This is a genomic window from Thalassotalea montiporae, assembly GCF_053485855.1.
The window spans coordinates 749,728-807,398 of sequence record NZ_JBQRUO010000002.1; the positions used below are offsets into that span (position 1 = coordinate 749,728).

Genomic DNA, 57,671 nt, shown 5'->3' on the forward strand with positions numbered 1-57,671 from the left:
GAAATCAATACATGTGGTAAGTCGATATCTGCTTCGTTCAAGTCTCTGCCGGCTAGCAGCTCAATATCAAACTTAGCCAATAGCCCCTTGGCCCACATTTGTGGTCGTATCATCACGGAATCACCAGTATCGGGATCAGGAAATGCACTCATCGAGACATTGTTTGTCAGTGGCAGGGCATTAATATCAATAACATCACCGCCTAAATTAGACAGGCGTTCAACTAAATTAGCTCTCAGTTGTTGCCATTCACTGCCGCGATACTGTTCGTATTCAGCCAGTGATGTTTGCCAAGTTTCATCGCCTATCGCCATGCTCACTTCAAAAGCATTGGGCATACTGTAACCAAGGTTGGCGTAAGCGCTACGGTAACTGTCTTTGACGGAAATACTCGCACCAGTGAGTAACACACAAGCCAAGGTTAATTGCACTATCATCAGCGCTTTACTGACCAATTGATTTTGCTGGGCTGGGGTGCCTTTACCACTGGAATTTAAACTGTCGGTCAATGCGGTTTTATCCACATAAATCAGCGCGATCATGGCGAACACAAAATTGATCATGCCAATCAAAACTAGGGCAATAATGACGCTGCTACCACTTAATGATATTTGCTCCATTAAGGGTAAGCTATCACCTGCTAAGGTAGGTAAACTTTCGATCAACCAACCTGCTGCAATTAGTCCAAGTATGGTTGCCAGCAAAAACATCGGCAGATTTTCAGTGAAAATTAAGCCACGTAGTCGGCCGACACTTGAACCCATGCACATTTGGATAGCAAACTCTTTGTTTCTGCTTTGGTAGTGGGCAATAAACATATTGAGCAAGTTTAAGCTCGCCATTACCAATAAACTAAACATGGCGAACATCAATACAAATACCAGCTGACGACTATCACCAATAAAGGAGTCTCGGTAGCTTACGACTTCACCGGTGACTGCCTTGCTGAGCAGAAAATCACGAGCGCGATCATTGCTGATCTCCGCATTCACGTAATCAACAAACCACTTTTCCAGATCTGCAGGCGTTGGAAGCGCACTTTTATCCCCTCGAACAAAGGTAATGGGCCCTAAGTTAAGTACAACTGCATCAGGTGATTCTAAGGCTGATTGCAAGTTTTGAAACTGCCAGATTTGTTCGCTTGGCTGCTCACTCAGATTCACCGAATTAAGGCTGATTAAGTTGTCAAAAACCCCAAAAATAGGATACTCAGTGCCATCTAGGCGTAGCATTTGCTGCGACAGATCTTCAGCGCTGCCAAACATTGATTGCCATAAAGCCTTAGAAATCCAAACACCTGCTTCGACATTATCAATATCACTGCCTTGGCCGTTCAGCAGCGATAAACCAAGCACTTCTGGTGAGCCTGCTGTAGCATTAAAACGCGTTACTTGAACTTCATTACCATCAAGCTCGATAGATACAGTGTCTGAGGCAATATTGCCCCAAGCCAGATCGTCGCCATAGAGCTTTTTAATTGCTGCGATGCGTCTTGGCTCACTGAAAAACGGTACGGTTAAATCTTCATTAAATGCCAAATTCACTTCAATGCGATACAGATCACTTTCATCGACATCCGCTAACGGTTTGTATAGCAGCGTATTGGCCACCGCGATCACGGTTAGTACAGCCGCTAATGTTAACCCTAAGGTAGTGATCAGGGGCAAACTTAACCGTGGCAGGGTAAAGATGCGGGCAATTCCCTGTTGAAAAGCCTTGCTGTAAAGTCTCATGCCACTTCCTTTTCACTCTTAGTTTGTAGTTTATCGCTTTGCAAATTATTCGTTTGCAATTTATCGCTTTGCAACTGTTTCTCACCAACTATTTTGCCATCTAATAGTTGAATTTGGCGATCCGCCAAACCACTGTAACGGCTGTCATGCGTGACCATGACAATGGTTGAGCCTTGCTTGTTAAGCTCAATCAATAGCTTCATTACCGCATCACCATTTTTGGTATCTAAGTTACCGGTTGGCTCATCCACTAAAATAAGATCTGGGTTGCCCACCAAGGCTCTAGCGATTGCCACCCGTTGCTGCTGACCACCTGAAATTTGATTCGGCTTATAGTTTACTCGGTGCTGCATTCCCACTTTTGTTAGCGCAGCTAGCACTTCTTGCTTAATCACCTCAGGTTTTTCACCTCTGTGCTCTAACGGCAGCGCGACATTGTCGTATACCGACATTGAATCAATTAGGTTAAATGATTGAAAAACATAACTAATATGCTGGTTTCTAACATGAGTGCGCTGATCAACTTTTAATCCTGTGGTATCAATGCCACTCAGTTGGTAGCTACCGTCACTCGCGCTATCCAGCAAACCCATAATGGTTAATAGTGTTGATTTACCGCAGCCCGATGGGCCGGTAATAGCGACGAACTCGCCTTGGTAAATGGTCAGTGACACCCCTTGCAAAGCGTGCGTTTCAATTTCAGTACCGACGTATTTTTTATGAATGTTTTCCATGCTGACGACAGTGTTATTAGTCATTGTTTACCCCTGTTGATCGATATTGATAGTTTGATATGCCGACCATGTGTCAGGCATTTGTGAAATAAATTGCTCGTCTGCACTAATGCCAGACTCGATAATGAGTTTGCCCTTAGTTAAATCGCCCAATTGAATGTTTCTTTTCGTTGCTGTTGTGGTGCTATCTGAGGTTAGTACAAAGCGCTCTAGCTGAGACATTGGACGCAAGCCTGCCACTTGTTTGATATACAGGGCATTTTCTTTGGTGTGCATAAATATTTGCCCGGTAACCGGTGCTAATGGTCTAGCATCGGCAGGTAACTCGCTAGCGAGTGCCACTTCTGCCAGTACATTACCGTTGGTCACTAAAGATTCGATACGGGCGATTGTGCCACTAATACTTCCCTTGCGCGTGGCTAGTTCGACAGGCGCACCAATGATAATTTGATCCGCTTGATGTTGCGGTACTCGAAGCCTTGCTAATAAAGAGTCCACTGAACCGACACGTCCTAATATGGCACCTTGTGGTAAAGACTCACCCGTTTCAACCGCTAAACTTTGCAAAGTGCCATGAATCCCCGCTTTCACTTGTAAATCATCCAGTTGCTGTTGTAATAATGCGACTTCTTGGCTTTGCTGCTCCAATGCAATTTGACGTTGTTTTAACTGAAACGCCTGCACTTTGAGAAAGTGTTGGTATTTTTGTTTTTCAAATGCGAGCTTTTTCCCTTGCTGATTAACCGACAATTCCGCTCTAATGATATCCAATTTGGCAGACACACCGCGCTCGGAAAGTTCATTGTTCACTCTCAGTTCCAACTGGGCTCTTTCCAGTGCTGACTCGATATCGACAATGCGGCCTTGGTAATCTAGGCGTTCATTTTCTTGTTCTAATTCAAACGACTCTAACTGCGCTTTGCTAGCATCTAAATTCCCCACTGCTGACTGATAAGCCAAATTCAGCTCTGGGTTTGCCAACGACAAAATCACCGTTTCTGGCGTAACGATTGCGCCGGGTTTAACGTGAATAGTTGCCACTTTGCCTGACGCTTGCGACGTTAACATGCGCTCTTGTGCAGAATACAATTCACCAAATGCTTGGCTAAATAAGTCCACTTGCCCTTGTTCAACTTTCAGTAACGTCAATTTATCGCTAGCCACTGTCGGCACACTATCCACCTGATAAAAATATAAAATACAGGCAATTAAGCCCACAAACGTGGCGGCTGCATATTTGAGTTTCATGGACTTCTTACGCGGTATCTGAATTTCCACAATGGCTCCCTTCTCGATTTTTAATTCATTATGCTAGGGGTAATGAAAAATCTGCGCCAAGTTTATTAATCATAAATATCAATAAGTTAAATTGGTAGGCATTGAGGTGTTCGGATTTGAATGTATGTTTTCAAACAATTGTGTTCGATTTCGAACAATCATTATTTAAGTATTCGCTGGGTGAAAAACGCTAGAAATCTATTAGCTACTTAGCTAGTTAAGAAGAAAGCAGAGCAAGTTAAAGCTAGAAAGATGAAAGGCCGAAATAAAAAGAGCCGCAGATGCGGCTCTTTATGTGGGGTTGTGTGAATACAGATAAATACTCACACATTTTTCTTTTGATACTCGTATTACTTTTAACGACTTATCTTTAAAGGTTTGTCTTTAAAGGATTAGTTTTTTAAATCAAAGCGGTCAAGTTGCATAACTTTAACCCAAGCAGCAATGAAGTCATCGTAGAACTTCTGCTTGGCATCAGCTGACGCATAAACTTCGGCAATTGCACGTAGCTCTGAGTTCGAACCAAAGATTAAGTCAACCGGTGTTGCTGTCCACATCGCTTTACCTGACTTACGCTCTTTACCTTGGTAAATACCTTCTTGGTTGGTTTTGCTCCACGTGTAGCGCATATCCAATAAGTTAGTAAAGAAGTCGTTGTTCAACGTACCCGGCTTATCAGTGAATACACCGTGCTCGCTGCCATCGTAGTTGATGTTAATGCTACGTAAGCCACCTAATAATACCGTCATTTCTGGTACTGTTAGACCAAGCATGTTGGCTTTATCAACCATCATTTCAGTTGGGCCGAAATATGAAGCGTCAGTGAAGTAGTTACGGAACGCATCAGCTTTAGGCTCTAAGTGGGCAAATGAAGGTACTTCAGTTTGTGCTTGAGAGGCGTCAACACGGCCCGCAGCAAATGGTACAGACACTTTCATGCCAGCATCTTTCGCCGCTTGCTCGATACCGGCAGCACCAGCTAAGACAATAACGTCAGCAAGTGATACATCACGGCGAGACTTCTTGTTCCACGCCTTTTGTACACCTTCTAGCTTAGCTAATGCTTTGCTTAGTGCTTTCGGGTTGTTAACTGCCCAGCTTGCTTGTGGTTCTAAACGAACACGTGCACCGTTAGCACCACCACGCATATCGGTTACACGGTGACTTGCCGCTGATGCCCATGCAGTGCGCACTAGCTCAGACGTTGTTAAACCCGTTTTCAAGATTTGCTTTTTAAGTTTCGCAGCATCTTTTTCACTAATTTGCTTACCTTTAGCTTCTGGTAATGGGTCTTGCCATAACAAAACTTCTGCTGGTACATCAGCACCAACGTAACGAGCACGAGGGCCCATATCACGGTGCGTTAGCTTGAACCATGCTTTAGCGAAAGCTAAATCAAACTCTTTTGGATCAGCTCTGAAACGTTCAACAATTTTGCGGAATGCAGGGTCTTCTTTTAACGCAATATCCGTAGTGAACATGATAGGTGCATTACGCTTACCTGGAATGTGTGCATCTGGCACTAGGTTCGCTGCTGCTGGGTTATCTGGGATCCACTGCTTAGCACCTGCTGGGCTTTTCGTTAATACCCAGTTGAAGTTCATTAGGTTATCTAAGTAGTTTGAAGACCACTGTGTTGGTGTTACTGTCCACGCACCTTCTAGACCACTGGTGGTGGCATCAGCACCTTTACCAGTACCACAACTGTTTTTCCAACCTAAACCTTGTTGTTCGATTGGCGCAGCTGCAGGCTCTTTACCAATACAGTCGCTTGGCTTTTTCGCACCGTGCGCTTTACCTAAGGTGTGACCACCCGCAATTAGGGCAACAATTTCTTCGTCGTTCATTGCCATACGGCCAAATGACATACGAATGTCGTTAGCAGCTAATAGTGGATCTGGTTTACCGTGTGGGCCTTCTGGGTTAACGTAAATTAAGCCCATTTCAACCGCCGCCATTGGGCCTTTTAATTTGCCAAATTTGTCGCGACGCTTGTCTTTTAGGAAAGCTTTTTCTGGGCCCCAGTAAACTAAATCAGGCTCCCAATCGTCTGAACGGCCACCAGCAAAACCAAAGGTTTCAAAGCCCATTGATTCAAGTGCAACATTACCCGCAAGTACCATTAAGTCAGCCCATGAAAGGCTTGCACCGTACTTTTGCTTAACAGGCCACAATAGACGACGTGCTTTGTCTAAGTTGGCGTTATCTGGCCAGCTGTTTAAAGGCGCTAAACGATGTTGACCACCCGCTGCCCCGCCACGACCGTCGGCAACGCGGTAAACACCAGCGCTGTGCCATGCCATACGAATCATTAATGGGCCATAGTGACCCCAATCAGCCGGCCACCAGTCTTGAGAGTCAGTTAAGGTCGTTTCAATATCTTTTTTGACTGTTGCTAAGTCTAGCTTGGCAAATGCTTTTGCGTAATTGAAATCAGCACCGTAAGGGTTAGATTCTGGGCTGTGCTGACGAAGTGGGGCTAAGTTTAGTTGCTCAGGCCACCAAAATTGATTGGTTTTTGCTTCACCTACTGACGCAGATACTGACATTGATGCCGTGCCGAACATCATGCCAGCAGCGACTGCAGCAGATAAGATCTTATTAAATTTCATTTGTTCCCCCTAGAAGGATAGTTAGGTGTAACTACTCTGTTCAGCGAAAGTATAGGAGATTCCCAAGCAATCGAAATTTGATTAAAATGAACGTTATATTCGATTTATTAGAACAACAAGATGATTTCTCTTAAGCAAATCAATTACGCGCTAGCGGTTGGTAAAACCTTGCACTTTAAAAAAGCCGCAGAAATGTGCAACGTGTCGCAGTCAGCATTGAGCTCTGCCATTAATGAAATGGAAACTCAGCTTGGCCTCAAAGTATTCGAACGTAATAACAAGCACGTTTTTATTACTGATATCGGTCAGCAAGTGTTAGCAAAGGCTCAACAAGTTAAGTTGGAACTTGAAGAACTTATGCAGCTGTCACAGATGGATAAATCACCGCTGAGTACCCCAATGACGCTTGGCATTATTCCAACCATTGGCCCTTACTTATTACCGAAAGTGCTACCGGAAGTACGCAAAAACTACCCAGATTTTCGCTTAAAAATTGTTGAAGCACAGTCGCACGAGTTAGTTGATCGAGTGCGCACAGGTGATTTAGACGCGGCAATTTTAGCACTACCTTATGCGATTGATGGCTTGATGAGTTTCGAATTTTGGCAAGAAGACTTTTATATGGTTTGCCACCACGAAGAATGCCCTGCTAACACTAAAGAAATCAGCACGCAAGAAATGGCAATGGACAAGCTCATGTTGCTCAAGGAAGGACATTGCTTAAAAGATCACGCCCTTGCTGCTTGCCAACATAAAAGCGTAGAGAAAGACTCAACCTTTGATGCCACTAGCTTACATACAATAGTCCAGATGGTAGCAGGTAAACTAGGCACCACGTTAGTACCAGAGATGGCACTACAACAATTGCTACATAACGAAAGTGAACTGCGCGCATTGCATTTAAATGAGCCGGGCCCGCACCGTAGCATTGCCTTTATTATTCGTCCTAACTACGTTAAAACCAATGACATTGAAGTGTTGATGAAGCTATTTCGCCAGCAACTTAAGTTACTATGTACTAAGCCAAAATAGTTGCCGAAAACTACTGCCAATTAAACAAAATTAAACGCAATCATCAAAATAAATCGTGTAATCGTTGAGCCTATGCTACTGAGAAAGGCTCAACGGTTTGCTTGTTAAAACGGCTTGCTTGTTAAAACGGCTTGCTTGTCAAAGCCGACTACTGAACGATCCAACTTTCATCTCACTTTCTATTTCACTGTTGTACTTTTCCTGCGCTTTTCTTGTGCTTTTACTCGCTCTGACTCTCAGGTTTGTTGTTTCACTTAGCTGCTATGTGTTGGTTAGTAATATGTGTTGACGAGTTGAATGCAGGCATAAAACCATTATGTTCGAAAAAACTGATTGTAATAACAATTTTAATTAATTTTTATAATTAACACCTTGGCCGCATACTAGCTTCATCAAACAAACACAGGCACTTGTTATTTCGCTCTACGGGCATTGATAGCAAGCACAAGCAAGATAAGGCTAACCATTATGAAAAATGTTATTCAATCAGTTATTCGCCAGTTCAACCGCAATCATTCCGTTAAAGCGGAGGCTGTTAAAAGCAAAGCAAACGAATGTAACTACAAAAACAATTACTACGGCGATCAACTGTGCAAAGTGAAGTTGGGTTAAACCCTGCTCCCATAAAACGTTAGCAATTATTAAGCACTAGGTAATTAATTCAGCTTTAACTGGGCAGAGCAACCAAAATAGGAAACCAACAATGGCTAAAACAACGACCTTCGCAATTACGCATTTTTCTGTGGCCTTTGGCGTCACTTATGCCATTACTGGTGATTTTGTACTAGGTGGCTTAGTCGCTATTGTTGAGCCAGCGATTAATACCGTTGCCTACTTTTTTCATGAAAAGATTTGGGATAAAGCAAAAGCATCGAATGCCAGTCGCTCCCTCAGCAGATCCGCAGCGTATAGCTAATTTAATCACTAGAAGAAATTAATCGCTGAATTCACACCAGCAAAGACCCAAGGAATAATGATGAGCGCAAATACAATCAATATCGGAATTAATGAAGCAGACCGTATTAACGTAGCGGAGCAATTAAAGCACTTACTCGCAGACTCATACACGCTTTACCTACAAACACATAATTTTCACTGGAATGTCACTGGTCGCCAATTCCGTGAACTGCATTTAATGTTTGAAGAGCACTACACTGAATTGGCCGATGCGGTTGATGAAATTGCCGAACGCATTCGTACACTTGGCGTTGCCGCACCTGGCACGTACAAAGCATTTGCAGCATTGAGCTCAATTGAAGAAGTGGAAGGTGTGCCAAGTGCCAATGAAATGATTGAAATTTTAACCCGAGCTCATGAAACTGTCGTTCGTACTTGCCGCGGAGCACTTAAAGTGGCTCAAGATGCTGACGACGAGTCTTCTGCAGCACTAGCTTCAGACCGCATGCGTGTACATGAGAAAACAGCATGGATGTTAAGAGCACTGCTAGACTAACCTCAGCAACCTTGCTTGCAGCAATATGATAACGACAAAGCAGCACCTAAAGCTTTAGGTGCTGCTTTTTAGATACTGCTCCTTTCGCTGACTAAGCAAAATCGGCGCTGTTGAAGCCTGCCAAACATCACTAAATAAAATTCATTGTCTTATTCATCGGTAGCTCGCGAATGCGTTTACCTGTTGCAGCAAAAATCGCATTAGCAAGAGCAGGGGCAGCCGGTGGTACGCCCGGTTCGCCAATCCCTTTGATGGACTGGTTGTTCTCCAGTACTTTTATGTGAAATATCGGTACTTGGTTTAAACGCATTCCTTGGTATTGGTGGTAGTTTGTTTGCTGAGGCGCGTAATTATCATAAGTTAGCTCACAATTGATGCCGTGGCCTAACCCCCAAATCGCAGCGCCAAACAGTTGCGCCTCAACATTAACCGGATCTAGCACCAGGCCAACATCAGCCACAATATAAACCTTGTCGATACGAATTCCAGCTGGTGTGTTCGTCACATCAACCACATAAGCACAGGCAACGCCAAACGAGCGAGTCATAGCCACTCCGCGCCCACGGTTTTTACTTGGCTTACTCCCTTGCCAGTTAGCAAGTTCAGCTAAGGTTGCCAAGACTTGATCGGCAACAGGGTCGTTACACAGGCGAATGCGTTCAGCCATTGGATCTGCGCCAGCTTGCACAATAAGCTCATCTAAAAATGATTCATGGTAGAAGCCATTTTGTGAAGCGCCAACCGAGCGCCAAGAGCTGATCGGCACCATTTCTGGTGCTTTGTAGCCAGTGACTCGATAGTGTTCAATACCATAAGGCTGATCGTCGGCACCTGTGGTGATGGTGGCATCTGGCCCTGGTAGTGCGTTATCAATTCGTCCAAACCAAGAGGCCATCAGTGAAGCGCTGACCAATTGCATATCCATGGCGACAACATGTCCGTTACTGACTCGGCCTTTTGCTTTTGCAAGTGTCATTGGCCTTGGGTAGTCATGACTCATGTCTTCTTCGCGCGACCATGTCATTTTTACGGGTGTGCCTTTCATTGCCATAGCAATTTCAACCGCTTGTAACACGTAAGTATCTTCTAAACGGCGACCAAAACTGCCGCCCATTGGCAGCACGTGCAAGTGAATATTCGCTTTGGCATAGCCTGTTAGCTGAGCAACATGATTTTCTATAAAACGAGGAATTTGAGTGCCAGTCCAAATGTCGATGCGGGTATCGGTTATCAACACTGTCGCATTCATTGGTTCTAATGGTGCATGGGCTAAATAGGGGGTGCGATATTCGGCACTGACTAGCTCTGTTGGTGCGCCACCAGCTAACACTTGTTCAACACGCCCGTTATCAAGGCGCTGAATATTCTCAAACTCTGGTTGAATATGGTTTTCAAGTACTTGCCACATTTGCGCTGAATTCGCTGGGTAGGGGGCTGGTTGCCATTCAATTTCAATCGCATTTACCGCTTTAAAAGCTCGCCACGTATTGTCTGCGACCACCGCAACACCATTGGTAATCGGCATAACCCGTTTAACACCGCGCATTTTTTTTGCATTACTGGCATTGAAAGACTTTACTGGTGCGCCCAAACCAGGGTTGGCGCGAACACTGGCATAAACCATGTTATCGGCTCGCATATCAATGCCGTAATTTTGTGTTCCCGTTGATTTGGCTAGAGTATCAAGTCGTTGATGTGGCTTGCCTAAATATCGCCATTGGCTGGCAGGACGCAGTGTCACCTCATTTTGAGGTGCTATATTGGCAGCGCTTGGTGCGAGTTCCTGATAACTAATTGCTCGCTCATCAGGCAAAATCACAAAGCCATTTTCTGTTGTTAATTCCTCAACCGGCACATTGTAGACAACAGACGCCGCCATTTTTAGCGTTTCACGAGCGACCGCGCCGGCCATACGCAAACGCTGATACAAATCTGGTACCGTTGAACTACCGCCAGTAATTTGAAAACCCAACAACTTACCGATGACGTCGCCAAAACCAGGCATAGCTTCATCCATGACCGCGCCATTATAGTAAGCCAAACTTGGCTTACCTGGGCTAAGGGTCACTTGGTAGGGGTCAACATCAAGCTCTTCTGCAAGCAACATTGCCTGAAGTGAATACACCCCTTGGCCTTTGTCAGCACGCGGGGTAATTAAGGTCACGCCATTGGCGTCAATTTTCACAAACGGGGTTAATGCAGCCTCACCTTCTTTTAACCCATCGAGCAACGGGTTGTCTGCAGGCGTTAGATATTTATAGGTACCAAAGGCAATACCACCAGCAATTGCCGCAGAGCCGATTAAGAAAGTGCGACGGGTGAATGTGCCAAGCTTACTCATCAGCAGCCCCTTGGCGCAAAAGCTTACTAGCGCTATAAATCGCTTGTTTGATACGAGGGTAACTGCCACAACGACATAAGTTGCCCGACATGGCGGCATCAATATCACTGTCGCTTGGGGTAGGATTAAACGCCAATAGGGCTGCGGCTTGCATCATCTGCCCAGACTGACAATAACCACATTGCGCTACTTGGTGCTCGGCCCACGCTTGCTGCACCGCATGCATCGCTTGAGGTGTTCCTAGTCCTTCAATGGTGGTAATTTTTTGGCCGTCTACCATTTGCGCTTGTAACTGGCATGAGCGCATCGCAGTGCCATTAAAGTGGACGGTGCAGGCACCACATTGAGCTAGGCCACAACCAAACTTAGTGCCCGTTAACCCCAATTCATCGCGTAGTACCCAAAGTAGTGGCATATCATCCTCGACATCAACCTCTACGGCGCTACCGTTTAATTCAAATTTCATGATTCCATTCCATTAGTTATCAGCCAGCTAACAAGCAATAGCTTTTTTATTGAGTCTTGTCAGTAGCATACAATTTAGCATGAAGATGCTCAAACTTTGTACTAACGTTAATAGGCAGAGTTACGATGTGTTGCGCGCTTTAGATTCATTACGTCTGTCCTCCATACTCAATGCGGCCGAAAGGCAATGTTAACTAGATTAACCACAAAGGACGTGCACATGAGACATTGGCGACCATCGCTTGATACCCGTAATCAAAGCAAAGTAAATGAGTTTTGGGTGTTATTCGACACGATTATCAACGAAGCCATTTCACTAGAACCGCTTAAAAGTGCCCAGCAAAAAAATGGCGAAGTCTTTCCCTACTATATTCAACGGCGCTCTTATTTTTCAGCAGAAACGCTCGAGAAGCTGAAAAGTAAAATCAGTATAAAATTCAAGCACTATCAATTAGGTGAACAGGAAATTGATTTAATTGGCATGTTGACCAATTACAGTGGTAGAAGACAAATTGCGATAGTGGGTCATCGTGGGGTCGGCAAATCGTCATTTATCAATTATGTTAGCTGGGTTATCCAACAGTCTGGAGTCAACGAAGGCTCACAATTCCTCAATATTGATTGTCGCGCCATTATCGAAAGCGAAGGAAAAATCAGCTTGTGTCAGCTTTTCTACGACGCAGTTGAAGCACTACCTAGCGAAGTTTTTGGTCGAGAGTTACTTAAAAAAGTTAAAGCAATTCTCAAAGAAGACAAAACCGAGAGTATTACTGGCGCCCTCACACATTTGAGCCGGCAGTTACAAAAGCCAAAAAAAGACAAGTTGGTCGTGGTTTTTGATAATTTAGATCATCTGCATTGCGACTTCATTGCCAAAGCAACCGCGTTATCACGGCAAATTAGCATTCAAACCGACTTGCCAACTATTGTATGTATTCGTCCCAACAGTATGCAGCGCCTTGCATTGCGGGGAAATTCCCGAGCTATGTTTGGTTATCGACTTAATTTGTCACCACCTGATTTTACCGTTTGGTTTAACATGCTGGGCGAGCGTGTGGTCAACACCTTTATGAAGCATCGCAGCAGCAATAAAACCACCTATAAGCTCTACAATCGTACGGTCACCAAAACTAATTTACTGAACTTTTTTTCAAGCGTGAATCACCTACTGCGTGGTCGCCAACCCGATGATGATGTATTTAAGCTGATGGAAACCATTAGCTCTGATGACACTCGCCATTTAGCCTTAATTATTATGCGCTTATTTTGTCATCATGGATTTCCGGTTTACCCGTTGTTCTTGCAAAAAACAATAGAAGGGCATTTGCATCATCCTTTGCACTATTTGATGCGTGCTGAACACGATATCTATCGCAGTGACACGGCGTTGATCACTATTCCAAACCTGCTATATGTCGAGTGTGGTAATGAAGAATCTTATTTATTGCCATATCGTACTTTATCGCTGATTGCCGATGGTGTGATCATCTACAAAAACATAGTCGCTTGTTTAAGTTTGATGGGCTATTCCGAACGGTTAGTGCAGCAGACCTTAAACAAACTGATGTTGACTCTGTTAATTCGCGGCACGACCTCAGTTTCGATTGATCGCGTAGGCGAGCCTGAAGCCTTTTATCTGACGCAGTCAGGGCATTATTACGTGGAATCGTTTATCAGCACACCAGATTACCTTACCAATGTGATTCTTGACGTGAAAGCCGAACACAAGTCCTTCTACACATATTGCAATAGCCGCAAAAGCGATACAGAGTTTACACCTAGGCTTATCGACCTACTTGATTCAATTGAAGAGTACTTAAAAAAGGCATTTGAATTAGAAAAGTCAGCATTAACTAAGTTGACGTCAAAACCGAAAAGTGAACCTTTATATCAATTGACTAAGTCAATTCATAACTTTGGTTTTCTCACCGATCGTATTTGGGAAGGATTAACATCGCTACTTAAGCGCATTGATGGCAGCAAATTTAAGCGTTTAGCTGAGATCGAATTAATGGCACAAGAAGTGATTGATGAGGTGCACTCATTTCGCGAACACCGATTTCAAGAACTCCTTAACAAGTGCACTAACGAACACAATTTTGAACACTGTGAGTTGGACTTCAATATTCAAGAAACCAATGTTCAACTGCTGCTCGACAACGGTATGGGGGGCACCAATATCAAAGTAGCAGTAGACGCCAATGGCTCCTATACCAGAGATTCGACTTACCTTATCGCATTAGCGGCTAACGATGATAATGGTGAAGTTTATTATGCAACGAAAGCAACCGGCTATTTTAATTCTGCGCACCAAAAATCTCAGTACATTAGGAATTATCAAACCTTTCCAAGCTTGAATTTGCCATTTGAAAAAGCCTGTGAAAAAAAGCGCTATAACGTCAAACTAACGCAAGTCACCCCAAGTCGCGAGGATATCGTGCGTTCGAATCTGGCGATCATCAATACTTATCTGAATCAAAACACCCTAAAAATTGTCTTGTCGATTGTTGGCGGCGACGACTGCAGCGAACACATCATCGGCTCACATGCTGATTTTCCGGCGCTTCAAAGCTTAGTTGATGAACAAGTGTCGAGCATTAGTGCCTTAGCAAGCCAAGGAAAGTTAACCCACGCCGCACTTGATGTTGCAGGTTCTACACTGGCGTCGAATATTCTTACCCCTGAAGGGGAATCACTACTAGCGACCCATTTGCATATGGTGAATAAAGCCGTGTTGTGCATCAACCGTGAGCTACTAGGCATCCCTTGGGAGTGGATAAGACCGCGTCCGAAACCAGGTGCCCAAACCTTAGCATTAGGTCAGGCATGGCACCTTTATCGCAACGTGTTGGATGACAGTAATTTTGTCAAAATCGACTTCACCGCATTTGATTATCAGCTATCGACTGATAAATATTTAGCATTCGGCATTCAATCTGCAGAAGAAATTGAGCAAACAGTAAATACGCCAAGTTCACTACCAGAACTTTACCAGCATTTAGAGCCCAGTAGCATTATTCACTTGGTTGGGCATCATGACGAAAGCAATGCCAACATAGTGTTAGGCGAAAGTAGTATCGGTAGTATTGACGACCACACGCTTACGATTAATTACGCAGAAGCAGACGCATATAGCTTTGAGGGTAAAGATAGCCTGCTAGTGCTATCGTCTTGTGGCGTATCACTATCACCTTATCACAACAATATCGCGATCAAACTGTGTGAGCGAAACGGCTGCGAAGTTTGGTCGCCCCTAATCATTATTCCTTACCAATACGCCCAACAATTACATCATCATTTCGCACAGCTTCACCAGCAAGAACAAGAAATGTCGATTGCTGCGGTATGGGAGCATGTTATGAAATGCGACACAACAATCGCAGAGCGTATATACACTCGCTATTTAAACATGGAGTAGCTAATGGATTCATTTGAACTAGAAATTAACGAGCAAGATTTACCCATTGACGTAAAAAACAAATTAGAAATCGCTAATGCCGAGCAAGAAAATTTAGGTGTGGTGGATAACGTTAAAGAAGTACTGTCAGCAAACTTCGGTAAAATAGTGCTATCAAAAGTATCTTCGATTATTCCTGATGCCTATGAAATCAACGAGCTCAGCTTTTCCGTATCACTAAAAGGAGAGTTGTTTGGCAATGGCTTTAATACGCAAGTAACCGTTAAAGTGAAGCCGGTAAAATGACTCAAAATAACAGAAGCGAGCTCTTACTTATTCAGGTCTAGTTAAACCTAAACCGCTTAAGCAAGTATCAACCACAACTTCCAGTTCATTTGCTTCTACGCCTGAGCGAGCCATTGCGGCTGTGCCTTTAAGCATAGTGTATAAGGTAAGCGCAATTTGCTCGGCTTGATTCGCAAGGTTTAATGAAACAGCTTCACGATCGTGTTGAAATAGCTCAGTAAATACTTGCTTGGGTATAGACTCAGCTGTCGCCAACACAGCACTAGCTTGTGCAGGTAGATCTCCCCCGACAATTTCCGACTGGCACTGCACTAGGTAGCAACCTTTAGGAGAGTTAACACAGCATTGTTGATTAATAATCGACATTAAATATTGTTTAAGGCGATCAAACAACGATAGTGAAGGGTTATTAAGGATTTCCAAGTGTGGCTTCATTTTGCTATTGATGTATAGCTGTGTAGCCTTGATAAACAATGATTCTTTATTGCCAAATGCACTGTATAAACTGGGCTTGTTAATGCCCATTCGGCTGGTTAAATCGCTAAGCGAGGTACCGCTATAGCCTTTTTGCCAAAACACTTCCATCGCAGCTTGTAGCGCAACTTGTTCATCAAATTCTCGTTTTCGACCACTTACCACGTACTTTTCCTAAGGCTACTTATACCAATTTAATTAAAAAATTGCTCAATTCAGAGCGCTGTCAGCGGTGGGAGAATTAGCCAAATTTGTGCAGATATAGTTGCTCTACATCGAATAAATTTGGCGAAATTATCGCGCCGCTGAAACGCTCCCAAGGGCGAGTTTAAAAGGCTTATATGCGGCGTTATTGGTTTTAAAAAGGGAATAACCATTCTTTGCAATCAATGCCTTGCCTACATGGCTGTAGGTACTTAGGTTACGCGTGGAGCATGTAACCTGTGCCTCTAAGCCTTTTAACTCTCGCTGAATGACTAATTCTTTATTTGAATTGGTATAATCATTCACATCTCGCTAATGAATATTTTACGCCGCCATGCTCGTATCCGCAATCTGATGTTTAGGGCGCAGGCACTAAACACCAGATAGGCAGATGATTACGCGAATTGCTTAAATGGAGCATCTAATTCTGTCTCAGCAATGTGATTAGTGTAGTTACTGATCACTTTTTGCGATAGACCTAAGATGATTTCAAGTACTTGCTGATCACCATAACCAGCAGCGAAGAAACGCTCTAATTCAACACCATCAATGTGACCGCGATTGCGAACAATCGCTAATGTCGTATCGCGAAGTACTTCTAACTTATCTGTTGGTAGCGGAGTTTTGTTGCGCAGCGCATTAATGATCTCTTCGCTAACTTTCATTGAGTGGGCAATACCTGTATGCGCTGGCACACAGTAGCCGCATTCGTGTTCAACATTAATGGTTTGCCACACAACCGTAAGTTCATCAGCATCAAATGATGAGTTAGAAAATAGTTCGTGTAAAACTTGGTAAGCTTTTAACGTCTCTGGTGAACTTGCCAATACTGCGTGTAAGTTAGGCACCATACCAAATGCTTTTAACGAGTTGTCTAGTAGTGGTTTACTTGCTTCAGGTGCACTGTCTACTGTGTGTGTTTTTAATTTAGTCATCTGCTTATTCCTCTCTTATTGCCGCGCTAATTGGGCGACTTCATTAAGTTTTCGTCAAATTTGTACCGATAGGTATGAAATTAATTATAGTGACAATTGGTTAGATGGCTAATATTTGTTTGTTACAAAGTGTAGGGCGATAAATTGACCAAATACTCTGATTAGCGATAGCGGCTAACAATACTAGTTAACGATCGCAATTGAACATCTACGCAAATTACTGGCGAGCTTGGCAGATTATTTATGTATGAATAGAAATGCGTAGTTAGGGCACAAGCAGCTAAGGCTAAGTAAAATAAGAAGTGTGAAATTGACTAATGGTTGGAAGCAATCTTTTAGTAAGGTGGTTGTTGTTTATATTCAAGTAAGTGAAATTAAATTACAGGCATAAAAAAACCGGTGATAACAAAATCACCGGCGTATTAGCTTATGGGGAAAGCTAGAATATACAATTATTACAACAAGCGTTCACGTCGAGGAACAGGATGAATTATAGAGTAAGGACTCTATTCCTGTAAAGCTTATTTTGTAATTTTTTTTCATTTTAGTTGTAAAAAAACGTAAAGTGATGATTATTACAATAAAAAAAGCCGCAAGTGCGGCTTTATTGATCGATCGCTGTTAATTTACAACATTTGTATTAGTGAGCTTGTTGCCAATTATCGCCACTACCCGCTTCTGCGATTAATGGCACATTTAATTCAGCTGCCGCATTCATGATTTCAACCAATTTGGCTGTCACTTGTGCTAACTCACTTTCCTTGATTTCAAAAATCAATTCATCATGAACCTGCATGGTCATTTTCACCACATCGCTCGGTTGTGTCGCAATCCACTGATCAACCGCCAACATCGCCTTTTTAATGATATCAGCGGCAGTACCTTGCATCGGGGCGTTGATGGCAGCGCGCTCAGCCGCTTTTTTACGTGCTTGGTTGCGCGCTTTAATATCAGGTAAATACAAACGACGACCGAACAAGGTTTCAACATAGCCTTTTTCACTCGCTTGCTGACGTGTGTCTTCCATGTACTGCATAACGTTAGGGTAGCGCTCGAAGTATTTGTTCATATAGTCTTGCGCTTGGTTTCGACCAACACCAATTTGTTTGGCTAAACCAAATGCCGACATACCGTAAATTAAACCAAAGTTAATGGCTTTCGCGCTGCGGCGCATATCGCTAGTGACACTTTCAACATCAACCGCAAAAATTTCAGCTGCGGTTGCACTGTGAACATCTTTACCTTCGCTAAACGCTTTCACTAAGCCTGGATCGTCAGACAAGTGCGCCATAATTCGCAATTCAATTTGCGAGTAGTCGATCGCAACAATTTTGTAACCTTGCGGCGCAATAAAGGCTTGGCGAATTTTACGGCCTTCTTCACTACGAATAGGAATGTTCTGTAAATTTGGATCGGTTGATGACAAGCGACCTGTCGCTGCAACTGCTTGATGATACGAAGTATGTACTCGACCTGTTGTCGGCTGTACCAGCAATGGCAACTTATCGGTATACGTTGATTTTAACTTGGCTAGGCCGCGGTGCTCTAAAATCAGCTTTGGCAGCGGGTAATCAAGTGCTAACTCTTGCAATACTTCTTCAGCTGTTGATGGCACACCACTTGGCGTTTTCTTGATCGCAGGAATTTTTAACTCTTCAAACAAGATTTCACGCAGTTGCTTAGGTGACGCTAAGTTAAATGCTTTACCCGCAATATTATGCGCTTCAATTTCCAACTCAGCTAAGCGAGCGCCGATCGCTTGGCTTTGCTCCGCCAGCACATCACTGTCAATCAATACACCGTGGCTTTCCATTCGTTGCAATACTTGGCTAAGCGGAAGCTCAATATCAGTAAAAACGGATAATGGGCCTTTATCTTTAACAAGTTTTGCGTGCAATGCCTGATGCAATCGCAACGTAATGTCAGCGTCTTCTGCGGCGTAATGACCCGCTTTCTCGATCTCAATTTGGTTAAACGTTAACTGCTTAGCACCTTTGCCAGCAATATCTTCAAAATGTACGGTTTCGTGGTTCAAATATTTTTTCGCCAACGCATCCATATTGTGGCGAGTCGCCACACTGTTGTAACAGTAAGACTCAAGCATAGTATCGAATTCGATACCCGCTAGCTTAATATCGTAGTGGCTTAGCACATGCGCATCATATTTTAGGTTTTGTCCGACCTTTTTATGCTCATCACTTTCTAGCAAAGGTTTTAACTGTGCCAAAACCCAATCGCGACTTAGTTGCTCAGGGGCGTCTAAATAGTCATGGGCAACAGGTACATAGGCAGCCTTGCCAACTTCATAAGAGAAGGATAAGCCGACAAGTTCCGCTTGCATGTAATCGATACTGGTGGTTTCGGTATCAAGTGCGAATAAAGGCGCAGCTTTGAGCTTTGCTAACCATGTGTTGAAGTCTGCTTCGGTGAGAATAATGTCATATTCAGCTGTTACTGTGTCACTTTCTTCTTCACCTTGATCTTGGGTCTCTGGCGCTGTCGATGCAGCGGCGCCAGTAGTTGAAGCCGTTACAGCTGGCTTTTTCAGATCCGCTAAATGGCGACGCAATTCATACTGAGTGAAAAGCTCAGTCAATTTATCCAGATCGCGTTCTACTGGTTGTAACTCATCTACTTGTTGCTCAAGTTCGACATCACATTTTATTGTCGCGAGCTCATATGACAGGCGAACAATTTCTTCGTGCTCAATCATTTTCGGCTTCAAGCTTTTACTGCCACGAAAGCCAAGGCCTGCTATGTCGTCTAAACGTTCGTAAATCTCGCGAATACCGCCAATACCAGCAATTAGCGCTTTCGCAGATTTATCACCAACACCCGGCATACCTGGAATGTTATCCACCGCATCGCCCATCAGCGCTAAGTAATCAATCATGTGCTCAGGTGCAAAACCGTACTTTTCTTTAACAGCGTCAATGTCGGTAATTTTCTCTTTCATGGTATCAAGCAAAGTAACGTGCTCTGTTACCAACTGCGCCATGTCTTTATCGCCAGTTGAAATAACCGTTTCGATACCTTTTTCACACGCTTGTTTTGCTAACGTGCCAATAACATCATCCGCTTCCACCCCTTCAATAACCAGTAATGGAAAGCCCATAGCAGCAATCATTTCATGCAGTGGTGCAATCTGACAGCGCAAATCTTCTGGCATAGGTGGGCGATTCGCTTTGTATTCGGCATACATATCATTGCGGAATGTTTTTCCCTTAGCATCGAACACCACCACGATATTGCCGTTTGGATAGTCTTTTTGCAGGCTTTTGATCATATTTAACACACCTGTGATTGCCCCTGTCGGGTGACCGTCAGCTGTGGATAAAGCTTGCAAATAAGGAACATGATATGCGCGGAATAAGTAAGAAGAACCATCAACCAAAATGAGTGGTGAAAGGGCTGAACTTGCCATAGTGTGTTGTCAACTTAGAGTAAATTTGGCTAAGCATGCCATATCCTGAAAATTGTCTCCAGCACAGGCACCGAGTTGGTAGGTAGACTAGAGGCTAATCCAGCTGAAAGTTTCAGTAATTAATGTGGATAAGTTTGTTAACAAGCATTAGAAATCTCCGAGATAAGTTTTCACTTAAATCAGATGTTTTCTCGTAAGCTGTTGGAATACATAAAAAAGATGAGGCAGAAATCCTTTTTACACACAACATTTATTATTTTTATTTTTGTGGATAAAACATTTAACTTGTTTGCTTCGGCTTTTGTATAAAAAGCGACCAAAGTTCAAACAAGGGGTAAAAGATTACCAGATAATTACCCCATTACCAGAAGATTATTAAAATTTTTTGAACGTTATTTGACAGGCTAAAATAACTAAATTTTCTAAGACACAATTCATAAGGGCTGGCGAATAACCGAACACAATTTAGAAGAACTATCCTGCTTCAAATTGAGCTAATACATCAAGATAAAAAGCATACTCCAAGGCAACTTCGCGATACTGGTTAAAGCGCCCAGATTGGCCGCCATGGCCCACTTCCATATCACACTTAAACAATAAGGAGTTACTATCCGTTTTGTATTCGCGGAGTTTGGCAACCCACTTAGCAGGTTCAAAATATTGCACCTGTGAGTCGTATAAACCTGAAGTAACAAGCAGGTGAGGGTAGGCCTGTCGCTTAATTTGATCGTATGGCGAGTAACTTAATATGTAGTCATAGTAGGTTTTGTCATTAGGGTTACCCCATTCATCATACTCACCACAGGTCAATGGCAGACTTTCATCTAACATAGTTGACAGCACATCAACAAAAGGAACGTGAACCGCGCACGCCAAGTAAAGCTCTGGTGCCTGATTAAGCGTAGCGCCAATTAACAAACCGCCAGCGCTGCCGCCGGTTGCCAACACTTTGTCAGCTGCGCCATAACCCAAAGCGACTAAGGCTTGCGTGGCATCAACAAAGTCATTGAAGGTATTTTGCTTACTTAACATTTTCCCTTGTTCATACCAATGGCGACCCAACATAGCAGAGCCGCGCACATGGCAAAATGCATAAACAACGCCGCGGTCGAGTAAACTCAATCGGCTGTAAGAAAAATCAGCGTCAACATTGAACCCATAGGCGCCATAACCATCAATCAATATCGGATTTTCACTCGGGGTAAACTTATCTTTGCGATAAACAAGTGTTACGGGCACTTGCTGGCCGTCACGCGCGCCAACTTCAATATGCTCACAACAATAATCTTGTGCATTAAACTCACCGGCAACTTGGTGCTGTTGCAACAGGGTTGGTTCGCCAGAGCTTAATTCAAATTCAAGTACCGATTCTGGTGTAGTCATGCTGGTATAGTTAATACGCACCCGTTTAGCCGCTAAATCAAGATTGTCCTGAAAGTAGGCGGAAAAGGCAGAGTCATTAAACTCAAGCATAAGGTCTTGCCCAGAATCTAAGCTCTTAACGATAAACTGTGGCAGCCCCTTCACGCGTTGACTAAACACTAGATGTTGATTAAACACCTCAAAGCTTTCTAGCAGTGCATCTTCTCTATGCGCAACAACTTCATGCCAAGTCGATTTATCGGCAATAGTACTTATGCTAGTCGTGACAACTTTGAAATTTTTCGCCTGCCAGTTAGTTAAAATAAAAGCGCGATCATCAACTAACTCCAGCCAGCAAAGGTGATTTTCTTCTTTTGGCAAGAGTGTAACTACTTTGGCAGATTCATCATCGGCACTTAACAAAGAAACACCACTCGACTCTTTGGTGCCGTAATAAATAATAATGCTCGCCTTATCTTTGCTTTTAGCAATTTGAGTCCAAAAGCGTTGATCCGTTTCTTCGTACAAGAGTTCATCGTTATCTTGCGTTGTGCCCAGCCTGTGACGATACACTTGATAGGGTAATAAAGTTTGCTGATGCATTTTTACGTAGTAAAAGCTGCGACCGGTATTACACCAAACCAGCTCCCCAGAAGTATCAACAAGTTTGTCGTTTAAATAGCTACCATCTTCAATATTTTTAACCGATACCTGATAGAGTCTATCGCCATTGGTATCTTCTGCAATCGCGGCATAGGTGCCATCCTCACTCACTTCAATTGGCGCAAGATCATAGTATGCATGCTCTTGGGCGCTCACATTTGCATCGAGTATCTGCTGAGCTCTATGCTTTTGCGCCGACGCATCACGCCAGTAAATAGGGTATTCAGCATCCCCAGTGTACTCATGCCAATAGAAATGGGCGCCGTATTTGAAAGGGACTGACTGACGTTCTTTTACCTGCCGAGCAACCATCTCTTGAAACAAGCACTCTTGTAATGCTTCGGTGTGGGCGAGCGCTTGTTGGCAATGTGCATTTTCAGCACTTAGGTGAGCAATCACCTCTGACGATTGCTTGCTGTCATCTCTCAACCAATAGTAATTATCGACACGTTCATGGCCATGCATTACCAGTTTATGAGGCTGTTTTTTGGTGTCAGGAGCTGTGGCCATTTTAATTCCTCTATTAATTACCTTTGCACTGGTATTTGAGATTTTCATTTTTTGAGTGATTCGCCAATCAATTCACGCTAAAGCTATTGTTCAGCATACCGAATTTTGAAAAGTGTTCTATGCTAAATAACATGAAAATTCATCGTTTTAAATGGATGTTGAACGCATTTGCCATACTGCTCATTCTTATGAGTACCCTTGTTCACCCAGAAACTAGTACTAACTCACCTCTCGCTAATCAAGCTTCAATAGCTTTGAAAAAAGAAACGCCTACTTCGAACAATAACTTTTTACTGAACAAACCGGACAACAGATTTAATGGCATCGCTGGCGACGAGAATAACTATCTATTTTCGCTAGCTGATGATGAAGCAATGCTGGTTGAAGTGACGCAAGAAAACGCTGATATCACAATAAAAGTTTCCAATAACGAGACCGAACAAGTTGTTTTTCTCGCCAGCATTCCAATGGAAACTCTTCACCAAGAAATCATCTTAGTCACTAGAAATCATTGCCAACATTGCAAAGTGAGTGTCTTACCCACTGAAAATGTAGATAAATCTGGCCGCTACTCACTAAGTGCAGAACGTTTAATTGTTCAAGAGGATTCTGAGCGTATTGATGTTGGCAAATTGCTAACCCAAGGTGCAATCGCATGGCAGAAAAACAAACTCAATAGCCATTCATTAATTACAGTACAAGATGCCTATGAAAAGGCTATCAAGCTCAGTCGCTATAATCATCAATTGAGCTTATCTGCCTTATATTTAGCGGCTAAAAGTGCTCACTGGCAAAGTGACTTCGAATCACAAAGAAAGCACCTTCAACAACTGACTGATAGGTTATCAAAGTCAAATCAAAAGTATTGGTTCTTGGCTAAATTCAGCTTAGCTACAGTCAGCTTTTTTGAACATGACTTGGCTAAAACAAGTGAGCAATTACAAGCATTAATCAATGATGCTAATCAGCTGATAAAACCGTATTTTATTGCTGAGGCACAAAATTTACTCGCCCTCACCAAGGGCAATTTGGGGCTCTATAAGCAATCCGTTAAGCTCTCGCTCAAGGGAGTCCAATTTTATTTAACTGACGGGAATTGGCGAAGGGGATTAGAAGCGCAAAATAATCTGGCATGGGCATACTATCGTCAAGGGCAACTTTCACAAGCTGAGAATCAATACCTGCAAGTCGCCTCACTCGCTAGCAAAGTTCAATTTAGATCCGCAAAAGTACAAGCAGAAATTGGTCTGGCTGATGTCTATCGACGAATGGGAGATTTTCAACAGGCACTAGATGCTATCGACAAGGCACTTGTGCACAGCGACCAATTTTCAAGCGAACTTATACACGGCAGGGCGTTGCAGGCTAAAGCACAAGTACTTCTGAGCACCGATATGTTTGAGCTTGCTAAAGACGGTTTTGAAGATGCGTTAGCAGAATATCAACGACAGAATGCAATAGCGGATATTGCTAATATTGAGTACTTTCTATCGCAAGTACACTACGAGCTAGAAGATTATTCACAGGCTGAATTTTATGCAAAAAACCTATTAAAAAACGATCTCAACAAAGGCAATCCTTATGATATTGCTACCAGTTACCATCAGCTTGCTAAATTAGCACTTTCCCAGCAAAAGCTAACACGTGCTCTTGAATATCAAGAACAAGCTGTTACCTATTTTTCGACAGTTGAAGATGAGTATCAACAAGCCAATTTATTAAGCTATACAGCGCTGATACTTGCGTTTAATAATCAGCCGGTTAAAGCAAAGGAGCTGTTCTCTAAAGCATACAAAGCGCAATTAAAAAGCGAAGACAATAATGGCTTATTAATGACTGAATACTACATGGCAAAAGCCGCCAAAGTAACCAATGACTATGCTCGGGCTTTGTATTACGCGAAACAAGCAACGCATCGCTTAAGAAAACAACTAAGTGAAGAACGTAAAGACATAAAACAAAGACTGCTTGCACAAAAGTTAAATTTAGTGAGCTTACTTACCTCGCTTATGCATCAACAGGGTGAATCCCCAATCAAAACCCTTGCCTTGTCTGAATCATTCCGCTCAATGACCCTTAATCAGCGCCTACAACAAGTAAAAAGCACGAATTCCTTGTCGCCAGAATTGCAACAAGAAAAACAAGTTTTAATCAAAAATCTTCACAATGAAGCAGTTAATTTCCATCAACTAGCTAACAGCGAAAAACGGGCAGAAACGTTAAAAAAAGTGCGAAGTTTAACGCTCAAGTTACAGCGCATAAATGCCTTTAATACCAGAGAAAAAAGCCCAAAGAATAACAATAGCAAACATATCGACAATTTAGATTTGGCACTATTCCAACAAACCTTAACGAATAATGATCTCGTCTTATATTTTGATACCGCGCCAGAACAAAGCAGCCTTTGGCTTATGACTAGCGAAAATGTAGAGGTTCATCAACTCGCTGGCGAAAAAGTCATTCAACAGCAAGTAATTGAGTTATTGTCATCAATTAGCGTACCTCCTGCCAGACGAACTTCAGCTAGTAAAACCACGCAAAAAAATGCCATAGCAAGGCTTAGCAGTACCCTACTCGCCAACTTATCTATCGATTGGGGAAAATTTCAAACACTCACCATTGTGCCCGATGGCCCATTAAGCTATTTACCGTTTTCACTACTCACTATTCCAGAGCCCACCAATGAAAACAAAGTGGGTCTATTAACCAAGCAAATTTCGTATGCCCCCTCTCTGACCGTTCTTAATACCCTAAAAGCTCGGCGTTCACGACAAACAGACAAGAGTATTTTTCTTGTAGCTAACCCAAGAATGGCTGAAGACCCTCGATTTGCAAGGGTTAACACCAATAATCTCAGAGGTGGCTTATTCACCAGTGAATTACCGTATAGCCAAAAAGAAGCCGATAGTATTATGAGCCTCGCGAATCAGCCGGTTACTCCACTAATTCGCGAGCAAGCAGATAAAGAGAACGTATTAAAAAGCTTATCAAAGCGCTATCAAATACTGCACTTTGCGACTCATGGCGTTGCCAATAGTCGCAGCCCAGCTTTGAGTGGCTTAGTACTCTCAAATGCTAATAGCAGCAATAACCTGCTGCTAGCGCCAGAAATAGCTAACTTAGTAATTGATGCAGAATTGGTTGTCTTAAGTGGCTGTCAAACGGCTGTTGGGCCACTAGTTAATGGTGAGGGCTTGCAAGGGTTAAGCCGCGTTTTTTTCGAAGCAGGTGCAAGTCGTGTTATCGCCAGCTTATGGGCAGTACAAGATGATGCAACAGCCCACCTAATGTCGTCTTTCTATCAATTTTTGCTGATCGATGGGCTAGCTCCAGCAGCAGCCTTACAAAGCGCCAAACTAGCAGTTAAGCAATATCGCAGAAAAAATGGCCGTAAGCCTTGGCAGGACCCTTTCTACTGGGCTGGCTTTACCCTCCAAGGCATAGGAGGAAGGTGGCATGAAAGCAAGTAACTGGACGATAAAACCTGAGCAGTCAGAAGCTGAAATTGCAGCGCAACTCGTCGCACAAATAATCAATGGAAACTCCGAAGCGGAAACTGCGATGGTTAGTCGCTACCAGCGTGGTTTGCTATTTATGTTAAGGCACAGATCTAAAAATGCTGCGCTAGCAGAAGATATTAGCCAAGAAACTTGGCGCCTAGTCATCGAGAAAGTAAGAGCTGGCGAGTTGAAGAACCCGGACAAGCTGGCGTCCTTTATCGTTCAGATAGGTAAAAATCAGCTGTTAATGCACTACCGAAAGCAGCAGCCCCACCAACAATCAGAAGATAGGCCACCGTTACACGAAACTGCCGAAGTTCAAGAGCAAGACCATCCACAACATATTCTGGAAAAACACAATAATGCCTTGCTGGTAAGACAACTTATCAACGAGATGCCAACACACCGCGACAAAGAATTGATACTCAGGTTTTATTTACACGAACAAGAAAAACAGGCCATTTGCCAAGAATTAGACTTGAGTGTTAGTCATTTCAATCGCGTGTTATTCCGTGCCAGACAGCGTTTTAAGGCGCTGTGGCAAAAACATATGGGCAAAAACAATAGCCATCCGAAAGTATTCGACAGTTCATAAATGAAAAATAAGTGAGATAAACATCTAACAACGTGCACTAACCAACCAGTGCCGTTTACAACGAATAGGCAAGTAGTACCGATAGGAGTCAGCTGTGAATAGCCAAGAAATAGACGAACAACAATTAATTGAGCGCTATATCCTCAATCAAATGAGTGAAGATGAGATGACGAAATTTGAAAGCTATTATCTTGCTAACCAAGCGTGTTTGGAGCAGCTAGAGCTTGCTGAAAAACTCTACGAGGGCATACAGGCAAATGCTTCTCTACTAGCACAAGAAATACCTTCAACTCGTGACTCAAAAGCGGCTAACCAGCGCCATTGGTGGCAGCAAAAAATTCCTGCTTGGTCGCTAGCTGCTGCCATTTTGATTGCGATTATACCTAATCAATATATGCAGATTGCCAATAACGATTCACATCAAATAGCAGAGTTAAATGTAATTGGTCTTTCCTTAGCGGATACTCGAAGCATAAATGAAATTATTGATATCAATATCACAAAAAATCAGCAAGTTATATTATCGACATATATAGATACTGAACTTGATGCATTTACATATCCAACTTATCGCTTAGAACTTATTTCATCGGCAACTCTTTCAACGGCTTGGTCTAGCCCACATTTGAAACGTGACAATAACGACATGCTTTTCATCAACTTAGGAACAAATAACTTCAAATCTGGCAGATACAAATTTTCACTAATAGGAATAAACAAGGAAGGAGGTGAGTCAACACTTAAAGCTGGCGTAATATCACTCAACATTCTGTAGTTATTGGCGTGATCTAATCGAACACTTAAATAAGGAATTTCAACATGAACAACCCTACAGAAAAAACTTTAAATAGGCTCAAAAATAAAAAGCTGCTAATAACATTTTCCGAGCCTGACTCTTCGTCATGGGATGATTACACATTTTTGACTGACAAAGATAATGGTAATTTAACTCTCCGGTTAACTGACGAGCAAGGAAAAGATGTTATTTCTAGCGGCAGTTACCCACCTAAAATATGTCCAATATTTGGTGGCATTGCCCACGTTATTATTTACCATTTTAAACTGAATGGTGATACAAATAATCAGGATTACTTATTATTATTATTTCATACATTACTAACAGATCGGTTTTTCTATTATTCATGTGCAGTCGATAAAAGCCTTGGTATTTTTTCAATTGACCCGATGTCCAATAAAACAAGATCAGGAGGCGGAAGAGAAATTGATAATTAATGTAATATATATCCTCATTTTAATACGGCAGTAACGATTAGTATGTTTATTGCCGTTTACAATCTTAATAGTCCTTTAAGGTCTAACTTAACTTTTCAATAATCAACATCGCAAAACAAAGTGAGATAATTCAAAGCTTCAGCGCACTAACCTTTTGCCCTACTGAAAAGGAGCTGAATATGAATACATCAGATCAAACAAAACCAGTAAACGACAGTAAACTCGTCGCTCTCCTAAATACTGCCAACAATATTATTGGCAACCCGATTGGCATTCTAACAGCAGTTATTGGCACTATTACCCTGAATATGACAGTGCTAAACGAGCAAATAACCGACGTAAATGATGCCTCATCAAAGTTAAATGGAGTTATAACTGAGTTAACTCAACAAGTGAAAGTGTTGAGTAATCTAGACCTAGAAAAACGATTAGATCGTATCGAGAGCAAATTGAGCGACGTTGAAAAGCAGATGCCTCTGGAATTTCGACAATTAAGTACCGAACTAAGCCTTTTGAAATCAGAGATTGACAGTCACCAGCAAGCGCAACTTTCGCAGCTTAATCTGCTGACTGAGCGTTTTATTGATATCAACAACGCCACTCAAAACACTGAACACCATATTGCTAATATCGAACAAACTATTACTAGGGTGCCTCGGTATATGGCGATGTTTAGTTACATTTACTTCAACTTGGAAAAACACATCAAACCACCAACGCCGACTCAAATTAAGTACTCGTCACAGCTAGTTAAAGATTACTGCTTACTTAAAAGTATATTCTTTCACGATATCCAGTCTCCTGATCAAATGTGCCTAGATGAGCATCTGAACCCACAGCAAACACAAGAAACTTTTTCACAGGTGAGATAAATCGACGCATTGCTGCACTTGTTTAACGCGGTAACCAAGAAACAATGAATCAGACAAACTTAGATTAAGGATAAGGATGACGATTATGGCCCCCAAAAAAAGTTTAAATAAACCAGATGACGCAATCAGTAAACTCAACTTTCATCTGCCTAAAGTAACCACAAGTAATGTCGTAAAATCGGTAAGCCAACTTAGCAAAGCCGCATCGAATGAAAATGGAGATCGGTTGTCTTGGGCACAAGATATCTATGATGTCCCCAGCGCTTGGTGGCAAACCCAAGGAGAAAACGTCACTGTTGCCGTTTTAGACACGGGCGTTGACACTGACCACCCCGATCTAGCTGCTGGACTAGGAAAAATCAAGGACTTTACCGGCGATGGTATAGAAGATGTCAACGGCCATGGCACACATTGCGCAGGCATAGTGGGTGCCAGGCTCAACGATATAGGCTTAGTTGGTGTTGCGCCCGAATGTAATTTAATGATTGGTAAAGTACTAAACAACCATGGCAGCGGTACACACGAATGGATAGCCGAAGGCATTTATTGGGCGGTCGATGAAGGCGCAGACATCATTTCGATGTCGCTTGGCGGTGTGTATATGTCGCCAGATATTTATCGCGCCATTCAATATGCCCTATTCTATGGTAAAGCTGTTATTTGTGCAGCCGGCAATGATGGCATTTCGGCCTACAATAACATTAATTACCCTGCTAAAAATGGTGGCGTGATTACCGTTGCTTCACACGATACATATACCAGTACTTCTGAGTTTTCATCACACGGTGGAGAACTAGACTTTATGGCACCTGGCAGTGATATTTGGTCTACATATCTTGATGGCGGGTATGCAAAACTAAGCGGTACCTCTATGGCAACGCCATTTGTAGCGGGCTTATCTGCGCTGATTGTTTCCAAGCACAAACAGTCTGGTCAGCACGGTACCCCTGTTGAAAACTGTGAGGGGTTGAAAAATCATTTAATGGTTATGGCATCGCACCCCCATTACCACGACAGTTACTCAGGTTACGGGGCGTTATTGCCATTTCGCTACTTTAACGCTTAACACCTGATTTGACAGCACTTACTAAGTAAGTGCTGTCTACCTATAAAACTTCTGATACGGCTAGGTGAGACAAAACTCACCGTAACAGCACTAGTTCAATGTCACTTAACAAACCGACATTTACAAGGACTAGAAAAATGAAAAAAACACTAGCGAGTTTACCCCTACTTGTTGCCATTTCGTCGCTCTGCTCTCAAGGCAGTTTTGCTGCAAAAGCACCTCAATCGAAAGATGAAATTGCTTCTGCATTTGGTTTAACAAAACCTGTCCCGCAGTTCAGTAAAAATTGCCAAAGTGCTTATGCAGTCGACAATATTAGTGAGCTGACTGAGGGCGATAAGTGGGCCGATAAACTGGAAGAATTCAATTACAGGATTTCCTTCCAACTGGAACAGTGTGTTGCCGCCTTAAACTCGCTGAACAAAAGCGGTGGAAGTGATATACACATAAAACAAAAAGCAATATCAACGCAGGCAACTAAAATCATGTCTTACGTAGCCAACGTTCTGAGTGCTTTCAAGCAGTGGGCTGAGCAGAATGACGCTTATCAAAGTGATATTGTTATTGCGACACTCAGTCATATTATCGAACCTCGTTTATCAACAATCAATGATGCTAAGCTAGCACTAAAAGCTTCAGAATTGGCCGGCTACCGAGAGAAATTTGCAAAAGACGAGAATGTCGATATTAAAAAAGCAGTAAAACTCGCCGATGAAATCGCACAAACGCATCTAGAGCAATGCACGGCAGAAATTGCGATTAAAGAGCCTGAAAAATTACTCAACAAAGATGAGTGGCATTCAAAAGTAGCCGCAATTAGCACCCAACTCAACAATCAGGTCGACAGCTGCATAAAAGCGCAAAAAGACCACAAAATTGCCAACAGTCCAGACCAATTTGGCCAAATTTCAGACCAATTAAAGCAACTCAAACAGACCATTATTGAACTTAACGAGCGCTACGCTGTTATTGCGACAAACGCCGATAGAGATCTCGCATTAGACTTAGTTATGGCGCTGAAAAAAACTGAAAATCAAATCACCCAAAAAGTCAATAAAGCACTCAAGGTTGATGTTATTGAATATGAGCTCGCACCATGGCGAGAAGAAGCCTTTACTTATCAATTTTATGTCGGAGCAGAGGCTACCAGTGTTAATGAGTTATTCGAGGAAACCAATGCTAGAGTTGGGCTACAAGTCTACAACCGACTGTCGCGTGAAATTGAAGAGTTGCGCGCTGTCACCAATGCAAAGTGTATTGCAGGCCAAAAGTGCTCTGACTGGTCTTTTAATAATCTTCATATCTTCGGCAATGTGAACATTATGTCGGTTGGTGAGCATACCTTTGTTGAAAATAAACTAGATAAAATGGCCGCTCAGTCAGCCAATGTAGGCTCAGATAATGATCTGGCAATGGAGCCAGATTCAGATCAAGCAAGCAACACTGCTGAACCAGATATTGAACAAGCATTGGTGGGCGAAATTGGCCTCTTTTCACCTTGGTACGTCGCTATCCGTGGTGATATTACTAAAAAGAGTTATCAAGAATTTATGATAGGGCCAATTGTCACCGCTGGCTTTAATTTTACCGACAACGACCAAGATAATTTCAACACTCGCTACTATTGGGGTGGTCGATTAGCTCACAACGAAGAAGCCTATTTTGATGTGCTTTATGGTAAGTCGGAAGGTATCCCTGGTCACAGGGTCGAGCTAAGGGGGCAATTACCCGTTGGCACCTTCGCGGGTGGCAGGATGTTTGTTGGTGCTCGAGCTAACGTAGGTATTGATGATCGCAAAGATGAAGCAGAAGACGCTTGGCAAATCTATGTGCAATGGCAAACCAGCTTTGATTCATTGTGGAACAAAAAAGACGAAGACTAACGCGTGATACACGTGAAATCAAAAACAAGTGCATTAATTGTTAATTCGGAATAGTTAGAGGTTTTTAAGATGAAAAACTCAATAAAGTCTGTGTGGAGCAACCCCAGTAAGGCGATTAACGCAACCCTTTTTCCGTTAGTAGTAAGCACGTTAGTCAGTTATGCCGTGGTTAACATTGACCAGCTGTCTGATCTTATTCGCATCACTGAATATGGCACTTTTCAACAACTTCTACTCACTAGCGTAGGGCAGGTCTACTTCAGTTTGGTTTGCTGGCTAAGTGCCCGTTTTTTGTTAGATGTTGGGCAAGGCAGCCAAGTTAAGTCTACCGACTGGAATTTAGCGACGCCACGCTTTAACTCCATAGACGAAAAGAGTTACTACGGTGGAAAGTGGGGAAAATTCTTACCGAGAATTTACGCCATTTTTTTACCTTTAGTGATATTTGTACATGCGTACAATGCTCAATACTTCAGTCTAGCCATATCGTCAATTATGGTCATCTTGGTGGTGTTCACCTTCTTGACGTTTCGACGCAATATTACACAGACACTTGCTGGCATAAACAAACGTTCAAAATTACTTTTTAAGCCTTACTTTTGGTTTGTGATTATTGGCATTGTATCTTTGTTTACCGCGTTGCAAGCGATATTTGACCCCATAGAATCAGCAAAAGACCTAAACGGACTAGCTTTGATTTTTTGGGGAATAGGGTCATTTATGTACGGTAGCATTGTCTTTGTTCACTTATTGTTTTGGCCCTTGTTTAACAAACTAATGAAACTTATTAAACAAGATAGGTTTTGCGTTTCTCGGCCTTTCCCTACCATCACAATACTTTTAGTACCTCTCATCATATCGATAGTGGTGAGCACCGATAATCATTCTATTCGTTATTTAGAGACTACTAACAATAAGCCTTTACAAATTGCGCCAAAGTTTAAAAACCTTGATGAAGCATTGAGTATTTATCAGCAATCACCAAACAAGCGATATATTCTTGAGGGTGGTAAAAAGTACATACCAACATTTTTGATCGCTAGTGAAGGCGGCGGTGTAAGAGCTTCTTACTGGTCATCAGTAGCACTGGGTATACTCGAGGACAAATACCCAGATTTTCATCAGAATGTTTTTGCACTCTCCGGTGCATCAGGTGGCACTGTTGGCAACATGTTTTTCCTCGCCGCGCTTAATGCAAAAACTAATCACTTGTCTGACCCTAGTCGCCAATGCCAGTCAGAACTTACTGAAGTTACAAACGTATTTACGCACTATCGTTGCTTACTAAAAAAAGTAGCGGGTGTCGATTACCTATCACCGGTAACCACTAGCTTTTTATATAACGACTTACTTTATCGTTTCTTACCACTACCATTTTGGCGCGAAGATAGAGCAACCGTCTTAGAAAAGTCATTTGAGAAGGGCTTTGCAGATATTTTTAACAAGAACACATTGGCAAAGCCATATCATTCATTGTACTACTCTGCAGACTCTAAGGCTCAAGAAAACGCTTGGTTTCCAGTGTTTATTGCACCAACAACAATTCAGGAGACTGGTCAACGTGCTATAGCATCTCCTTTTCGCAGTATCGAAAGCGACTTCATTCATACCGTAAGTATGGAAAATGTGTTCCAATCCCAGTTCAAAGAGAAAACCACTGAATGGCAGAGTCTTGAAAATAATGAATTCTATTTCCCAGTCAGATTAAGTACCGCAGCGACCAATTCTGCCCGCTTTCCCTATATAACGCCTAAAGGCTCGTTTAACCCTGACTTAAATTATAAAGAAAAGCTACATACTGCAGATGCAGGTTATTTTGATAACTATGGAGCTATTGAAATAGAGCACATAATTAACGCTATGGCAGCAATTAGCAGTGAAGACGAAATTTACGTGCCGATATTATTAGTGTTAAAAAATTCAGCTAAATACGTTACTCACGACAATACAGTAACAAGTAATACTTTTGATCCCAATCAGGGCTTAGATTGCCACAGTTCCTGGCCATTTAATGAAATTACGGGACCAATACAAACACTGGCTAGCGTTCGCGGATCTCACTCAACAACAAATCTGGTTCGCTTGATTAATCACCCTCAATTTGCTGAGGACCAAAACGCGAAGCAGGCTGGGTTATCTGCAAGTGTTATTGTTCTAGAATATCAGTCAGAGTCGAGTTGCAATGACAACAATAAAGATGACCCAGCACTAGGCTGGTGGATATCAAAACACTCACAATCGCAAATGGATAGGCAGCTCGTCAATATGACAAGTGAAGACTCTTCTAAAATGAAAGTTTTTGAGAGGCTTTACCGCGATAAAAGATGAAACCGCTTGCGCAGTATCGGTAACAAAAAAGCAGCTAGTTGGAAGCTAGCTGCTGATAGGAAAACTGAGCCTAAAAACCAATAGGCCATGGTCGTCCTGTACTAATTACATCGTAACAAATTCTTCAGCCGAGGTCGGGTGAATCGCCACCGTATTATCAAAGTCAGCCTTAGTTGCGCCCATTTTCATCGCCACAGCAAAACCTTGTAGCAATTCATCGCTGCCAAAACCAATTGAGTGAATACCGACAATTTTCTCTTCTTTGCCCACGCATACTAGCTTCATGCGTGTTGGGTCGCGGTAATCTTCGGTAATTGCTTGATAAAGTGCAGTAAATTGCGAGTTATACACCTTAACCTGATCTTCACCGTACTGCTCAATCGCTTCTTGCTCGCTTAAGCCAACTGTACCGATAACAGGGTGACTAAAGACCACTGTGGCGACATTTTCATAGTCTAAGTGCTCGTATGGTTTATTGTTAAATAAACGCTCACATAAACGGCGACCAGCAGCCACAGCAACAGGCGTCAACTGCACTCGGCCAGTGTTATCACCCACGGCATAAATGCCGTCTACATTGGTGTTTTGGTATTTGTCGGTTGGAATAAAGCCACGCTCGTCGGTTTCAACACCCGTCGCTTCAAGGTTAATTTGATCAGTCGCTGGCTCGCGACCAATCGCCCAAATTAGGGTATCAACTGGGCCAACCGTCTTACCGTTTTCAAGGTGAACGGTTAACTGGCCGTTATCGTGTTTTTCAACTTTAGTTGGCACACTGTGATTGTGAAGTGTTGGGCCATGCTTTGCCATTTGCTCTACTAGCGTGTCACTTAACATTTCATCAAAGTCGCGCAATGGTTTTTCTTTACGCACAAGCAAGTGTGACTCTGTACCTAGTGCATGTAAAACGCCTGCTAACTCTACAGCGATGTAACCCGCACCAACGACAGCAGCTGATTTAGGTTGCTCGGTTAACGCGAAGAAACCATCCGAGTCGATACCATACTCAGCGCCTTCAATGTTAGGAACGCTAGGGCGACCACCTGTTGCGATGACAATATGATCAGCAGAGTAAAGCTCACCATTAACTTCAACAGTATTTTTGTTAACAAACTTAGCAAAGCCCTGGATAACCGTGACGTCATTGGCGGTAAAACCACGCTGATATGCGGCGTGAATGCGCTCAATGTACGCTTCACGGTTTTTAATTAAAGTTGCCCAGTCAAAGCTTTGCAGTGGTGCATTGAAACCGTAATCTGGCGCATAGTGCAATGCGTCGGCAATTTGCCCTGCATACCACATCGCTTTTTTCGGCACACAACCAACATTTACGCAAGTTCCACCAATTGCCTTCGCTTCAATTACGGCTGCTTTTTTACCATGCCTCGCTGCACGGTTAGCTGAAGCAATACCGCCACTACCTGCACCAATGGCGAGAAAATCAAAATGTTGAGTCATAATTGTGTACCTATAAACCTAATCGTTTTGTTATCGTTAATTAATGGGGGAGAAAGCGCAAATTACAAGCTTGCACATACTGCTTAACACTTACCTAACCCCTTCCTAACCCTTAGCGACCGTACTAAACTCATTTTTATTCTCTGCGAGTTTTTCTGTTAGCTCATCCATGACCAGCGGCGAGTAATAAAAATAGCCTTGAATCATGTGGCATTGATGATCAACCAAGTACTGAAGCTGTGCTTCGGTTTCTACACCTTCAGCAACACAGGCAATGTTTAAACTTCTTGCCAATACCAGTGTTGAGTCTACTATTGCTTCGTCTTCTGGCGATTCGCCAATACCACTGACAAAACTGCGATCAATCTTAATAATATCAAGCGGTAGCTGTTTGATATAAGACAATGATGAATAGCCAGTACCGAAATCATCTAACGCTAAGCGACACCCCATAGCAGAAAGCGTATTGATGGTTTCTATCGCTTTTTCTGGCTCGCTCATAAATGCGCTTTCGGTTACCTCTATTTTTAACGCGCCCGCAGGAATTTGATAGTCATTAAACTTGTTTTCCAAGAAGGTGACCAAACTGGCATCAGCAAAATGTTTGGCTGATACATTAATCGACAAGTAAAAATTAGGGCTCAGCGCGCGCCATACTTTAAGTAGTACCAATGCCTTGTCGAGTGCAATTCCCGTCATGGTGGCGATCAAACCCATTTCTTCGGCAAGCGGAATAAACTTGTCAGGTGATACTAAGCCCTCTTCACTCTGCCAACGCATAAGTAATTCAGCACCAATAATCTTGCCTGTGTGGGCATCAATCACTGGCTGATAAACATTGAAAAACTCGTCGTTTCTCACCGCCTGCTTAAGACTAGACTCCATGGTTAACCGCTGTTTAGCTTCCAAGTTCATGCGCTCGGTAAAGAACTGGAAGTTATTGCGGCCTTGTTGCTTGGCGTGATACATCGCAACGTCAGCATTGCGCAGTAGCTCGTCTTGCGATCCGGAATCTTCAGGATACATCGCAATACCAATGCTGGCGCCAACACTCACGGTGGTGCTTTTCAGTTTTACAGGCACCTCAACCACATCAATAATTTTTTGCGCAATGCGGCTTAAATCATTATGCGACTTAAAATGCTCCACCAACACAACAAATTCATCGCCGCCAATACGGGCAATTGTGTCGTCTTCCCTAAGTGCACTGTTGAGACGAGCGGTGATTTCTTGCAGTAGCAAATCACCATAGTCATGGCCGAGCGAGTCATTAACCTGCTTAAAACGGTCTAAATCAATGAAAAACAGGGCAATAGTGTGTTGCGCGCGACGTGCCTGTTCAATACCGTGCTTAATGCGTTCAAGTAATAATGAACGATTAGGTAAGCCAGTTAGGTGGTCATAGTTGGCTAATTGTCTAAGCTCGAATTCAGCTTTTTTCTGAGCACTGATATCGGTCATCACAAAAATATAGTGATGCGTATTATTCACTTTATTTTTGCTGACACTGATATTCATTAACACGTGGTACTCTTGACCTAGCGGTGTTTGAATCAGCTCTTCACCGCTATAGTGACCTTTGTTTTTCAAAGTAGGTAACAGCTCAAGATAATAATCACTGCGCTTTTCTGTTAGCCCGAATAGCCCTCGATGGTAGTCAAACTCTTCATTTTTCCAGCCGAAAACTTGGCCCATTGATTGATTAACCGTGACACGCTCAAAATTCTCATCAATGATCACCACCCAGTCTTGGGTATGCTTAAAGGCATCCCCAAAGTTTAATGCACGCTCTTCATCAGCACGCGTTTGAGTAATGTTCGAGTAAGATCCGGTTACACGATCTGGCTCACCATCGATATTGCGGGTCACAATTTTGCCAATATCTTTGTACCATAACCAATGGCCGTCGCTGTGCTGCAAGCGATAGCTGCATTCAAAGCTGTCAACGGGCGAATCGCTAATCAGAAACGCGTGCCATTTGGACAAAAACAACTCTTTGTCTTCTGGGTGGATCAAGTCAACGTGAGTTTCAAAACCAAGCGATGTATCCGGAGCAGCATAGCCCAAATCTTTGGTAAAACGCTTGGCATAAATACGATTCGATTGGTTTTCCCAGTCCCACACCTCACTATCACTGCCAGTAAGTGCGAGCTGTAAGCGATGTTCTCTTAACTTCACCGCTTCGTGTGCAGCAATTAATTCTTGCTGTTTGTTGGCCCGCCAACGAAGCCAAATAAACAAACACACTAAGACACTAAACCCGTAAAAAACCTGGGTTACTGGTGCTCGCCACAAAGGATAAGAAACACTGAACGACAAGGAGCTAGGCGCAGAAATCTCGCCTGTGTAAGGCGATTTAGCACGCACAATCAGCTCATAGTCGCCAGAACTTAAACTCGGAAAAGTAACGTAGTGCTGACTGGAAAACGGCGCGTTTATTTCAGTAGGACCAACGAGCTGGTAACGATATTCAATAGTGTCGCGATGTAAGAATGAAGACGTAGTAAAGTCGACACGAATACCAATATCACTGTGCTTGAAGGAAAACGTCTGATCATTATTAATAAATGTAGGGACAGTTAAGTCACGTGATAACGTACTGACGCCCGCAAATTTAACGCTAAAGTCTTGGTTAATGGCCTCATTTTGGTTGTGCAGTTGAATAGGGTTAAAAATACTTAAGCCCAGCATGGTGCCATAGGCAAGCTTGCCATCGGCCATTGCAAGGTATGCATCGGCATTAAATTCATTAGTGGCTAGGCCATCGCCAATATCGAACTGGCGCAGGTGCCGAGTGTTTTTATCCAATCGATAAATACCCACTTGGCTAGCAAACCATAAATGACCCTCAGCATCAGTCTTTACACCATAAATATGCTCATCTAAGGAAGTGCTAGCAGCGTCAATAAATACTCTAGATTCAAGGCTTAAACCATCAAGCCCAAACAAACCAACACCATCATAGGCGACCCATAAAATATTGTTATCATCTAACGCTAGGCTATTAATCTCGGCGTGACGAAACTCTTGGTTGTGATGAAACTGATAAACCAATTTCAACGAATCAAGCATTGGGTTATAGACCCAGATACTATCTTGAGTGGTTAATACTAACTGCTCAGGCCATAATGCCACATCGGCAAAAACTCGCTGAATTTGGTCAGGTGATAACACCTTGTTAATTGCATCAAGTTTTTCCATTTCACCAGTTTTTAACGAAATGCGCCCAGCCCCTTCAGAGCCAAAAAACCATAAACTTTGCTGCAATATGGCAAACGTATAGTGCTCACCATGATGTTGACACAGCCACGCTTGAGTTGCCGCAGAAAAAGGTTCTGACACGACCCGCTCTAAGCGCTTATTAAAAGGCCTAATTCCTTGCTGTGTTCCAACCCAAAGTGTATCGCCGTTATCAACTAGTTTGGTAATGTCGGCGTGTAAATGTCTAGTGTGTTCGTGTAGGTCGATAGCATAGTGTTTAACTGTTTTAGTCTCAGTATTGATGCGGTTTAGTACACGACCCGTACTTGCCCAAATAATCTTCGGGTCTTGGCTATCTGCAGTCATGGCGTATACACCGCCTAGACCAAGTCCGCTTACTTCTTCATTTAGAGGGCTATTATTAGCAGTGCTAACATGCTCAACATTCCAGATGAGTTCACTGTTTGGATTCCAACGATAAACCCCATTTGACTGTGAACCAAACCAAAATATGCCACTGTTGTCTTTGGTAATATCCAACACATCATTGTGTGCAACATGTGGGTTAATATCAGAAAAGCGAAACAATAACTGATAAACGAAATCTGCCGATAAAGGGGCGGTTGTATCTATAGTATCGAGCAGGCTTTGATTTACTCGCACCTGCATCACACCTTCGTGCGAGCCCACTAGCACTTTATCTTGCTCAGCATATAACGAACGTACACCATGCATAACGTTCGGATGAACAACGGGCAATTCAGCCAAATTGTCAAAGTAACTAACAAGGTCGGCAATCTCAAAAGTGACCAAGCCAGCTTCCGTAGCAACAAATACGTGACCACGCCAACTAACAAAGTCATACAAACGATTGGCCTCAAAACCGTCTAAACTCATGCTGGAAACAGCCTGATTAACCACTAAATCTAAGTGATTAACTTGCCCAGTGGATAACTCCAGAACAAAGGCGCCTCGGGGGGTAGCGACCAATAAAAATTGCTCAACTTGATACACCCGCTCAATAAATTCGCCAGCTTTTAATTGGTCAGTTAAATCAAGCACCAATTCAACGTGCTTGCCCGCTTGGCTGTATCGCAGAACCTTTTGCCCTATCGCAAGCCATGGCGAGTTACCGGTATTAGGTTTATAAGCTGCATCAGCGGTTGTGATAACGAGGTCGGTGAGTAATTGATAACTATCGGTTTGATAGTCGTATCGGTAGATGCCTTTACCCGGCATGGTCAGCCAAACAATACCTTGTTCGTCTTGTACGATTTGCGTCACTGCATAGCGTTCAAAATCACCTTCGGGGCCAATTAGCGAACGCATGGTGTATCCATCGTAAATATTGACACCATGCTCCGTGCCTAGCCATAAGTAACCATTAGTGTCCTGCATCACAGCAAAAACACTGGCACTATTAAGACCATCAGCCACACTAATGTTTGATAATGACAAACTGGTGTTGCTGATCGCAAAAACAGAGCGCGTGATTAACACACTCAGCAATAGCAGGCACCACATTATTCGACGCAAACTAACTTATCCTACACTAAAAAAAGAAATACAAAGCTAACCCAATATTATGCCGAAATTTATGCTGCTCGTATTGCGGTAACACAAGGTAAAACAAAACAATACAATTGGTTTACACGCTAATACCCATAGCCATCACCAGTACACACAAGAGCAAGCATTTAGCTACAAAAGTTAGAACTAACATACAATAAATATAGTGCGACTCTTGAATTACGCGACTACTGGCTATAAATGTATAGCTGATAACAACTGATGCCGAAGGCTTACTCTATGACAAATCCATTATTGCAATCACATGCTCTACCACAATTTTCAGCGATTAAACCAGCGCACGTAAAGCCTGCCGTTGAACAAGCCATTGCTGATTGCAAGCAGTGTATCGACCGAGTGTTAACCGAAAATGATACATTCACATGGCAAAATTTAGTGATGCCGATTGACGAAGTTGATGATGTTTTAGGAAAGTTATGGTCACCAATATCACACCTAAACTCAGTGTTAAGCAGTGATGAATTGCGTGAAGCCTATGAAAGTTGTTTACCGCTGCTGTCAGAGTACGGCACCTTTGTTGGCCAACACCAAGGCTTATACCAAGCCTATAAACAGCTTAGCGAGAGCGAACACTACCAAACGCTAGATACTGCACAACAGAAAGTCATTGATAATGCACTTCGCGATTTTAAACTCTCGGGTATTGCCTTAGCGCCTGAGAAACAACAACGCTACGGTGAAATTGTGGCGAAACTATCTGAGCTAGGCTCTAACTTTAACAACAATTTACTCGATGCAACACAAGCATTTACCGTCAATATCACCGACGAAACAGAATTAAGTGGCCTACCCGATAGCGCGAAAGCGGCAGCAGCCCAACTTGCACAAGCTAAAGAGCTTGACGGTTGGCTATTTACCTTAGATTTTCCAAGCTACTTGCCGATTATGATGTACTGCGACAATCGCGAACTGCGCGAGAAAGTGTACCGCGCATTTGTTACTCGCGCGTCAGAACTTGGCCCAAATGCAGGTGAATTCGACAACTCACAAGTAATGAACGAGATTCTTGCACTGCGCCACGAACTTGCACAACTGCTTGATTTTGAACACTACGCCGATAAATCACTGGCAACCAAAATGGCTGATTCGAGCGAGCAAGTGATCGGCTTTTTACAAGACTTAGCGGCTAAATCTAAACCTCAAGGTGAACAAGAGCTGACAGAATTACACGAATTTGCCAAAGAAAAACATCAAGTTGAAGCATTAGCTGCTTGGGATTTACCGTACTACAGCGAAAAGCTTAAGCAAGAGCGTTACGCGATTTCTGACGAAGAGTTACGCCCGTATTTCCCTGAACAAACCGTTGTTGCCGGCTTGTTTGAAGTGGTCAATCGCTTATTTGGTTTAACCATTAAACAACGTGATACCGTTGATGTATGGCATCAAGACGTTAAATTCTTTGACGTTTACGACGAAAATGAACAGCTACGCGGTAGTTTCTACTTAGATTTATACGCTCGCGAGAAAAAACGCGGTGGTGCTTGGATGGACGATTGTGTTGGTCGTCGTGAACTAGCCAACGGCACTGTGCAACTGCCCGTTGCTTACCTAACTTGTAACTTTAACGGCCCAGTAGGGGACAAACCCGCGTTATTTACCCATGATGAAGTGGTCACCTTATTCCACGAATTTGGTCACGGTATTCACCATATGCTAACGCAAATCAACGCTTCTAGTGTTGCCGGTATTAACGGTGTTGCATGGGATGCCGTTGAACTACCAAGCCAGTTCTTAGAAAACTGGTGCTGGCAGCCTGAAGCCTTAAGCTTCATTTCAGGCCACTTTGAAACAGGCGAGCCACTGCCACAAAGTATGCTAGACAAAATGTTGGCCGCGAAAAACTTCCAGTCAGCAATGCAAATGTTGCGTCAGCTCGAGTTTGGTTTGTTCGACTTCACCATGCACGCACAATTTTCACCAGCAAAAACCGAGCATATTCAAACTGTGCTAAACGATGTACGCGCGCAATACGCTGTGGTAAAAGCACCTGAATTTAACCGCTTCCAACACAGTTTTGGTCATATCTTTGGTGGTGGTTATGCAGCGGGCTACTACAGCTACAAATGGGCGGAAGTGTTATCAAGTGATGCTTTCTCACGTTTTGAAGAAGAAGGTGTGTTTAACCAAGACACTGGCCGCAGCTTCTTGGTGAACATCTTGGAAAAAGGTGGCTCACAAGAGCCAAGCGAGCTATTTAAAGCCTTCCGTGGTCGCGAGCCTGAAATTGATGCGCTACTAAGACACAGTGGCATTCAAGCAGCTTAGGCATTGAATTTAGACTCTACACAATGAAACTAGAAGCTTTCGATAAACTCTATCAGCGCGCCGCCGAACGCAAAGGCGGCGTTGCGCAATTAAATTTACTGCTACCACCGGTTGAAGAGCAGGGCGCATTAGCCTTGCTACCCGATGATCGCTACTTGGCGGCATTCACGAAAAAAGTGTTTCAATCAGGCTTTGTTTGGCGTGTAGTCGAACAAAAATGGCCAGACTTTGAAGAAGTGTTCTTCGGCTTTGATATCGAGAAAATCTTGATGATGCCAGAAGATATGCTGGAGAGAAAAGCCGTCGATCCGAAAATTATTCGCAACTTTAATAAGGTAAAAACCATTAAAGCCAATGCCCAAATGATTTTTGAAGAGCAGCAAAAGGGTCATTCATTTGCAGAATTTATTCAACACTGGCCAAGCGACAATATTATCGGCCTATGGGCACACCTGAAAAAACATGGTGCCCGTTTGGGTGGCAATACTGGCCCATACTCGCTGCGCGCGCTTGGTAAAGACACCTTCTTGCTGTCGCGCGATGTGGAAGCCTACTTTCGGGCGCACGACTTAATCTCGGGCGGGTTGCAAACCAAAGCCAGTTTAAACACCATTCAAACTGCATTTAATCGCTGGCAGCAAGAATCAGGGCTGAGCTTAACTCAGCTTAGCCGCCTAGTGGCTTATGCCACTGGCGATAACTACATCCAAGTACATGAGGACGACAGCTAATGGCAGACACAAACCTGCAAGTTGCCGTTGCCTATGTTCACAAAACCGATGTTGATCTAGCCAAACAAATTGCTCAGCGCTGGCACTTTAATTATATCGGCGATATCGCCGCAGCAACCAACTTTGCTGAGCTTGCCTTTGTGCTGCAAGTGAACGATCAAGTGCTTGAATTAGTGAAGTTAGATGAACCTAAGCTCGCCCCTATTAAAGTTGACTTTGTTGACGGCGCAGTTGGTCATCGCCGTAAATTTGGTGGTGGTCGAGGTCAAGATATTGCCAAGGCTGTTGGCCTAAAACATGGTTTTAATCCACATGTGTTAGACGCTACTGCGGGTCTTGGTCGCGACGCCTTTGTACTTGCTGCGCTCGGTTGCAAAGTCACGCTGGTAGAGCGCAACCCTGTGGTCGCCGCTTTGCTGGAAGACGGGCTGGCACGCGCACAACTCAATGCTGACATCAGTGAAATAGCCGAGCGCATGACACTGATTCACCAATCGTCTACGCAAGACATGCCACAACTCGATGATATTGATGTGGTCTACCTTGACCCTATGTATCCGCACAAGGAAAAGTCGGCGCAAGTGAAAAAAGAAATGCGCGTATTCCAACACTTAGTCGGTGCCGATCTCGATGCCGACCAACTACTCGCACCAGCGTTAGCACTAGCGGAATACCGAGTGGTGGTGAAACGCCCTAGCTATGCGGATTACTTAGCCAATCAAAAACCTTCAACCGAAGTAAAAATGAAGAAAAATCGCTTCGACATATACGTCAATAAAGGAATTCCCAAACCGGCATAACTGCTCAACGTGTTGCTGGTTTTCATAGGCAGCAACACGTTATCTATGCTTAGCTTACAATGTAAACTTGTATTAGACCGTAAACTTGGTGGTCAAACTCGCTAAATCAGTGGATAGCGCCGTTAAACGGTTACCATTGCTACCCGCTTGCGACGAAATTTGTGCCGCTTCACCAGCCGCTTCCTTTATCGTTACCATATTTTGACTGATATCTTGCGCAACTACCTGCTGCTCTTCAGCCGCGGCAGCAATTTGCGTATTTAGCGCACTGATCGCATCAACAGACTCGGTAATATCATCAAATGCAGTTTTCGCGTCGTTTGTGAATTCCACTGTTTGTTTTGACTTTTCAAGACTGATATTCATGTCTTTAGCAACGCCTTGCGTCATGGTACGCAATTTATCGAGTTGCTCGCTAATTTCTTCCGTTGATTCATGCGTTCGGCGCGACAATGCTCTTACTTCATCAGCAACTACAGCAAAACCTCGTCCTTGCTCGCCAGCCCTCGCCGCTTCAATAGCTGCATTAAGCGCAAGTAAATTGGTTTGTTCCGCAATACTTCTGATCACTTCAAGTATTGATGTTATATTTTCGCTTTCTTGATCAAGCTGCTCGATGTTTTGCGCTGACTGCTCAGTCAGCTGGCTTAAAGTTTCAACACTGCTTACCGTTTGCTGAATAAGTTGCTGGCCAGACAGTGCTGAGTTTTTAGTGTTGATGGCAGAATCAGCGGCATTGGCGCAACTAGTCGCCACTTCATTAGCACTACCCGCCATTTGGTCAATTGCTGTAACTGACAGGGCAAGCGAGTCTAACTGATACTCAATGGCTTTATTTAAGCTATTCGATAATTGTGCGCTTTGCCCTGCAGAACGATTAACCTCAATTGAACCGCCATTAATGGCTTTGACTAACTCGGCAATTGAGCCTAAAAAGCCATTGAAACTCTCGGCCAACTTGCCTGTTTCATCTTTGCTAGTTGTCGCTAAGCGATAAGTTAAATCCCCACCGTCTTTAGACACCATCGCTAGGCCTTCTGTCACTTGACGAATTGGGTTTAAAATAAGCTTTGCCAAATAAACACTTAACATTAAAAATATCATTAGTAGTACTAAGCTAATAATAATGATGTTAATGGCCATTTGGTTGGCATTCGCGAGTACCTCATCTTTTTCCATAAAGCTAACGAACTTCCAGCCAAGTTCATCCGAGGTATAAATATTCGTCAGGTAGGTTGTGCCATCAATATCAAATTCAAACTGGCCTTCATTATTGTTCGCAAATACTGCATATTTGCCATCTTCAATAGCAGAAATCGGTTTGAAGTTATGTTCAGGGTACTTAGCATCAACCAAAACACTACCTGTGTTTTCAATCAGCATTAAATAGCCACTTTCACCCACTTTGATTTTCTTCACAATATGGGTCAGCTCTTTTAGCGAAACATCCATACCGATAACACCGAGCACCTCTCCTTGGTTAACAATCGTTTTCACCGTCGATACCAATACAGTGTCATCAGGCTCCCAATAATAGGCATTGGCACGCGCGGTTTGATTGTTTGCATCTACCCCCGTTTGATACCAAGGTCGTGGTCTTGGGTCGTAATTTGCTGCTATTTCTCCTTGCGGCCATTGCAGATACCCCGATTGCTCCGTACCTAGGTAAATATATGAAATACCATCGTGATAATCGCCAAATTGCTCAAAAAGATTGAATACCGCTCGCTCCGCTTCATTACTCGATTTTGGTGTCATTCGAGTTGCAGCTGAATTTTTTAGATATGAGGTAATGCTAGGAATTGCTTCCTTGATTGCAGGCTGTTCAGTTAAGTAGGTTACATTCTTTTCAATTTCATGAAAAAACATGCGAATTGCATTGTCGACTTGCTTCACCTCTCGGTGATTGGCAGTGCCGAAGTCTTGATAAGCTTGATCGATGGTTTGATTAATCACTACCACTGAAATAATCAATATGGGTAAGGTTATGGTGGCAATAAAGGCTGCAATTAGCTTTTGTGATAAGGTCATATACTTCTCGGACTATGAATAAATGCTCAATAGTCTGCAACGTCACGTTAAAACTCCGCTGTTGCAGAAACTTCGTAACCTTAGATGCCAACCTGTTGTGATTTATGTCGAGTTAGGTGCTTAATCAATTTGGCGGTGCCAAAGCATTTGATTAGTGGATGCTAGAAGGGACTCGTTGTGGTTAATTACAATAATGTTTGGCATTAGATATGGCACTCAATTTTAGTGAAGTTCACCACACGCAAACATACCAATTAACACTTTAAAACAAATTAGCTCTTTAATATTAACAAGCACTTAACACAGAAAAAACAGTCTTACTCAAGACCGCTGCAATCCAGCTTAAAAAAAAGATTACAAATCCAATCTGCAATCAGAGTAATTGGTTTTTCTGCCACTCTAAAGTTTTATTAACAAGCCACTAACAAAATCATTACTGAGCAAAAAACGAGCTGTAACAAAAATGTCATATTAGATCGTTAACATCCGCCGCGACTAAATATATTCGGCCAGTTGAGAGATTTAAACAGTGCGAGTTTCAACGTTTTCACGTTCATCGGTAGTTGCCATTAGCAGCTTTGCCATCATATTTTTGCTGGCAATGTATCAAGTCGGCAACACGCTAAAAACCAATCGACTACTGCTCGCTGAATACCAAAATTTAAAGTCGTTAACGACCGTCGATTTTTATCGAACTATCGCTAGCTATTTGCAGTCTGGCGATGCGAGTTTACTAAATACTGCGGAAAGTTTGTTAGATCAAATCAATACCAGTGCAGAGCAGTTATCAATTACTGATTTAGGCGCTACTGTTTCTGAAAAAACGACTGAACTTAAACAAAACATTGCCGACACTTACCGCCCACTCGGCAAACTAAGCGGTGACCCGATGGCGCTTTTACGCAACAACGAGCAAGGGATCTCGTCGCTAAATAGCAGCCTTGCAAATTATGCACGCCAATCGAATGAGCTAAGTAGCGACCAGCGATTAGACTACCTTGCCACCACCAACAATATTGCCTCTGCGTTGACCAGCGTTATCAATGTTCGTAGTAAAGTATTTGCTAGCGAAAGTGTAAATTCCTCACTGCTTAACCAGCCGTTATCTGAGCTGAATAGCCTGGCTGGAAAGCTCGCTAATTTTCCATTGCTTGGTATTGTTGAAGCAGGTGATGAAGACGAATTAGGCGATGATGACGACTTATTGCTTGACGATGAAGAAGAGGCAACAGATTTAAGTGAAGAAGCGCTTGATGAATTGCGCTCGTTAGTGGGCCGCTATCGTAGCGAGCTAAACAACACAATTTCACAGCAACAACAGCGCCAACAAGGTTTAGCCTTGCTGAATGCTGACGTATCAGCCATCGAGAAAATTATCCTTGAAGGTGAAGCGATTATCCTAGCTGAGCAAAAGAGCATTAACGATCGCATTACCTGGGTTGTAATTTTACTGATGTCGATACTGGTCGTCTTTTTAGCGGCAAATTACTGGTTAACCCGCACCGTTGTATTAAACCCGCTGCGCCGCTTACGTGACAGTTTTGTCACCTTAGTGAATGAAGGCCGTGTTGATTTGATTGAAGGTATTCCTGAAAAAACCGAGCTAGGGCAAATTTCTAGCAGCTTCAATAAAATGGTGACGCAACTAGCGGAAGAAGATAAGCAAAAAGCGAAACAGCTTGGTTTAGTATCAACCGCCATGCAAACCATGGAAACACAGGCACAAACCATATTAAATTCATCTTCAAGTACCAGTGCTCATTTAGCAGCCGTAGATGAAATTATGGCGGCGCTATCGCAAGTCACTGAACATGTAAATTCATTGTCGCAACAAGTGGTTGATAATGCACAAGCGAGCCAACAGGCGCTAACAGACAGCCAACAAAAGGTTGATGAAGCACTCGCCGCCAGCGAGCAAACTAGCCTTGCCGCGCAAGCAGGAAAAGAAGCGATTGAATCACTTGGTCAGTCAGTAGAGAGCGTTGGTACCATTGTCGATGTGATCAGCTCCATTGCCGATCAAACCAACTTATTAGCGTTAAACGCTGCCATTGAAGCGGCGCGCGCCGGTGAACATGGGCGTGGTTTCTCGGTGGTTGCCGACGAAGTACGCCAACTTGCCGGTAAAACGCAAGAATCCCTTAAACAAGTGAGCGATCGTTTAGATCAGTTAAACCACGATAGCAAAGCGCTGGAAACCAATATTTTTGATATTGAAGCAGCGTCTAGTCGACAGCGTGAAATTTCAGACGCCTTGAATGAAAACACTGCCAACGTGCTCAACCAAGCAAGCGCATCGGCGGGGGTCGCCGCCGACTCGCTAGAGCAGATTAATCAACAGCGCCAGCACTTCGCTGAATTTGAGCAAGCAATGGAAAGTGTCCGTGGTGAAGTTACTCACTCTCGCGTACTTGCTGAGACAATTTCAAGCGATGTGGCGACCCAAGTTGTAGATATAAGTGCCACGTTAAAGTTAGTGTCGTAGACAAACTAGACGCCGAATGGCGAATAGAGACAAGCAAATAAGCCTCTAATACTTTAGAATAAGTGTTAGAGGTTTTTTTATGGCTAAATCACTTTGTAAGTGGAAAAAAAAGGATATTGAGAAAAATATCCATGAGTTGATCCACATTGTTGATAAACCCCGTTTTATCTGTAAAGACTGCGCCCGTAGTGCGCATGACAAAGGCTTTTTGTGTAAGCCAATCAAGCTAAAATAACAATTCATTCATACGAGAAAGCAACAAATGACTATTGCCCTTAACGACAAGATGCCAAGCGGCCAAATACAAGAACTTAAAGATGGTGAAATGATCAGCCACGCTACAGATGAACTTTTTTCTAACAAGAAAGTTGTGCTGTTTGCCGTACCTGGCGCGTTCACACCAACCTGCTCGGCTGCTCACTTACCCGGTTATGTTGTTAATGCTGACGAATTTAAAGCCAAAGGTGTAGATTTAATTGCTTGTCTTTCAGTCAACGACGCCTTTGTCATGAATGCATGGGGCGCAGCACAAAACGCAGAGCATATTGCTATGTTGGCTGATGGTGACGGCAGTTATACCAAAGCCCTTGGCCTTGAAATGGAAACTGGCACCTTTGGTGGCCTTCGTTCTCAACGTTACGCCATGGTGATCGAAAATGGCACAGTAACACTGTTAAATGTTGAAAAACCTAAAGAATTTGAAGTGTCAAAAGCAGAAGCTGTGCTTTCTGCACTGTAAATATTACACGTTGAGTGCATAACAGAAGATAAACAATAACCATTATCACTTTGTATCCATTTGTTTTTATTGGTTTTTATTTGTCTTCATCAAAAGTTTTTGGCACAATGCCGCCATTATTAACGCTGTGAGGTTGTTCCTATGTTGAAGCCGGAAATGGTTAAAGAGCTTAACCAACAAATTAATTTAGAGTTTTACTCATCAAATATGTACCTACAAATGAGTGCTTGGTGTGAAGACCAAGGCTTTGAAGGAGCGGCAGAGTTCATGCGCAAGCACGCGCTTGAAGAAATGGACCATATGAACCGTTTATTCACTTACGTGAGTGAAACAGGTGCATTACCAATTCTAGGTGCGATTGAAGCGCCACCACACGAATTCAGTTCACTTGCAGATGTGTTCGAGCAAACCTATAAGCACGAATGCCATATCACTGAGCAAATTAACGCACTTGCTCACAAAGCTTTCACCACGCAAGACTACTCAACGTTTAACTTCTTGCAATGGTATGTGGCTGAGCAACACGAAGAAGAAACCTTATTCAAGAGCGTGCTAGATAAAATCAATCTTGTGGGTCACGATGGCCACGCGTTGTTCTTCGTTGATAAAGATTTGGCTGAAATGGCAAAATCTGGCGGCAACGGCAGCGTAATGACGGATACTGGCGCTTAACGAGCTGCTGCCGACAGCGCATAGTAAAAAGCGCATGACAAAAAAATAACAGGGGCCTTTACTTTTTATAAGTAATAGCCCCTTTTTTGTGAACTCACTATAATAGCGGCTTTATGCAGTTTTAGAGTCAAAGTCCATGTCAATAGTCCAAACAGATGTTTTAGTTATCGGCGCAGGTGCCGCAGGCCTTATGTGCGCAGCTACCGCCGGCTATCGCGGAAAATCTGTGACTGTTGTGGACATGGGTAAAAAACCTGGCCGTAAAATTCTGATCAGTGGTGGTGGCCGCTGTAATTTTACTAACGAAAATGCGCGCCCCGAAAACTACCTTTGCCAGAATCCACATTTCGTTAAATCAGCACTTAGTCGCTACAGCGCACAAGACTTTATCGAATTAGTTGACCGCCATGGCCTTGCCTATCACCACAAAACTTTAGGTCAGCTATTTTGCGATGATAGCGCACAAGATATCGTTGATATTTTGATGACCGAATGTGACTGGGCAGGTGTGAAGATAGCACTACGCAGCGAAGTATTATCGGTGACGCCTTTATCTGAGGACGAAAGCGAACAAGGCTACCACGTCGTTACCTCAGGTGAAACTTATCAATGCCAGTCTTTGGTTATCGCTTCTGGTGGCTTAACCATGCCGAAATTAGGCGCAACACCCATCGGCTATAAAATTGCTGAACAATTTAGTCTAAACGTTTTACCAACCATGGCGGCACTGGTGCCATTTACCCTGCACGATCACGACAAACAACGCTTTGATGGCTTGTCAGGCATTAGTTTGCCAACAGTTGCCACCGCTGAAGATGGCACTCAATTTCGTGAGAATATTTTATTTACGCATCGCGGCTTATCAGGGCCAGCAATACTGCAAATTTCATCATTTTGGCGGGCAGGGCAGGCAGTCACCATCGACTTATTACCTGACAGCCCAATAGCAGAGCTTGTCAGAGAATGGCGTCAAAACAGCCCTCAAAAATCACTAAAAAACTTGCTAACCACTGTGCTTCCAAAGCGCCTAGTAGAAGCTATGGTGAATAACAAAGAGCTGACCGACAAAGTAATCAGCCAACTCAGCAATGAAGAAGTGACTTACTTGCAGCAATACCTGCACCACTGGCAAATCAAACCTAACGGCACCGAAGGATACCGCACCGCTGAAGTCACCCTTGGCGGGGTTGATACCGACGAACTCAGCTCAAAAACCTTTGAAGCAAAGAATGCCAAAGGCTTGTTTTTTATCGGCGAAGTGATTGACGTGACGGGTTGGCTAGGGGGCTACAACTTCCAATTTGCGTGGAGCTCTGGGGTTGCTTGTGGGCAAGCGGTTTAAACTGTCCATCGACAAAAAGACAATACCAACCGCTCAAAATTGCACTTGGTATTGTCATCATTAACACTAGCTTTACTAACTAATCTGCAAATGCTGGGATAACGGTATCGGTAATTTGCGCCATGATTTTATCGTCTCGATCATGGCCAGTAATGGCGATAACTAACCCTAGCTCTGCGACCACAATAACGCGCTGTCCACCACCACCCCATGCCAAATTGGTAACATAGGTTTTGCCCTTCACTTGCACTGGTGTGGTGTACCAGAAATAACCGTAGCGATATTCCTCTGGAATAAAGTCTTCAGGTGGATTGGCAAAAGCGCTCGTTGCCTTCGCTAAATAGTCAGCAGAAACAAACGGTTTTCCCTGCCACTTGCCTTGATTGGCCACTACCAAGCCTAATTTGACCATATCACGTGACGTTAAGCTAATCTTCCAACCTGCTTGGGGTAGGCCACTAATATGTGTACTCCAATGATAATTCGCAATATTTAACTTATCTAACACTTCGGTTTTTATGAAGTATTTAGCACCCTTTGGTGTTACCGCATCAATCACAGCCATAACGAGCATGGGGTTGTAGTTACCGTATTTGTAGACTTGGGTTTCATCGGTTATTGGTGCACTGTTTTCTAGTAACGCTTGAACCAGTTTTTGACCCTGAAGCTGATCGGGCGACTTTTCTAATTCCTGCCATTTTTCCTCATCAATGGTTAAACCACCGTGCATAGTGAGCGCTTTGTGTAAGGTAATTTTCTCAGCGCCTGTAACTAGTTCGCTTTTATCTATTTCATTTAAAAAGCTGATGATTGGCTTATCAAGATCAGCCATAGACAAGTAACCTAGCTGAATCGCGCGGCCAACCAACAAGCTTGTGTAGCCTTTGGTTGCAGAGGCTTGCGGATGGGCCAGATTGTAACGCCCTCTTTGCTGATAACTTTCAAAAACCAAGGCATTATTATGGGCGATTAACAGGCTGTCGTAATTGCCATGTTTAACGGCTCCTATTTCTTTTGCTAGCTGAACAATCGCTTTGGTCTTGTCTTCCGTCACGGCCAGCTTCCTTACCGCTAAGCTGCTATCTGAAGATGATGGCGCCGTATCGAAAAACGCATTTTTAAGCGCTGGAATATCCCTAAATGAGCCAACAGCTTGTGCGGCTGTTCCGCGCGGTGCACTATTAGCATGATATTGTTTGATATGAGCAGGTTTTAGTTTTTCGATGACCTTGGCATCAACCCAAAAGGTATCTACATTGTCATCATCCACACTGCGGTTGAAGAATAAATATTTACCATCAGGCGAGACTTGTGCGGCAAATTCAGAAACCTCACTGTTAATGTTCTCGTTAAATTTAATCGCCTCGCCCCAAGTGCCATCAGGCTCTTTAAAACTGATGAATAAGTCTGAATTTCTGTCATCACTGCCTCGTTGACCATCCCAAACAACATAGCTTTCATCAGGGGCAATAAACGGGTGTGCATTCCATAAACCTGTGTTGATATGCTTAGGGAATGGTTTGGGTGCCAAGCGTTTGCCATTTTCTAGTGTAGAATAACGCAGCACTCCCTCTTTTTCGGCAACATCGAATGCTATGGTACCGTTTAACGAAGCGGTCACGCGCATAATCCTGAACTCTTCAAAATCAGGGCCTAGCCTTTGCATTTCAGACCAACCTGAATCTGTTCGAGTTTTAAAGCTACGACCAAAAAACATCGTTTTGTTATCAGGCGAAAGTGTCGGCGTTCCTACCCTTTTGGAAATAACACGTTCCCGCCATTTATCATCGTTTTGTTCAAAAACGATAAATTCTTGATGCGGTTTATTGTCTTTCATAACTTCTCGAACAAAGTACATTTCATCCAAGCGTGGCGAGAAAACAACACCGTATTCCCACCCCTCGGTGGTGACAATGCCGGGCGCAAAAACTTCTGGTGTTAACCCCGGTGCTGTTTGGCCAAGATATGGGCCAGTTATTGAAGCCTGCACATCCCCAGCTTTTGACAGTGCATTACCGCTAAAACTTGCCACTAGCGCTAATGCCAATAAATTTTTAAAAGTTACCTTCATGATTGCTCTCCCTCTTTGCCAAATAGCATTTCTTCAAAGCGTTTGGATCGTTGTTCAAGATCCTTATTTTGTTTGCATATAAAAGTTGAGTATTAAGCTGCCAGCTCAGAGCCTGAAGCACATGAAAAAAACCTGACGTTTAGCTGATTTCTCTGTTTTCAGCTTTATTTTGTGAGTGTGTACGGTAAGATTTGAGCAGAATTACCAAGGAATGAATTTTTTTATGGCCACGCAGTTTTGGGTTAACAACTACTTTATCGATGTCAGTCGAAACCAAATAAAGCATCAACAACAAGCCACTCAAATTCCTCCTAAAGCATTAAAAGTACTAGAGGTGTTAGCGAGCCGAGCCGGTGAAGTCGTCAGCCATGATGAGCTTATGGATTTAGTGTGGGAGAGCAGCGTCGTTGGCCCCAATACCTTGCAACGTGCCATTGCCCAGTTGCGTAAAGCATTCGGTGATGACAGCAAACAACAAGCATTTATTAAAACTCATGCAAAAAAGGGCTACAGCTTAGAAGCGAATGTGCGTTGGGAAACCAATAACAGTGAGAAAACGCCTGTTCGTGAACCAGAGTCAAACAAATCACTCACCTATCGGTATGCTTTGGCGGCATTGGCGAGTGTAGCTTTACTTGTTGTCATGCTATTTCCGTCAGAGCAAGCCATTTTTGATCGCGTTACGCCACTCACAGCCAGTGACGAACAAGAATTCAATGCCGCCTATTCCCCTGACGGAAGGTATTTAGTTTTCAACCGTTATGTTGGCCAATGCATTAGTCACTTATGGGCTAAAGATTTAACCAACAACCAAGAAGAGCGTTTAAGCACAGAGCCTGGGCATTATAGCCAGCTAAGTTGGTCGTCGGGTGGTTCTCAGTTAGCGTTTATCTTGCAATCTGATTGCACTGATGATCTTGAAAATACGCAACAATGTTGGCAATTACAGACGCTAGATTTTGCTGAAGCTTGGAATGGCAATGCTAAAAATCTATTGCGTTACAACTGTGCCAATATAAAAACAACGCACCCTACTTGGCTCAATGATGGCCGAATAGCGATGCTGCAATATCCAACACCTAGCAGTAATCAACCGACATTAGTTATCTATGATGCTGTTGCGGATGAACTCACTAACGTACCAACAAGTGGCAATGACCGAATATATTCACTGGATTATTCTTACCGCTTAGATCGATTGGCAACCGTATCTATCAGTGATGACCATGTGCATATATTGCGAACCTTATCTGTTGACGGGGTAATAAAGAGCGAAGCACAAGTATCACCACAAGAGAGTTATTCTTCAGATGCTCGCTTTCCAATTGACTTTTCGCCTGACGGTAAGCATTTTTTGACGCATCTTGATGGGCAAATATATCGCTTAGGTATCGACGGCGACTTGACCTTAGTGCACCCTGCAAGCCATTCCGGACTTTGGAATCCCAGTTATCACCCGAGCCAAGAAAAGTTTGCCGCTACCTTTGGTATTAAAGACTTTGATATTGGCTACCTTTCCCTAGAAAGCAAAGAAGAGGCAGATATACAGGCTTTTTCTCGCTCCACTTCTGTTGATATCAATGCAAAGTTTCAACCTAATGGCGAGCTCATCACCTTTATCTCGCACCGCTCTGGCAAACGCCAGCTATGGGTAGTTGATGGCACTAGCACCTACCAACTGACACAATTTGAACAAGGACTGAGAAGTAGCCGATACAGTTGGTCACCTGACGGGCAAACCCTAGCCGTTAATGTAAACAACCAAATTGCATTAGTTGGCTTAGATGGTAGCTATCGGCTGATTGAATCACCGATAGCGGTGAGCGTGTTAATGCCTTGGACGACCCCTGACACTCTGCTGGTAACAGATAACCGAACTGAAAAGCAGCGATTGTTTGCTATTGATATCAATAGCGGTGAAGCCATCGATTTAGCGCAAGAGCAAATTTTATGGGCAGCCTACTATCAAGAAGATCAATTGCTTTACCTGAATAGCCAAGGCCAAGCCATACTGCGTTCTGGTTCAGACTCGGGCTCTGGCTCTGGCTCTGGTTCAAATATTCAACCGCTTAACATATTGATCAACAAGTTGTTTGACGATTATTTATTGTTAAAAGGGGACTCGCTTTACGGTATTAGCTCGCAAGCAGAGCTTTGGCGTTACGATTTAACATTAAATCAGCTAACAACCATTGCTAACCTTGATAAAGATATTCTTTATGTAACCGATATTCGAAATGATGAAATACTGGCGAGCAAGTTCATTGGCGGCAGACGAGAGTTAGTTGAATTTAGTCAGCCTAAGTAGGAAAGGCGACACTATAGACTGTAAATGGATTGCTTATTGCAATTATTGGGGCAGATAACTCGGCCCCATCAAACTGAAAAAATGCATTCTAATCCGTATTCAATTTGTCTTTTTCGCTCTCTTTTTCACTTATTATTTCTCGACTAATCCCTTGCAATCGCGTTTCTTTTGAAGGCTTTTCATATCTAGGTGCAGACGAAATGTTCAGATGCTGCAAGGTATCAATCAGCTGCGCATCCAAGGTTTTATTGCTTTGCAGCGCTTCCACCAGCGGGGTAAAGAAGTTTGCCATTTGCTGGTTAAAGGTGTCGAGTATTTGCGGCAGTTCTTCACTAACATTTGCACTCGGCTGGTTTTGGGCACAGGGCTGTTCATCATGCTTAGGCTGTTCAACATTAACTTGCAACTTAAGCTTAGCCAGCGTGTCGTTAAGCTTTTCTAGCCCATCAGATTTAGGTTGTTGCAGCACCTCACCAATCTGGTTTAAACCTTTTTGTAGCAGCGATATTTGGCTGGCAATGGCGGCGACAGGGTTGTCGTTATCACCCAAGTTTTGGTGGCGCACAAAGTCTTCTTTAATTTGCTGCCAACGAGCTTGCTGTTCATCGGTTTGAATGCCGCGCAGCTCAGCAAGTTTCAGCAAATTCTCTTCCGCGCCCACTGTCAGTGTTTGCGCTTCACCGCGATAGTGATCGGCAATCAGCTGCTCGATTTCTTCGTCGGTCATTACTGGCACCACTTTTTCCGCCATTTTGTTCATATTTCGGTAGCTACCTTGCAGTTTAAACGGCGGCTCAGTGCGGTATTTATCGTCTTGAGCGGCAGAAGCAATATATTGCTCGTTGGCTTTAAGCACGGTTTGCTGAATTTTGCGAATGCGCTGAATAACCGCGACTATTTCATTGATTTCCGCTTGGGAATAACCGTGTTTTAGCTCAGTTGAGGCGATTTGCTCACCATCCGCCATACGCACCAGCTTGTATAAATCGTCCATTTCACGGGTAGCAAGCGGGGCAATGTATGAATTGCTAGTTAGCGAGTTTTCAATAAAGCTCAGCGAGAATTCGTGTTCACGACCGCTCAGGGTATCACCCAAGTTATAAATATCGGCACGGTTGGCAAGCATGTCAGGAATGGTAAATGCCTCGCCTGATTCGGTGTAAGGGTTACCTGCCATGACCACGGCAAATTTCTTGCCACGCATATCGTAGGTTTTGCTTTCGCCATTCCAAACGCCATCGACTTTTCGCGAGCCATCACATAGCGATATAAACTTCTGTAAAAACTCTGGGTTGGTATGCTGAATATCATCGAGATACAGCATGACATTGTTGCCCATCTCAAAAGCGAGGTTAATTTTTTCGATTTCGCTTTTTGCCGTGGAGTTATTTGCTTGTGCAGGATCGAGCGAGATTTGGTCGTGACCAATCGACGGGCAGTTAATTTTAACAAAGGTCATGCCCAATTTACTGGCAACGTATTCAATTAGCGTTGTTTTACCATAGCCCGGTGGTGAGATTAGCAATAACAAGCCCATCAGATCTGAGCGTTTGTTATTACCTGCCGCGCCAATTTGTT

Annotated in this window: 37 protein-coding genes (2 of these 37 only partly in view); 22 read left to right on the forward strand and 15 right to left on the reverse strand. The window is 43.3% G+C overall.

Annotation, left to right across the window (positions count from 1 at the left end):
• The 4 genes from ACSLUR_RS09810 to katG all read right to left on the reverse strand — a co-directional run.
• Positions 1-1,733 carry the 5' portion of an FtsX-like permease family protein gene (locus tag ACSLUR_RS09810; RefSeq protein WP_448554050.1) on the reverse strand. The gene continues 736 nt to the left of window position 1, outside the view, so only the first 1,733 of its 2,469 coding nucleotides appear in the window; it begins with the start codon at positions 1,731-1,733; its stop codon lies off the left edge, out of view.
• A complete protein-coding gene (locus tag ACSLUR_RS09815) occupies positions 1,730-2,491 on the reverse strand; it encodes an ABC transporter ATP-binding protein (RefSeq protein WP_448554052.1) in 762 nt (253 codons plus the stop codon). Before ACSLUR_RS09815 ends, ACSLUR_RS09810 begins: the two co-directional genes overlap by 4 nt.
• Positions 2,492-2,494: 3 nt before the next feature.
• Positions 2,495-3,745, reverse strand: a complete 1,251-nt coding sequence (locus ACSLUR_RS09820) for an efflux RND transporter periplasmic adaptor subunit (RefSeq protein ID WP_448554054.1) — start codon at positions 3,743-3,745, stop codon at positions 2,495-2,497.
• A gap of 392 nt (positions 3,746-4,137) precedes the next feature.
• A complete protein-coding gene (gene katG, locus ACSLUR_RS09825) occupies positions 4,138-6,357 on the reverse strand; it encodes a catalase/peroxidase HPI (protein ID WP_448554056.1) in 2,220 nt (739 codons plus the stop codon).
• 120 nt (positions 6,358-6,477) lie between these two features.
• Between katG and ACSLUR_RS09830 the strand changes: the two genes are divergently transcribed.
• The 4 genes from ACSLUR_RS09830 (at position 6,478) to ACSLUR_RS09845 (ending at position 8,842) form a co-directional block, all read left to right on the forward strand.
• A complete protein-coding gene (locus tag ACSLUR_RS09830; protein WP_116002127.1) occupies positions 6,478-7,389 on the forward strand; it encodes a hydrogen peroxide-inducible genes activator in 912 nt (303 codons plus the stop codon).
• Between the two features lie 468 nt (positions 7,390-7,857).
• The gene (locus tag ACSLUR_RS09835) at positions 7,858-8,001 is read left to right on the forward strand and encodes a hypothetical protein (RefSeq protein WP_448554059.1); all 144 of its coding nucleotides are present in this window, start codon (positions 7,858-7,860) and stop codon (positions 7,999-8,001) included.
• 91 nt (positions 8,002-8,092) lie between these two features.
• On the forward strand, positions 8,093-8,305 hold the full coding sequence (locus ACSLUR_RS09840; protein WP_448554061.1) for a DUF2061 domain-containing protein: 213 nt from the start codon (positions 8,093-8,095) through the stop codon (positions 8,303-8,305).
• Between the two features lie 60 nt (positions 8,306-8,365).
• Complete coding sequence (locus ACSLUR_RS09845; protein ID WP_448554063.1) at positions 8,366-8,842, forward strand: Dps family protein; 477 nt, start codon at positions 8,366-8,368, stop codon at positions 8,840-8,842.
• A gap of 130 nt (positions 8,843-8,972) precedes the next feature.
• Here the strand turns inward: ACSLUR_RS09845 and ACSLUR_RS09850 are convergent, their stop codons facing one another.
• Together ACSLUR_RS09850 and ACSLUR_RS09855 are read right to left on the reverse strand one after the other, a co-directional pair.
• On the reverse strand, positions 8,973-11,183 hold the full coding sequence (locus tag ACSLUR_RS09850; protein WP_448554065.1) for a xanthine dehydrogenase family protein molybdopterin-binding subunit: 2,211 nt from the start codon (positions 11,181-11,183) through the stop codon (positions 8,973-8,975).
• Positions 11,176-11,649, reverse strand: a complete 474-nt coding sequence (locus tag ACSLUR_RS09855; protein ID WP_116002131.1) for a (2Fe-2S)-binding protein — start codon at positions 11,647-11,649, stop codon at positions 11,176-11,178. Before ACSLUR_RS09855 ends, ACSLUR_RS09850 begins: the two co-directional genes overlap by 8 nt.
• A 219-nt stretch (positions 11,650-11,868) precedes the next feature.
• Here ACSLUR_RS09855 and ACSLUR_RS09860 point away from each other — a divergent pair, with 219 nt between their 5' ends.
• Together ACSLUR_RS09860 and ACSLUR_RS09865 are read left to right on the forward strand one after the other, a co-directional pair.
• Complete coding sequence (locus tag ACSLUR_RS09860; RefSeq protein WP_448554067.1) at positions 11,869-15,066, forward strand: ATP-binding protein; 3,198 nt, start codon at positions 11,869-11,871, stop codon at positions 15,064-15,066.
• A 3-nt stretch (positions 15,067-15,069) separates the two neighbouring features.
• Positions 15,070-15,351, forward strand: coding sequence for a hypothetical protein (locus ACSLUR_RS09865; RefSeq protein WP_116002133.1), 282 nt, complete (start codon positions 15,070-15,072; stop codon positions 15,349-15,351).
• Positions 15,352-15,378: 27 nt separating this feature from the next.
• Here the strand turns inward: ACSLUR_RS09865 and ACSLUR_RS09870 are convergent, their stop codons facing one another.
• The 4 genes from ACSLUR_RS09870 to ACSLUR_RS09885 form a co-directional block, all read right to left on the reverse strand.
• A complete protein-coding gene (locus ACSLUR_RS09870) occupies positions 15,379-15,990 on the reverse strand; it encodes a TetR/AcrR family transcriptional regulator (protein WP_448554070.1) in 612 nt (203 codons plus the stop codon).
• Between the two features lie 434 nt (positions 15,991-16,424).
• Entirely contained in the window at positions 16,425-16,964 is a 540-nt protein-coding gene (locus ACSLUR_RS09875; RefSeq protein WP_448554072.1) for a carboxymuconolactone decarboxylase family protein, read from the reverse strand.
• 640 nt (positions 16,965-17,604) lie between these two features.
• Positions 17,605-20,388 (reverse strand): DNA polymerase I, encoded by a 2,784-nt coding sequence (polA, locus tag ACSLUR_RS09880; protein ID WP_448554074.1) that lies wholly within the window; start codon positions 20,386-20,388, stop codon positions 17,605-17,607.
• A gap of 474 nt (positions 20,389-20,862) precedes the next feature.
• Positions 20,863-22,923, reverse strand: a complete 2,061-nt coding sequence (locus tag ACSLUR_RS09885; protein ID WP_448554076.1) for a S9 family peptidase — start codon at positions 22,921-22,923, stop codon at positions 20,863-20,865.
• A gap of 131 nt (positions 22,924-23,054) precedes the next feature.
• Here ACSLUR_RS09885 and ACSLUR_RS09890 point away from each other — a divergent pair, with 131 nt between their 5' ends.
• From ACSLUR_RS09890 to ACSLUR_RS09925, 8 genes are all read left to right on the forward strand, one after another.
• On the forward strand, positions 23,055-26,393 hold the full coding sequence (locus ACSLUR_RS09890; protein WP_448554078.1) for a CHAT domain-containing protein: 3,339 nt from the start codon (positions 23,055-23,057) through the stop codon (positions 26,391-26,393).
• Complete coding sequence (locus ACSLUR_RS09895) at positions 26,380-27,018, forward strand: RNA polymerase sigma factor (RefSeq protein WP_448554080.1); 639 nt, start codon at positions 26,380-26,382, stop codon at positions 27,016-27,018. The genes ACSLUR_RS09890 and ACSLUR_RS09895 overlap by 14 nt, the downstream gene beginning before the upstream one ends.
• A 94-nt stretch (positions 27,019-27,112) precedes the next feature.
• A complete protein-coding gene (locus ACSLUR_RS09900; protein WP_448554082.1) occupies positions 27,113-27,793 on the forward strand; it encodes a hypothetical protein in 681 nt (226 codons plus the stop codon).
• Between the two features lie 44 nt (positions 27,794-27,837).
• Positions 27,838-28,251 (forward strand): hypothetical protein, encoded by a 414-nt coding sequence (locus ACSLUR_RS09905; protein WP_448554084.1) that lies wholly within the window; start codon positions 27,838-27,840, stop codon positions 28,249-28,251.
• 179 nt (positions 28,252-28,430) lie between these two features.
• On the forward strand, positions 28,431-29,123 hold the full coding sequence (locus ACSLUR_RS09910; RefSeq protein ID WP_448554086.1) for a hypothetical protein: 693 nt from the start codon (positions 28,431-28,433) through the stop codon (positions 29,121-29,123).
• An 85-nt stretch (positions 29,124-29,208) separates the two neighbouring features.
• Positions 29,209-30,189, forward strand: coding sequence for a S8 family peptidase (locus tag ACSLUR_RS09915; protein ID WP_448554088.1), 981 nt, complete (start codon positions 29,209-29,211; stop codon positions 30,187-30,189).
• Between the two features lie 137 nt (positions 30,190-30,326).
• Positions 30,327-32,072, forward strand: a complete 1,746-nt coding sequence (locus ACSLUR_RS09920) for a hypothetical protein (protein WP_448554090.1) — start codon at positions 30,327-30,329, stop codon at positions 32,070-32,072.
• 69 nt (positions 32,073-32,141) lie between these two features.
• The gene (locus tag ACSLUR_RS09925; protein WP_448554092.1) at positions 32,142-34,400 is read left to right on the forward strand and encodes a hypothetical protein; all 2,259 of its coding nucleotides are present in this window, start codon (positions 32,142-32,144) and stop codon (positions 34,398-34,400) included.
• Between the two features lie 105 nt (positions 34,401-34,505).
• Here the strand turns inward: ACSLUR_RS09925 and gorA are convergent, their stop codons facing one another.
• Entirely contained in the window at positions 34,506-35,858 is a 1,353-nt protein-coding gene (gene gorA / locus ACSLUR_RS09930; RefSeq protein ID WP_448554094.1) for a glutathione-disulfide reductase, read from the reverse strand.
• 105 nt (positions 35,859-35,963) lie between these two features.
• Positions 35,964-40,595: an EAL domain-containing protein gene (locus tag ACSLUR_RS09935; protein WP_448554096.1), complete on the reverse strand. Its 4,632-nt coding sequence runs from the start codon at positions 40,593-40,595 to the stop codon at positions 35,964-35,966.
• Positions 40,596-40,868: 273 nt separating this feature from the next.
• On the opposite strand from ACSLUR_RS09935, the gene prlC reads away from it, so the two are divergent.
• The 3 genes from prlC to ACSLUR_RS09950 all read left to right on the forward strand — a co-directional run bounded on the left by prlC (position 40,869) and on the right by ACSLUR_RS09950 (position 44,445).
• Positions 40,869-42,914: an oligopeptidase A gene (prlC, locus tag ACSLUR_RS09940; RefSeq protein ID WP_448554098.1), complete on the forward strand. Its 2,046-nt coding sequence runs from the start codon at positions 40,869-40,871 to the stop codon at positions 42,912-42,914.
• A gap of 23 nt (positions 42,915-42,937) precedes the next feature.
• The gene (locus ACSLUR_RS09945; protein WP_448554100.1) at positions 42,938-43,645 is read left to right on the forward strand and encodes a DNA-3-methyladenine glycosylase I; all 708 of its coding nucleotides are present in this window, start codon (positions 42,938-42,940) and stop codon (positions 43,643-43,645) included.
• A gap of 68 nt (positions 43,646-43,713) precedes the next feature.
• On the forward strand, positions 43,714-44,445 hold the full coding sequence (locus ACSLUR_RS09950; protein WP_448554379.1) for a class I SAM-dependent methyltransferase: 732 nt from the start codon (positions 43,714-43,716) through the stop codon (positions 44,443-44,445).
• 72 nt (positions 44,446-44,517) lie between these two features.
• On the opposite strand, the gene ACSLUR_RS09955 is transcribed toward ACSLUR_RS09950, so the two are convergent.
• Entirely contained in the window at positions 44,518-46,476 is a 1,959-nt protein-coding gene (locus ACSLUR_RS09955; RefSeq protein ID WP_448554102.1) for a methyl-accepting chemotaxis protein, read from the reverse strand.
• Positions 46,477-47,005: 529 nt separating this feature from the next.
• Between ACSLUR_RS09955 and ACSLUR_RS09960 the strand changes: the two genes are divergently transcribed.
• The 4 genes from ACSLUR_RS09960 to ACSLUR_RS09975 all read left to right on the forward strand — a co-directional run bounded on the left by ACSLUR_RS09960 (position 47,006) and on the right by ACSLUR_RS09975 (position 51,714).
• Positions 47,006-48,961 (forward strand): methyl-accepting chemotaxis protein, encoded by a 1,956-nt coding sequence (locus tag ACSLUR_RS09960; protein ID WP_448554104.1) that lies wholly within the window; start codon positions 47,006-47,008, stop codon positions 48,959-48,961.
• 262 nt (positions 48,962-49,223) lie between these two features.
• The gene (locus tag ACSLUR_RS09965) at positions 49,224-49,700 is read left to right on the forward strand and encodes a peroxiredoxin (protein WP_448554106.1); all 477 of its coding nucleotides are present in this window, start codon (positions 49,224-49,226) and stop codon (positions 49,698-49,700) included.
• Between the two features lie 141 nt (positions 49,701-49,841).
• Positions 49,842-50,372 (forward strand): non-heme ferritin, encoded by a 531-nt coding sequence (ftnA, locus tag ACSLUR_RS09970; protein WP_116002144.1) that lies wholly within the window; start codon positions 49,842-49,844, stop codon positions 50,370-50,372.
• Between the two features lie 142 nt (positions 50,373-50,514).
• On the forward strand, positions 50,515-51,714 hold the full coding sequence (locus tag ACSLUR_RS09975) for a BaiN/RdsA family NAD(P)/FAD-dependent oxidoreductase (protein WP_448554381.1): 1,200 nt from the start codon (positions 50,515-50,517) through the stop codon (positions 51,712-51,714).
• Between the two features lie 79 nt (positions 51,715-51,793).
• On the opposite strand, the gene ACSLUR_RS09980 is transcribed toward ACSLUR_RS09975, so the two are convergent.
• Positions 51,794-53,785, reverse strand: coding sequence for a serine hydrolase (locus tag ACSLUR_RS09980; protein ID WP_448554109.1), 1,992 nt, complete (start codon positions 53,783-53,785; stop codon positions 51,794-51,796).
• A gap of 223 nt (positions 53,786-54,008) precedes the next feature.
• On the opposite strand from ACSLUR_RS09980, the gene ACSLUR_RS09985 reads away from it, so the two are divergent.
• The gene (locus tag ACSLUR_RS09985; RefSeq protein ID WP_448554111.1) at positions 54,009-56,093 is read left to right on the forward strand and encodes a winged helix-turn-helix domain-containing protein; all 2,085 of its coding nucleotides are present in this window, start codon (positions 54,009-54,011) and stop codon (positions 56,091-56,093) included.
• Positions 56,094-56,181: 88 nt separating this feature from the next.
• On the opposite strand, the gene ACSLUR_RS09990 is transcribed toward ACSLUR_RS09985, so the two are convergent.
• Positions 56,182-57,671, reverse strand: the 3' portion of a protein-coding gene (locus ACSLUR_RS09990; protein ID WP_448554113.1) for a DNA repair ATPase. It continues 3,823 nt past the right edge of the window; the window shows 1,490 of its 5,313 coding nt (coding positions 3,824-5,313); its start codon lies off the right edge, out of view; it ends in the stop codon at positions 56,182-56,184.

Coding starts and splice junctions, on each gene's coding strand:
- gorA (WP_448554094.1), bottom strand. CDS start 35,858: ATGACTCAACATTTTGATTTTCTCGCCATTGGTGCAGGTAGTGGCGGT.
- ACSLUR_RS09895 (WP_448554080.1), top strand. CDS start 26,380: ATGAAAGCAAGTAACTGGACGATAAAACCTGAGCAGTCAGAAGCTGAA.
- ACSLUR_RS09910 (WP_448554086.1), top strand. CDS start 28,431: ATGAATACATCAGATCAAACAAAACCAGTAAACGACAGTAAACTCGTC.
- ACSLUR_RS09815 (WP_448554052.1), bottom strand. CDS start 2,491: ATGACTAATAACACTGTCGTCAGCATGGAAAACATTCATAAAAAATAC.
- prlC (WP_448554098.1), top strand. CDS start 40,869: ATGACAAATCCATTATTGCAATCACATGCTCTACCACAATTTTCAGCG.
- ACSLUR_RS09835 (WP_448554059.1), top strand. CDS start 7,858: ATGAAAAATGTTATTCAATCAGTTATTCGCCAGTTCAACCGCAATCAT.
- ACSLUR_RS09885 (WP_448554076.1), bottom strand. CDS start 22,923: ATGGCCACAGCTCCTGACACCAAAAAACAGCCTCATAAACTGGTAATG.
- ACSLUR_RS09860 (WP_448554067.1), top strand. CDS start 11,869: ATGAGACATTGGCGACCATCGCTTGATACCCGTAATCAAAGCAAAGTA.
- ACSLUR_RS09955 (WP_448554102.1), bottom strand. CDS start 46,476: ATGACCTTATCACAAAAGCTAATTGCAGCCTTTATTGCCACCATAACC.
- katG (WP_448554056.1), bottom strand. CDS start 6,357: ATGAAATTTAATAAGATCTTATCTGCTGCAGTCGCTGCTGGCATGATG.
- ACSLUR_RS09890 (WP_448554078.1), top strand. CDS start 23,055: ATGAAAATTCATCGTTTTAAATGGATGTTGAACGCATTTGCCATACTG.
- ACSLUR_RS09945 (WP_448554100.1), top strand. CDS start 42,938: ATGAAACTAGAAGCTTTCGATAAACTCTATCAGCGCGCCGCCGAACGC.
- polA (WP_448554074.1), bottom strand. CDS start 20,388: ATGGCAAGTTCAGCCCTTTCACCACTCATTTTGGTTGATGGTTCTTCT.
- ACSLUR_RS09965 (WP_448554106.1), top strand. CDS start 49,224: ATGACTATTGCCCTTAACGACAAGATGCCAAGCGGCCAAATACAAGAA.
- ACSLUR_RS09850 (WP_448554065.1), bottom strand. CDS start 11,183: ATGAGTAAGCTTGGCACATTCACCCGTCGCACTTTCTTAATCGGCTCT.
- ACSLUR_RS09865 (WP_116002133.1), top strand. CDS start 15,070: ATGGATTCATTTGAACTAGAAATTAACGAGCAAGATTTACCCATTGAC.
- ACSLUR_RS09920 (WP_448554090.1), top strand. CDS start 30,327: ATGAAAAAAACACTAGCGAGTTTACCCCTACTTGTTGCCATTTCGTCG.
- ACSLUR_RS09845 (WP_448554063.1), top strand. CDS start 8,366: ATGAGCGCAAATACAATCAATATCGGAATTAATGAAGCAGACCGTATT.
- ACSLUR_RS09855 (WP_116002131.1), bottom strand. CDS start 11,649: ATGAAATTTGAATTAAACGGTAGCGCCGTAGAGGTTGATGTCGAGGAT.
- ACSLUR_RS09915 (WP_448554088.1), top strand. CDS start 29,209: ATGGCCCCCAAAAAAAGTTTAAATAAACCAGATGACGCAATCAGTAAA.
- ACSLUR_RS09925 (WP_448554092.1), top strand. CDS start 32,142: ATGAAAAACTCAATAAAGTCTGTGTGGAGCAACCCCAGTAAGGCGATT.
- ACSLUR_RS09980 (WP_448554109.1), bottom strand. CDS start 53,785: ATGAAGGTAACTTTTAAAAATTTATTGGCATTAGCGCTAGTGGCAAGT.
- ftnA (WP_116002144.1), top strand. CDS start 49,842: ATGTTGAAGCCGGAAATGGTTAAAGAGCTTAACCAACAAATTAATTTA.
- ACSLUR_RS09985 (WP_448554111.1), top strand. CDS start 54,009: ATGGCCACGCAGTTTTGGGTTAACAACTACTTTATCGATGTCAGTCGA.
- ACSLUR_RS09905 (WP_448554084.1), top strand. CDS start 27,838: ATGAACAACCCTACAGAAAAAACTTTAAATAGGCTCAAAAATAAAAAG.
- ACSLUR_RS09875 (WP_448554072.1), bottom strand. CDS start 16,964: ATGACTAAATTAAAAACACACACAGTAGACAGTGCACCTGAAGCAAGT.
- ACSLUR_RS09840 (WP_448554061.1), top strand. CDS start 8,093: ATGGCTAAAACAACGACCTTCGCAATTACGCATTTTTCTGTGGCCTTT.
- ACSLUR_RS09830 (WP_116002127.1), top strand. CDS start 6,478: ATGATTTCTCTTAAGCAAATCAATTACGCGCTAGCGGTTGGTAAAACC.